The organism is Aeromicrobium sp., assembly GCF_036675695.1.
In the GTDB taxonomy this organism is placed as follows: Bacteria; Actinomycetota; Actinomycetes; order Propionibacteriales; family Nocardioidaceae; genus Aeromicrobium.
Genome location: NZ_JAKFEL010000118.1, coordinates 1 through 42,540, shown reverse-complemented (window position 1 = coordinate 42,540; position 42,540 = coordinate 1). Strand labels below are relative to the sequence as shown.

Genomic DNA, 42,540 nt, shown 5'->3' with positions numbered 1-42,540 from the left:
GGAGCATCGTCGAAGACGATGTTGGCGGCCTTGCCGCCGAGCTCGAGGGTCACCTTCTTGTCGGTGCCGGCGACCGAGCGTGCGATGGCCTTGCCGACGGCTGTCGAGCCGGTGAACGCGACCTTGTCGACGTCCGGGTGGGTGACGAGGGCTTCGCCCGTAGCGCCTGCACCCGTGATGATGTTGACGACACCGGGCGGCAGATCAGCCTGTTGGCACACCTCGGCGAACAGCAGCGCAGTCAGGGGAGTGGTCTCGGCAGGCTTGAGGACGACCGTGTTGCCGGCCGCGAGTGCCGGCGCGATCTTCCAGGCCAGCATCATGATCGGGAAGTTCCACGGGATCACCTGACCCGCGACGCCGAGCGCCTTCGGATCGGGTCCGAGTCCTGCGTAGCCGAGCTTGTCAGCCCAGCCGGCGTAGTAGAAGAACCACTGCGAGACGAGCGGCAGGTCTACGTCGCGCGACTCCTTGATCGGCTTGCCGTTGTCGAGTGACTCGAGGACTGCGAACTCACGCGAGCGCTCGGCCATGATGCGAGCGATGCGGTAGAGGTACTTGGCGCGTTCGCTGCCGGGCAGCTTGGACCAGACGGTCTCGTATGCCTTGCGGGCTGCCTTGACCGCGAGGTCGACGTCGGAGGCTGTGGCCTCGGTGATCTCCGCGAGCACCTCTTCCGACGACGGGCTGATCGACTTGAACGATCCGCCCTTGCCGTCGACGAACTCGCCGTTGATGAACAGCCCGTAGGAGCTCTTGATGTCGACGATCGCCCGCGACTCGGGAGCCGGTGCGTACTCGAAACTCTTCTTCTTGGCAGCCATGTTCAGTCCAGGGTGACGTAGTCGGGGCCGGAGTAGTGGCCGGTGGCCAGCTTCTGGCGTTGCATGAGCAGGTCGTTCAACAGGGTGGAGGCGCCGAACCGGAACCAGTCGGGATCGAGCCAGTCCTCACCGACGATCTCGTTGACCATCACGAGGTACTTGATCGCGTCCTTCGACGTACGGATGCCGCCGGCAGGCTTCACGCCGACCTGGCGGCCGGTCTCGGCGCGGAAGTCGCGCACGGCTTCGAGCATCACCAGCGTGACGGGGAGTGTCGCGGCGGGCTGCACCTTGCCGGTGCTGGTCTTGATGAAATCGGCGCCTGCCTGCATCGCCAGCCACGAGGCCTTGCGGACGTTGTCATACGTCTGCAGCTCGCCGGTCTCGAAGATCACCTTGAGGTGTGCGTGTGACCCGTCGGGCCGGACACAGGCTTCCCGGGTCGCCACGATCTCGTCGTACACGAGGCCGTAGTTGCCTGCGAGGAATGCGCCACGGTCGATGACCATGTCGATCTCGTCAGCACCGGCCTCGACGGCGTCGCGGGTGTCGGCGAGCTTGATGTCGAGAGCTGCTCGGCCGGATGGGAAAGCGGTCGCGACGCTGGCGACGTTGAGTCCGGAATCGCCGAGTGCTTCCTTGGCGATCGCGACCATGTCGGGATAGACGCAAACGGCAGCGGCGGCGGGGCAGGTGGGATCGGTCGGATCGGGTCGCATCGCCTTGTTGGCCAGTGCCCGAACCTTGCCCGGAGTGTCAGATCCTTCGAGCGTCGTCAGGTCGACCATTGAGATGGCGAGGTCGATAGCCCACGCCTTGGAGGTGGTCTTGATCGAGCGGGTACCGAGGCCGGCAGCGCGCGCTTCCACGCCAACCTGATCGACGCCGGGAAGGCCGTCGAGGGTCTTGCGCAGGGATGCAGTCGCAGTCACTCGTCAAGGTTAGTTGCAAGTGGCGCGAGCCGGAAACGTCGCGCGTGGATGGTTGACTGGATGCATGACGACGTCGACCGTCCTCCTTGTGGCCGCGACCTCCCTCACGGGTCTGTCAGCGGGACTCTTCGCGACCTTTTCCTATGCCGTGATGCCCGGGCTGCGCCGCAGCGAGGACGACGCGCTTGTCTCGGCGATGCGCGGCATCAACATCGCGATCATCAATCCGGTGTTCGCTCTCGTGTTCGTCGGATCCTTCATTGCGTCGGTCGCCGCGCTCATCGCCGGATGGGATGACCCGGCACGCCCGTGGATCATCGCGGGCCTTGCCGCGTATGTCGTCGGAGGTTTCGTCGTCACGGGCGCGGTCAATGTGCCGCTCAATGACGCACTCGAGTCGGGGACCGGCAGCTCGGCTTCGCTGCGTGAGTCGTTCGAGGCTCGGTGGGTCAGGTGGAACCACGTGCGATCGGTGCTCACCGTCGCGGCATTCGTGTGCCTGGTGGTGGCAGCGGTCAAGTCCTAGACGCCCAGCGCGGGAGGGCTCTAGAGATTCAGAGCAGCCGCGAGGTCGGACTTGATCGCGGCCAGCGCGGCATCAGCGGTCGTACGTGCGGCCTCGATCGAGTCGTCGACCGGCACGACGATCTCGAGGTAGCACTTGAGCTTGGGTTCGGTGCCCGACGGCCGACAGATGATCCGCCCAGAATTGAACACCAGCCCGCCGTCGAGCTGGAGCCGGATGCCGTCCGTCGGCGGCAGACCGTTGTAGCCGTCGGCGAGATCGTCGACCGCTGTCACGTTCTGGCCGCCGAGGGTGGTCGGCGGTGTCGTACGCAGCGTGTCCATCGCGTTGGCAATGATCGAGAGGTCCTCGACGCGTACGGACAGCTGCGTGGTCGCGTGCAGCCCGTGATCTCGGTAGATGTCATCGAGGCGGTCGATGAGCGTCCTGCCTTCGGCTTTGAGTCCGGCAGCCAGCTCGAGCACCGTGATGATCGCCGAGACGCCGTCCTTGTCACGGGCGATGTCGGGGGCGACGGAGTAGCCGAGCGCTTCTTCATAGCCGTACGCGAGATCCGGGATCTTGCCGATCCACTTGAACCCCGTCAGCGTCTGTTGCCACGGCTGGTCGTACGCCCCGCAGATCCGGCCCAGCAGATCGGAAGACACGATCGACGAGGCGTATGTACCGGTCACGCCCCGACGTAGCAGAAAGTCGGCGAGAAGAGCGCCGACCTGGTCGCCGCTGAGCATTCGGTAGGACTCGCCGTCTCGCACGCCAACAGCACAGCGATCGGCATCGGGGTCGTTGGCCACGATGATGTCGGCGCCGACCTCCGAGGCGAGCTTGAGCGACAGGTCCATCGCGCCCGGCTCTTCGGGATTGGGGAACGCCACGGTCGGGAAGTCAGGATCCGGGTCACCCTGCTGCCGTACGACGTGCAGTGGCGGGAAGCCAGCACGCGCGACGGTCTCGACGAGCGTGTCACGACCGACACCATGCATCGGGGTGTAGACGGCGACGATGTCGCGGGGTCCCTCGTCCGGCAGCGCGACGACGGCCTCGATGTACGCCTCGGCGACCTCCGGACCCAGCAGCTCGTATGCCTCGCTGCGTGGCAGTTCATCCACCCGCGCGACTCGGTCGATCGCGTTCGAGATGTCGGTGTCTTCGGGCGGCACGATCTGGCTCGAGTCGGCGAGGTAGACCTTGTAGCCGTTGTCCTGGGGTGGGTTGTGCGAGGCGGTGACCATCACGCCGGAGCTGCACCCGAGGTGACGGATCGCGAACGCCAGCACGGGCGTCGGCAGGTGAGTCGGCAGCAAGTACGCGTGGACGCCCGCGGCTTCCATGATCTCCGCGGTGTCTCGGGCAAAGATGTCGGAGTTGTAGCGGGCGTCGTAGCCGACCACAACGGACGGCTTGGCCTCGCGCTCGACGAGGTAGGCGGCCAGTCCCGCCGCGGCCTGAGCGACGATCACCCGGTTCATCCGGTTGGGACCTGCACCGAGCGCACCGCGCAGGCCGGCCGTACCGAACTGCAGGCGGCCGGAGAACCGGTCCTCGAGCTCAGCGGTGTCGTTGGCGTCGATCAGAGCCTGGAGCTCGTCTCGGGTGACGGGATCGGGATCCTGGCTCAGCCATTCGAGAGCCTGCTCGACGACACCCATCAGATCCTCGGCAGCACGTCGGCGAGCAACGTACCCATTCGTGACGCCGCAGTCTTGCCCGCTTCGAGCACTTCTTCATGGTTGAGCGGCTCGCCGGAGATTCCGGCCGCGAGGTTGGTGACCAGCGAGAGTCCGAGGACCTCCATACCGGCCTCGCGGGCAGCAATCGCCTCGAGCACCGTGGACATGCCGACCAGGTCGCCGCCGATCGCGCGCACCATGTTGATCTCGGCCGGCGTCTCGTAGTGGGGCCCGGGGAACTGGACGTAGACGCCCTCGTCGAGCGTCGGGTCGACTTCCTGGAACATCGCGCGCAGGCGCGGGGAGTAGAGGTCGGTCAGGTCGACGAAGTGTGCACCCTCGATCGGTGAGGTCGCCGTCAGGTTGATGTGGTCCTTGATGAGCACCGGCGTGCCGGGCACCCAGTTCGGGTTGAGGCCACCGCAGCCATTGGTGAGCACCATTGTCTTCACGCCGGCCGCCGCGGCCGTACGTACGCCGTGCACCACAGAGGCGACGCCGCGTCCCTCGTAGAAATGCGTACGACCCAGGAAGATCAGCAGGCGCTTGTCTCCAAGCGCGAGCGAGCGAATCGTGCCTCCGTGGCCGACCACAGCCGGAGCGCTGAATCCGGGTAGCTCGGCAACGGGGATCTCGAACTCCGGCTTGCCCAAAGCGTCAGCGGCAGGGAGCCAGCCCGATCCCATGACGAGTGCTGTGTCGTGCTGGGCTCCACCCGTGCGATCTCTGATGGCGTCGGCGGCCTGCTGGGCACGTTCTTGGGAGGTGATGTCGGAGGTGCTCACCTGCCGTACGTTATCCGCTCGCCCATCTCAATGGGAGGATGGTGTCGTGACGCATGTGACGATCATTGGTGGCGGCCCCGGTGGCTACGAGGCGGCTCTCGTCGCCTCGCGTCTTGGCGCCGATGTGACGCTGATCGAGCGCGATGGTCTGGGTGGTTCAACCGTGCTCACGGACTGCGTCCCCAGCAAGACGCTCATCGCCACGTCAGACCTGCTGACTGACGTCAGCGGCGCAGCCGAGCTCGGCATCGAGGTGCCCAACGCCGTACGCGCCGATCTCGCCGCCGTTGACAACCGCGTGCTGGCGCTGGCACAGGCTCAGTCCGCCGACATCGCTGATCGGCTTGTCGCCAGTGGCGTGAAGCTCATCTCGGGAACCGCGACGATCGAGTCGGCGCACCTGGTCGTCGTCGACGGCACGCTGCGCATCGACACAGACGCGATCCTGGTGGCAACGGGTGCTCACCCACGCGTCAGCCCAGATGCACAGCCGGATGGCGAGCGGATCCTGACCTGGGAGCAGATCTACGCGCTGCAGAAGCTTCCCGAGCACATGATCGTCGTCGGCTCAGGCGTGACAGGAGCCGAGTTCGCCAGCGCCTACAACGGTCTCGGCGCCACCGTCACTCTCGTGTCGAGCCGCGATCGGGTACTGCCCGGTGAGGACGCCGATGCCGCCACCGTCATCGAAGACGTCTTCAAGCGACGCGGGATGACAGTCCTCGGCAACTCCCGCATGGAGAAGGTCGAACGCACGGACGACGGAGTCCGCGTGACCCTGACTGACGGACGTACGGTCGACGGCTCGCACTGTCTCCTGGCGCTCGGCTCGATCCCCAACACCAACGACCTCGGGCTCGCCGCGGTCGGCGTCGAGTTGAACGAGGGCGGCTTCATCGAGGTCGACAAGGTCTCCCGCACATCGGTACGCGGGGTCTACGCTGCCGGCGACTGCACCGGCGTCCTGATGCTCGCGTCGGTTGCTGCGCAGCAGGGGCGAATCGCCATGTCGCACCTGCTGGGCGACGCCGTTCACCCGCTCGACCTTGGCAAGGTGTCGAGCAACGTGTTCACCTCGCCCGAGATCGCGACGGTCGGGCTGTCGCAGAAACAGGTCGACGAATCTGACATGCAGGTCGTCGCGGCAACTCTTCCGCTCGCGTCCAACGCTCGCGCCAAGATGCAGGGCGTTCATGATGGCTTCGTCAAGATCTTCGCCCGCCGGGGGATGGGCATCGTTGTCGGTGGTGTGGTCGTCGGCCCGAAGGCCAGCGAGCTGATCCACGTCATCTCCCTGGCGGTGTCGGCGTCCCTCACGGTCGACCAGGTTGCCGACGCTTTCACGATCTATCCGTCGCTCTCTGGCTCGGTCGCTGAGGCCGCTCGGCGCCTTCACGGCGCTCCCTGACCGTCGACACTGCCTGAAATTACAGGCATGTAGTTATGTGACACATGTGGCTAATGTGACGAAAGTCGTGTGTAATTCAGTGGTTAGTGAGAGCCTTCCCCGCTCGCTCATCCACCTGAATGGATTGTCTTCATGACACTCAGGCGCCTGCTGTTCCGTGGCCTGGTCCCACTGTCTGTCTTTGCCGTGCTCGCAACCCTGATGGTTGCGCACGGCATCAGTCGCGCAAGCGATGCGCAGACCGACGAGCAGGTGAGCGAAGGCACGCCCGCCGTGGTCCGTGACCGAGCGGTTCCCGTGACGCCAAAGGCGGAGCGTGAGCCGGCTCCGCCCCGCACGAGCGAAGACCAAGCTGAGGAAGACGACGCCCCCGCCGCTGCCGACACGGTGGTCGCACAGCTCCCTCCGACCAAGGTGGCGAAGTTCTCGCTGCTGGGCGTCACCTGGCGTGAAGGCTTGGTCGACGCTGACACCGCCGTCGAAGTGCGTTGGCGCGGCGACGACGGATGGTCTGATTGGACCGAGCTTCATGTTGAGCCATCGAACGAGGGCACGCCTGGAACCGAGCCCTACTGGGTCGGCAGCGCCGACGCAGCAGCCGTACGCGTCCTTTCGACATCTGACGCTGCTCCACGAGGACTTGAGCTCGCCACGATCGACCCAGGCAAGATGCCGACGTCTGCGGCGCTGCGGACGGTTGCCGCCGTTGCACAACCGACGATCATTTCGCGCGCAGCATGGGGTGCCAGCAACAGCGGATCGTGTGACAGTCCCATTTACGGATCGTCACTGCGTGGAGCAGTGATTCACCACACGGCAGGCAGCAACACAGAACCGGCGGACCGGTCGGCGGCAGTCGTGAAGGCAACGCAGGCGTATCACATGAACAGTCGCGACTGGTGCGACATCGCCTACAACTTCCTGGTCGACCGCTACGGCCAGATCTTCGAGGGACGCCGAGGCGGGATCGACAAGGTCGTCCGCGGAGCCCACTCGGGCAACGGCTCGGTCAACGAACAGACAACCGGCATCTCGCTGATGGGTACGTTCACCACGGCCGCTCCCACGACGGCGATGAAGAGCGCCGTCGTGCGCCTCACGGCGTGGAAGCTTGCCCTTCACGGCGTCCCGGCAAAGGGCACGTACTCGCTGGGTGGAAAGACACTCAACCGCATCGCCGGCCACCGTGATGTCGTCAGCACAGCATGCCCAGGTGCCACGGTCTACTCGTGGCTGACCTCCACCAGCTCGACCGGTCTGCGAACACAGGTCGCAGACACGATCGCTGCTGGCGGTTCGTCCACGACGTTGCCGACACCTACCGGGCTTGCCGTCACAGGTCGCACCATGACGAGCGTCGCCCTCGACTGGAACTACGTCGAGGGAGCGGAGCGCTATCACGTGAAGGTGTCGACGTCGTCGACGATGTCATCGCCGGTGTTTGCCAAATTCGACGTGAGCAAGGGCACCGTGACTGGCCTCAAGCCCGGCACGAGGTACTACTTCAGCGTTGTCGTGGTCGATCCCGTGAAGAACGTGCGGCTCAGCTCGTACACCGCGGCTCCTCACCCGACGGCCGAGACGTACCCCGCCGCAACACCCGAGAATCTCGCGATCTCCTCGGCGTCGACGTCCTCGCTTTCCCTGAACTGGGATGACCTGGCGGGTGCCGAGAAGTACCACGTGAAGGTGTCGACGTCGTCGACGATGTCATCTCCCATCTACGGGCGATTCACGGCGAGCGAAGGAACGGTGTCGGGCTTGAAGTCCGGCACGAAGTACTACGCCAGCGTCGTCGCGGTGGACCCGGTGCTGGGGACCCGGATCGGCGACTACAGCCAGGCTCCGCATCCGAGCGCCACCACTGAAGGCGGCACGACGAGCACAACCACCCGCAACACGGTGACCGTCCCGTCTACGAGACAGTTCACGGTCACCGGCCACGGTTACGGTCACGGCATCGGGATGAGCCAGCACGGCGCTCAGGGTGCCGCAAAGGCTGGCGAGAAGTTCGCCTCGATTCTGTCGACCTACTACCCCGGAACAGCCCTCGGCACAAAGACCGGCAACATCCGGGTGCTGATCACCAAGGACACAACGGCCTCGGTCATGATCCGCGCTCGCTCTGCGCTGACCTTCCGCAAGGGATGGGACGGCACGCCGGTGTCACTTCCGTCGACGATTGGCGGCGCTGCAGTCACGCGATGGATGATCGTGCCGCTGTCGTCCGACAAGACCAAGTCGACCTTGAAGTACATGACGACTGGGTCATGGATCACGTACAACAAGATGGTCTGGACCGGCGAGGCACAGTTTGAGGCGTCTGCGATCCGGCTCATCCTGCCCGGCGGTAGCGACGTCAAATATCGTGGCGCGTTGCGGTCCGCCTCGCCGACTGCCGGATCGAGCGATCGCAACACCCTGAATGTTCTTCCGATCGAGTCGTACGTCCGTGGTGTCGTCGCCGCCGAGATGCCGTCCTCCTGGCACCCCGAAGCGCTCAAGGCGCAATCCGTCGCGGCGCGTACGTATGGCGTTCGCAGCATAGTGCGGTCGCGCTACTACGACCTGTGTGACACCACGAGCTGCCAGGTCTATCGCGGCTATGCGGTCGAGACCGAGGCCACGGACGCAGCGATCGCGGCGACGAGGTCGAAGATCCTGACGTACGAGGGCACGCCCGCGTTCACGCAGTTCTCGTCCTCATCGGGCGGATACACCGCCGCCGGCAGCCAGCCGTACCTCAAGGCGGTACCAGACCCGCACGATGACTGGTCGGGCAACGCCAACCACCTGTGGACCAAGACGGTCTCCGCCTCCACGATCGAGAAGGCGCATCCGTCTCTCGGCACACTCAAGTCGCTCACAGTCACGAAGCGCAATGGGTTCGGCGATTGGAACGGACGAGTTGTCAGTCTGGACCTGGTGGGCTCGCAGAAGACCATCACGATCTCCGGAAACACCGCTCGTACGTTGTTGGGCCTCAAGTCGAATTGGTTCCGCTTCTAGCTGGACTGACTCCACGGCTCACGTACGATGGCCCCATGCATCTCGGGGGAAAGCTCGTTCTGTCGGTCATCCTGGCGGGCTTGGTCGTGTCTGGATGTCAGTCCGGTTCCACCTCGCCTCAGGCTGCGCCCGGGCATTCGAGCCCCGCGCCAAAGAGTCCTGAGGCCACGCCATCGCCGGCCAAGAGTCGTTCGATCGCCGTTCCTGCGCCGGTTCGGACCTCAGATGGTTTGGTCGCCGAGCTGGCACCGACCAAGACGAAGAAGTTCGCCCTCCTCGGCGTGACTTGGGACCGAACCGAAAACGATCTCGACGTGACGGTTGAAGTTCGGGTGCGTTCGGCCGAGGGCTGGTCGGCCTGGGTGCCTCTCGAAGTCGACAACGATGGCGGCGAAGCCGGGCGCGGTGGAACCGAGCCGTGGTGGGTCGAGAACGCCGACGAGGTTCGCGCGCGAGTCACGACCGCGAGCGGCGCATCGCCGACTGGCGTCAAGGTGATCACGGTTGATCCGGGCGATGTCGACGCCCCAGCCTCCGCGGACGTTCCGGCGTTCTACTCGTCGAGCAGCACGTCTTCGGTCGTCTCGGTGGCTGATGGTCAGACATTTACCCCGAAGCCCACGATCAGGTCGCGTTCGTCCTGGAATGCACGAGCAGCCAATGGCTGCGACGAGGACGGCTACGACACGTACGGCGACACGACACTCGGCGTCAACCTGCACCATACGGCGGGCACCAACTCCTATTCCAAGAGCCAGTCCGCATCGATCGTCAAGGGCATCCAGAAGTTCCATCAGTCCGGACGTGGTTGGTGCGACATCGCCTACAACTTCCTCGTGGACAAGTATGGCCAGATCTTTGAGGGCCGTTTTGGCGGCGTAGACAAGCCCGTGCGCGGATCGCATTCGGGCAACAACACCGTCAACGAACGGACCATGGGCATCGCGTTGATGGGCAACCTCGACAAGGCCAGGCCCACGTCAGCCATGAAGACCTCGGCGGTCAAGCTTGCTGGCTGGCGCCTCGCGACCTACTACAAGCCCGCCAAGGGCTCCGTGAGCATCGGCAGCAAGACACTTCAGCGAATCTCCGGCCACCGCAACGTGGTGAGCACCGCCTGCCCCGGCAAGTACGGCTACTCGTGGCTCCTCGCCTCGGGCGGCATGCGTGACCGCGTCTCGTCCTACATTTCGAACTACCAGTCCAAGATCAAGACCGCCGCGCAGAGCCTTGACGGTCTCACCGGATCGGTGACTGGTTCGGTCAAGCAAGGCGAGATCGGCGGCGACACACGTCGTCGCACGATGTTCAGCAGGATGAACATCTTCTGGCTCGCCCCCAGCGCGAGCGCCTTCGTCGTCGCGGGAGCCGCGAAGACGGTCCACGAGAAGCTCGGCATGCAGAACGGCGTGCTCGGATTCCCGATGGCAAACATGGCGGCTTCATCGATCTCGGGCCTGAGCGTTCAACCTTTCCAGAACGGCGCGATCTACCAGACTGCGACCGGAACCTACGGGCTCTACGGCGACATCTATACGAAGTACGTGTCCGCCAGCGTGGGTGGTCCCAGCGGCCAGCTTGGCGTTCCGAAGTCGGGCGTCGTGGTGAGCGGCACGACCAAGACGGTTACGTTCGAGCACGGCACCATCACGCAGAACGGCACCGCCGAGCCGGTTGTGGCTCTGAGCGCACCGGCAGAAGGCGCGCCAAGTCAGTTGGCGCCTGAAACGGCGGAGCCGACACCCAGTGCCAGCGAAGAGGGCGTCGAGCCCGTTTCGCAGGCCTTCCCAGTCCTGTGGTTACGCAGGTCTGGGATGATCTCTGCATGACAGCGCTGCTCAAGTCGATTGCGATCTCGTTGACCGCGAATGCCGCCTCGTTGGCGTTCGCCGCGTGGCTCTTCGATCGGTTCAACATACGGTTCGGCTGGTTCGTCGTTGCCGCTGTGTTGGTGACGCTGTTGACCGTGACATTGCGCGAGATTGTCATCGGCACCGTCAACCGATTCGCTCGCGGTTACACGATCGCTGGCGGCCTGGTGCTGACCGCGCTGGTGCTGTTGCTGACGGAGCTGGTCGTCCCCGAGTCCGGGTTCTACATCGACGGCTGGGGCACCTGGATCGGTGTGGTCCTTATCGTCTGGGCAGCCGGAATCGCCTACGGCGAAGTCGACAAGAAGGCTCCCGCACCGCGAGCGTAGCGAGCGCGTGCGGGAGGGCTAGGGAGCGAAGCGACCGGGAGCGTCCGCGCCGCGAAGCCGCCAGGCGCGAAGCCCAGGTGAGCCGACGACGCTAAGTAACCGTCGCGCAGCGTCTTGGACTACTCCGCAGCGTCCTTGATCTCGGCGATGACCTGACCGGATGTGACCGTGGCGCCGACCTCGATCGAGAGTCCCGTCACGACACCGTCGCGGTGTGCGTTGATGGGCTGCTCCATCTTCATGGCCTCGACGACCACGATCTGATCGCCGGCAGCAACGGTCTGACCTTCCTCGACGGCGATCTTGACGACGGTGCCCTGCATTGGAGCGGTGAGCGAGTCGCCGCTGGCGGCAGCACCGGCGGCCTTGCCACCCTTGCGCTTGGGCTTCTTGGGACCGGCAGCAGCGGCTGTAGCGCCGAGTCCGCCGGGGAGAACGACTTCGACTCGCTTGCCGCCGACCTCGACGACAACGCGCTCGCGCTCAGCGGGCTCGTCGCCTGTTTCGGTGTCGCCACCGTACGGCTCGAGCTCGTTGACGTAGTCGGTCTCGATCCAGGTCGTGTAGACCGTGAACTTGCCGTCAGGAGCAGCGAATGCCGGATCGTCGACGACCGAGCGGTGGAACGGGATCACGGTCGGCATGCCGTCGACGACGAACTCGTCGAGCGCGCGGCGTGAACGCTGCAGAACCTGCTCGCGCGACGTACCGGTGATGATCAGCTTGGCAACGAGGGAGTCGAACGATCCGGGGATCGTCTCGCCCTCTTCGTATCCGCCGTCGAGTCGTACGCCGGGGCCCGACGGGGGAGCCCACTTGGTCAGTGTGCCGGGAGCCGGGAGGAAGCCGCGGCCTCCGTCTTCGGCGTTGATGCGGAACTCCATCGAGTGGCCGCGGATCTCGGGATCGTCGTAGCCGAGCTCTTCGCCGGCCGCGATGCGGAACATCTCGCGTACGAGGTCGATTCCGGTGACCTCTTCGGAGACGGGGTGCTCGACCTGGAGACGGGTGTTGACCTCGAGGAAGCTGATCGTGCCATCGGCCGCGACGAGGAACTCACACGTACCGGCGCCGACATATCCGGCTTCCTTGAGGATCGCCTTGGAGGACGAGTAGAGGCGCTCGATCTGGTCATCGGTCAGGAACGGCGCAGGTGCCTCCTCGACGAGCTTCTGGTGACGACGCTGCAGCGAGCAGTCGCGGGTCGAGATCACGACGACGTTGCCGTGGCTGTCGGCGAGGCACTGGGTCTCGACGTGACGGGGCTTGTCGAGGAACTTCTCGACCAGGCACTCGCCGCGGCCGAAGGCGCTGACAGCCTCGCGTACTGCTGACTCGAACAGCTCGGGGATCTCTTCGATCGTGCGGGCGACCTTGAGTCCACGACCGCCACCGCCGAACACTGCCTTGATGGCGACCGGCAGGCCGTTCTCCTTGGCGAACGCGACGACTTCGTCGGCGTCCTGGACAGCGTCCTTGGTGCCCGGCGCGAGTGGTGCGTTGGCCTTCAGGGCGAGCTGCTTGGCCTTGGCCTTGTCACCGAGGTTCTCGATCGCGTGCGGGGGAGGACCAATCCAGATCAGCCCGGCGTCGATGACGGCCTGGGCGAACTCGGCATTCTCGGCGAGGAACCCGTAGCCGGGGTGCACGCTGTCGGCGCCGGAGCGTTCGGCGATGGCGAGGATCTTCTCGATCGAGAGGTAGGACTCGGCAGGCGTGGAGCCCTCGAGGGAGTAGGCCTCGTCGGCGAGGCGTACGAAGACTGAGTCACGATCGGCCTCGGCGTAGACGGCGACGCTTCCGATGCCGGAGTCCTTGCAGGCGCGAATCACGCGAACGGCGATTTCGCCGCGGTTGGCGATCAGGACCTTGGACAGGGGCTTGCTCACGAAATGCTCTCCTCGACACGGGACAGGGCTGCCTCGTGAGTCTAGGGGTTCCGAGCTGTGGGCTGAGTATGAGGTTGGTTACCCGGACGTACGGTTTCGGCGACTCGTGGTGATGGGGTGCCGGCGAGATTGTGCAGTTTGGTTAACGGTTGTTAACATCGACGTATGAACTTTGCCTTGTCCAAGGAACACGAGACCTTCCGCGGGATCGTCCGTGAGTTCGCTGAGGCGGAGATCGCTCCGCACGTTGCGAAGTGGGACAAGGACCATCATTTCCCCGTCGATCTGATCCAGAAGATGGGCAATCTCGGACTGTTCGGCCTGACCTCACCCGAGGAGTACGGCGGGGCTGACGGCGACTTCACCAGCCTTTGTGTCGCGATCGAGGAGCTCGGCCGCGTCGACCAGTCGATCGGCATCACCCTCGAGGGCGCAGTCGGTCTCGGCATCAACCCGATCCTGACGTTTGGCACCCCGGAGCAGAAGGAGAAGTGGCTCCCCGACCTGGTGACTGGGCAGGCGCTCGCAGGGTTCGGCCTCACCGAGCCCGGAGCCGGCTCCGATGCCGGCGCGACCAAGACCAAGGCCGAACTGGATGGCGACGAATGGGTCATCAACGGCGCGAAGCAGTTCATCACAAACTCGGGCACGGACATCACGTCGCTGGTCACCGTGACCGCGCGTACGGGAACCCGCGAGGACGGACGTCCGGAGCTCTCGACGATCATTGTTCCCTCGGGCACGCCGGGCTTCGTCGTCGAGCCCGCGTACGACAAGCTCGGCTGGCACATCTCTGACACACATCCCTTGTCTTTCGTCGACGCACGCGTACCCGCTGATCACCTGCTGGGTCAGCGCGGCCGTGGCTACGCCCAGTTCCTCGCCACCCTCGACGACGGTCGCGTGGCGATCGCCGCTCTCGCAGTCGGCTGCATCCAGGCCTGCCTCGAGCTTTGCGTGCAGTACGCGGGGGAGCGCACGACCTTCGGCGTGCCGATCGGAGCCAAGCAGGGTGTGGCCTTCCAGGTCGCTGACCTCTCCGTGATGGCACAGGCCGGTCGCGCGCTCGTTTATCAGGCAGCCGCCATGAAGGACGCTGGAGCTGACGGCAAGGAGTTCCGTCGGGCCGCCTCGATCGCGAAGCTCTACACCTCGGAGTCGGCTGTCACGGCCACTCGTGTTGCGACGCAGGTGTTCGGTGGCTACGGCTTCATGGAGGAGTACCCAGTCGCCCGGTTCTATCGCGACGCCAAGATCCTCGAGATCGGCGAAGGCACCTCAGAGGTCCAGCGGATGCTCATTGCGCGCGGGCTGGGTCTCCCCGTCGAATGACCAGTCATTCGTAGCGGTGGCAGTTGTCAGACGGCGCGGGTTAACTGGCGGGTATGAGCCCATCCACCCTTGCAACAGGCCTCGACCAGGCCGTCGCCCTCGTCGACAGCATCTCGGCTGACCAGCTCGATCTGCCGACTCCATGCTCCCAATGGAATGTGCGTGATCTTGCCAATCACCTGACCAACAGCGCGGCACAGATGGCGGTCATGGCGCAGGGTGGCAAGCCTGACTGGAGCTCGCTGGCGACGCACCATGACAATCCTGGGTCGGTGCTTCGTCAGGCTGCCGACGACATCGTTGCGGCGTTCGACGCAGGCACTGAAGCACCCGAAGGCATGGTCGTCTCCGAGTTGGCGGTCCACACATGGGACCTCGCGACAGCGCTGGGCCGCGACACCAACGAGCTTGAGCCCGCTGTCGCTGAAGCCGGCTACGCGTTCATGACGAAATCGCTCACCGACGACAACAGAGGTGACGCGTTCGCCCCCGAGCAGGCTGCTCCGGAGGGCGCCAACACCTACGAGCGCATTGCAGCGTTCGCGGGCCGATCAGTTCAGGACTGAACTGTCACAGGTTGGTCATCTTGGCGCAGGGGAGCGGGATGTGCTTCGCGCCATCGCCGAAGTCGACCTGAACCGAGGTAGTGCCCTGCATGCTGACGATGCGGCCGAGACCGTAGGTGTCATGAGAGACGCGAGCGCCTACTTCGTACACCTCCGCCACAACCTCCGGGCCTGCCTGGAAGGGACTGGATGCGTGGTAGCGGCGTCGCCGCGGTGAGGTTGCCATCGTTTGACCATTGTCCCACTTTTCGGTGAACAAATGCCAACTGGCTCAGGGAGTCGGACGCTGCCAGAGCTCAGGCCAGGCGATTCCGAGATCGCCGACCAGCTCTCGGAGCAGGGGCAGGGACAGACCGATCACGTTGTGGTGATCGCCCTCGACGCCGGTGACGAACGCTCCGCCGAGGCCGTCGATCGTGAATGCACCGGCAACGTTCATCGGCTCGCCGGTGGCGACGTAGGCATCGATCTCGGCGTCGCTGATATCGGCGAAGTGCACGATCGTGGACGCCGTCTCGACAAACTCCTCAGCGCCGCGGCGTACGCAGTGGCCGGTATGGAGCACCCCACTCTTGCCGCGCATCCGACGCCAACGACCGGCTGCTTCGACCGGTCCGGCGGGCTTGCCGAAGATCTCGCCCTCGAAGGCGAGCACTGAGTCGCAGCCGATGACCAGCGTGTCCGGGTCGACCTGCGGTGCAACGGCGCGGCACTTGAGCTGGGCAAGCGCAGCCGCGAGGTTGGCCGCATCAGTCGTGGTGATCTGGTCTTCGTTGACGCCCGAGACGATGACGTCGGGGTGGATTCCTGCCGAGCGCAGCAGCGCAAGACGTGCCGGCGAAGCAGAGGCGAGGACAACTCTCATTGGGCCACCTCGTGACGAGCGCGGACGACTTCAAGTCTTGGTTCAGCGAGAAGGTCGGTGATGAGCGCTTCTGATCCACCGACGCCGCTCCACGATCCTTCGATGTCGGTCGTGACGAACCAGGTGTGGTCGTCAGGCCAGAACAGGTTGGGACTGTTGAGGTCGCGAGGCACGCCGACGCCGTACGCCGCCGCGCCCCACAACCCGGCGTGAGCGAGGGGTCCGGCGAACAGCAGGTAGTCACGTGATCCGACAACCAGTCGCGGTCCGTCGAGCACCGCTGCGGCGAAGGCGGGAGGCGGAGGCTCTTTGGGCTTCGGCTTGCCGAACAGTCGGCCCGGCCACGGTGCGGGACCAGCGAACGTGGTCAGGAACGCGACCGATTCGCCGCCATAGATCTCGCCGTAGCCATCCCACAACGCGAAGAAGCAGTGCTCAGCAGTGGAGGTGTGGCGCCCGAGAACGTCGCACAGGGCAGCCAGCTCGTCCTCCGGTAGGTGGCCGTCTATGCGCTCAGTGCCGTCAGCGCCTTCGCGCCATGGATGGAGCACGCGGGCATACGACTCGAACCCGGCAGGACCCAGATCGCCGACGTCACCGAACCAGTCGGCGGCCGAGAACTCAGCCAGCGGGCGCAGCGGCACGGTCAGCCGCCGAACGCCGAGCTGCGCCACTGGCCAGGGCCAAAGCGGTGCGGAGTGCGGGCCACGCGCGCTGGGTGGCCCCACTGCGAGCGCGGAGCCGTCTTCGTACGAGAGGCAGCGTGAGCAGCGGCAGCATTGCGAGCCGCGATGACGGCAACGAGTGCCGCAAGCTCCTCGGGCGTCAGGTCACCCTTGACGACCCGAAGAACAGGCTTCGCGACTGGTGTCGCCTCAACGGGCTCGGTCACAGCGGGATGTTTCCGTGCTTCTTGGGCGGCAGGGTCTCGCGCTTGGTCTTGAGCAGGCGGAGAGCCTTGACGACCTCGGCGCGGGTCTGCGACGGCGCGATCACGGAGTCGATGTATCCGCGCTCGGCGGCGAGGTAGGGGTTGCAGAGCGTGTCCTCGTACTCGGTCATCAGCTCGGCACGCTTGGCTTCCGGGTCGTCCGCCGCTGCGATTTCCTTGCGGTAGAGGATGCCGACGGCACCGGATGCGCCGACGACGGCGATCTGGGCGGAGGGCCAGGCGATGTTGACGTCAGCGCCGAGGTGCTTGGAGCCCATGACGTCGTAGGCACCGCCATACGCCTTGCGGGTGATGACAGTGACCAGCGGGACGGTGGCCTCGGCGTACGCGTAGATCAGCTTGGCGCCGCGACGGATGATGCCGTTCCATTCCTGGTCCGTGCCGGGCAGGAAGCCGGGCACATCCACGAAGGTCAGGACGGGGATGTTGAACGCGTCGCAGGTGCGTACGAATCGGGCAGCCTTCTCGGATGCGTCGATGTCGAGGCAGCCGGCGAACTGCATCGGCTGGTTGGCGACGATGCCGACACTGCGACCTTCGACGCGGCCATAGCCGATCACGATGTTGGGGGCGAACAACGGCATGACCTCGAGGAAGTCACCGTCGTCGACGATCGACTCAATCACGGTGTGCATGTCGTACGGCTGGTTGGCCGAGTCAGGGATCAGCGTGTCGAGCGCGAGATCAACGTCGGTCGGCTCGAGGTCGGCGACCGTGTCGTACGGCTCCGGCTCTTCCATGTTGTTCTGCGGGAGGTAGGAGATGAGCGCCTTGACGTACTCGATGGCGTCTTCTTCATCGGCACCCATGTAGTGGGCATTGCCGCTCTTGGTGTTGTGCGTGCGGGCGCCACCCAGGTCTTCCATCGTGACGTCCTCGCCGGTGACCGTCTTGATGATGTCGGGGCCGGTGATGAACATGTTGGACGTCTTGTCGACCATCACGACGAAGTCGGTGACGGCGGGAGAGTAGACGTGGCCGCCAGCGTTGGTGCCCATGATCAGCGAGATCTGGGGGATGACGCCCGAAGCGTGCACGTTGCGCTTGAAGATCTCGCCGTAGAGGCCGAGCGAGACGACGCCCTCCTGGATACGAGCGCCGGCGCCTTCGTTGATGCCGATGATCGGGCAGCCGGACTTGATCGCGAGGTCCATGACCTTGGTGATCTTCTCGCCGTAGACCTGACCGAGAGACCCGCCGAAGATCGAGAAGTCCTGGCTGAACACGCAGACCTGGCGGCCGTCGATCGTGCCGTAACCCGTGATGACACCATCGCCGAGCGGACGGTTCTTCTCGAGGCCGAATGCGGTGCTCCGGTGACGGGCGAACGCGTCGAGCTCGACGAACGATCCCTCGTCCAGCAGCTGGTGGATGCGCTCGCGGGCGCTGCCTCGTCCCTTGGCGTGCTGCTTCTCGGCGGCGCGGTTGGCGAGCTCGTTGAGGAGCTCGTCCTGTCGGCGTTCGAAGTCGGCGAGCTTGCCTGCTGTGGTGTGCAGCTCGGGGTGCTCTTCGAGCACGTCGGGATTGGGGTTATTTGCCTTGGTCACGGGCCACAGCGTAACGAGTCGGGCCGTTGAGGGATATGTGAGTCTGTTCTCATGCCCTTTGACGACCTCGACCGGCCGCCGCTCGATGCCGGCGCACTGCGTACAGCCGTGACAGGTCCCGGACGGTTCTGGACCGACATCGTGATCACCGAGCAGACCGGCAGCACGAACGCCGATGTCGCTGCTGCTGCGCGGGCCGGGGCACCTGAGGGAACGGTGCACACCACCGATCTCCAGGTTGCAGGCCGCGGTCGTCTTGACCGTACGTGGGAGTCGCCTGCCGGATCAGGCATCGCGGTGTCAGTGTTGTTGCGCCCTGACGAGATCCCGGCGGCCCGATGGGTGTGGCTGCCATTGCTGGTCGGTCTGGCCGTCGATGCCACGGTGCGCGAGTTCGGCGTCGACTGCGGACTCAAGTGGCCCAATGACGTACTGGTCGACAACCGCAAGCTGGCTGGCATCCTGCTCGAACGCGTTGACACCCCGCAGGGTGCGGCGGCGATCATCGGCGTGGGCCTCAACGTCACGCTGCGCGAAGACGAGCTGCCCGTCGACACGGCCACCTCGCTCCTGCTCGAGAGTGCGACCGAGACTGATCGCACGATCGTTCTCCGAGCACTTCTTCGCAACCTCGAGGCGCTCTATCGGGCGTGGAAGGAAGCCGACGGCAATCCGGCTGCCGGCATCCGAGACTCGTACGAGCGTCGCTGCGTCACGATCGGCACCCGCGTACGCGTCGCCCTCCCGAATGACACATCGCTGGAGGGTGAGGCGACTGCGATTGACGAGCTGGGGCGCCTCGTGGTCGATGGCCAGGCCATCAGCGCAGGCGATATCACCCATGTCCGACCAGCGACGTGACAAAATCGCCCCATGGCTCTTCCCCGCAAGCTCATGGTCGACGGCGAACACACGGTCGCGACGACTCGTACACACATCAAGGTGCTGTTCGTCCCTTTCGTGATCCTGCTGCTCGTTGCCCTGCTCGAAGGGTTCGTGCAGGCCAGGGTCGACGGTGACGTCAACGCCACAGTGCGCTGGATCCTGGTCGGCATCGCGCTCGTCCTGGTCTTCTTCGGGACGTTGCTTCCATTCGCCAAGTGGCTCGCCTGGACCTACACGCTGACCAACAAGCGGATCGTCGAGCAGAAGGGCCTGCTGACACGTACGGGTCGGGTCATCCCACTCAGCCGCATCAACGATGTCGCCTTCGAGAAGAACCTCAACGACCGCATCCTCGGCTGCGGAACGCTGATCATCCACGATGCCAGCGAGCAGACGGGCTTGAAGCTCACGGACATCCCGCACATCGAGGCATTCCATCGGACCGTGTCCAACCTCGTCTTCGAGCAGCACGACAAGTCGGCGAGAGATGAATCGGTCTGAGCTGCGCGATCAGCTCGTCAGCCAGATCCTGGGTGGCGAGCTCGATCTGACGAGCGCTGAGGTCGTCGAGAAGGGCGGTCTCACCCTCGACGCTGGCAAACGTCTGTGGCGCGCACTCGGCTTCCCCGACACGGGGGACAGCATCGCGTACGGCGCCGCTGACGTACGCGCTGTGTCGATCGTCGCGGCCTCGATCGAGCATGGCGTGCTCGATGAGCTGACGGCGTTCCGCATGACTCGCGCCCTCGGCCACACGATGTCTCGACTCGCTGACTGGCAGGTGTCGACGCTGGTCGAACAGGTTGAGCACGATGTCGAAGGCGGCAAGTCGGGCAGCCGGCTCGAAGCGGCGATTGAGCTGGCGACCAATGCCGCCCCCGGTTTCGAGGAGCTCATCCTTTACGTATGGCGTCGCCACCTGGCCGCGGCGGCCGCGCGGATCGAGGCGCTCGGTGCTGCAGATGAGGAGCTGCTGTCGACCGTCATGACGGTCGGATTCGCCGACCTCTCACGATTCACGTCCCTGGCGAACGGGCTCGACGATGCGGCGCTTGCCACCCTGGTCGAGAACTTTGAGACGCGTTGCGCCGACATCGTCACCGCCCACGGCGGCCGTGTCATCAAGACTCTCGGCGATGCCGTGCTGTTTGTCTGTGACGACGCAGTCGAGGGCACGCGCACCGCGCTCGATCTCGTGCGGCAGATCGGTACGCGCGCTGAGCTGCCCGACATCTGTGTCGGCCTCGCCACCGGATCGGTGATCAGCCGACTCGGCGATGTGTTCGGCCCGCCCGTCAACCTTGCGGCGCGCCTCTCGCACGTCGCCCGCAGCAACAGGGTGCTGATCGACGAGGGCACTGCGCTGTACCTCGATGACGAGTTCGACATGCGTACGCTGCCGCCGCGCCCGTTGCGCGGGTTCGGCAACCTCTCGCCGATCACTGTGAGTGAGCGCCGCGGCTTCTTCCGTACCGACTAGAGTTTCGGCGTGTCCTCCTCGCCGCTGTCGCTTGCCGTCATCGGCGGCGGGCAGCTGGCACGGATGATGCAGCAGGCCGCGATCGGGCTTGGCGTGCACATCCGGTTGCTGGCCGAGGGCCCTGACGTCTCTGCCGCACAGGTGATCCCCGATCATTTCGTCGGCGACTACACCGACATCGACGACCTGCGCCGCGCCGCTGAGGGTTCTGGCGTGGTCACGTTCGACCACGAGCACGTACCGCCCGAGCACCTGCGAACTCTCGAGTCTGAGGGTCACGTGCCTCGGCCCGGGCCTGGTGCTCTCATCCACGCGCAGGACAAGATCACGATGCGAACGAAGCTTCGCGAGCTGGGTGTACCGTCGCCGCGCTGGTCGGTCATGGCATCGGTTGAGGATGTCGTCGCATTCGGCCTGCCATGTGTGCTCAAGACCCCGCGTGGCGGCTATGACGGCAAGGGGGTCTGGCTCGTACGGTGCGAGGCCGACGCAGCCGAGGCTCTCGCGGCAGAGGCCGTGCTGGCCGAGGAGCTCGTCGACTTCCGCCGCGAAATCTCCGCGCAGGTGGCTCGTCGGCCGTCCGGTGAGAGTGTCGCGTACGTCGTGGTGGAGTCGCGCCAGGAGAACGGTGTCTGCAAGGAAGTCATCGCTCCGGCGCCCGACCTCGCCGAAGACCTCTCCGCCCAGGCCCAGCAGATCGCGTTCGACGTCGCCGAGGCGCTCGACGTCACGGGCATGCTGGCGGTCGAGCTGTTCGAGACGAGCGACGGTCGCCTGCTCGTGAACGAGTTCGCCATGCGACCGCACAACACCGGCCACTGGACGATCGACGGTGCTGAGACCAGCCAGTTCGAGAACCACCTGCGTGGGGTGCTCGACCTGCCACTCGGCCCGTCGACACCTTCGGCTCGATGGAGCGTGATGTACAACGTGTTGGGTGGTGCCGTGGAGGAGCTGGAGGCGCAGGTCAGGACCGTGCTCGAAGCGGTGCCCGAGGCCCACATCCATCTGTACGGCAAGGCTGTGAAGCCCGGCCGCAAGGTTGGCCACCTAACGGTTACCGGAGATGATCTCGAGGGAGTCCTAGCGCAGGCTCGCCGTGCGGGCTCGCTGCTGCAGGACGGCTAGCCCTCCCGTCACCGATACGCTGATGCCATGACTGACGCACCCCGTGTGGGCATCGTGATGGGCTCGGACTCCGACTGGCCGACGATGGAAGCCGCGGCGACTGCCCTCGGCGAGTTCGGCATCGCATACGAGGCCGATGTCGTATCGGCGCATCGCATGCCCGACGAGATGCTCGCCTATGGCCGCGACGCGCACAGCCGCGGCATCGAAGTCATCATCGCCGGCGCCGGGGGAGCAGCTCACCTGCCAGGCATGCTGGCGGCTGTCACACCCCTGCCGGTGATCGGTGTACCCGTCGCGCTCAAGCATCTCGACGGAATGGACTCCCTGTTGTCGATCGTGCAGATGCCCGCTGGTGTGCCTGTGGCGACCGTGTCGATCGGCAACGCCCGCAACGCGGGGCTGCTGGCCGTACGCATCCTCGCCACCGGCGACGACCTGCTGACGCAGAAGATGCTCGAGTTCCAGGCCGATCTGGCTGACCAGGCCCGCGCCAAGGGTGAGAAGGTCCGCAAGCCCGCCAAGAAGGCCGGCTTCCGCTAAGGGCGCGTCCGGCAAGCCCACCCGCCGCCCGGACGTCCCCGCATCCCGGCTGCCTGCGTTCTCGGTTCTCGCTAGACGACCCTGGTATGGCTTCGGCCCTCGGCCTTGGCATCCGGGCGCGGAAACGCCCGGATCGACTGCGCGGGTTGCCGGACGCGCCCTAAGACTTGTAGAGCCCTTCGGCGTACGTCGCTGAGGAGTAGTAGGCCTCGAGCTCTTCCATGGAGTCGTCAGGACGCTCGAGGCTCTTGGCGATGGCAGCACGGCTCGGCACGGCCTCCGGGGCCCACGTTTCGGGCTTCCAGAGCGACGATCGCAGGAATGCCTTCGAGCAGTGGAAGAAGATCTGCTCGACGTCGACCTCAAGGATCACGACCGGCTTGTGGCCCTTCACGATCATCTGGTCGGCGTACGGCGCATCGGCGAGAAGCTTCGCCCGCCCGTTGACGCGCAGTGTGTCTCCGCGTCCGGGGACGAAGAAGATCAGTCCGACGTATGGGTTCTGCAGGATGTTGGCGAACCCGTCCGCGCGCTTGTTGCCCGGTCGCTCGGGGATTGCGAGCGTCGTGTCGTCGACGACCAGTCCGAATCCAGCCGGGTCTCCTTTGGGAGACACGTCGCAGCGGCCGCTCGCATCCGACGAGGCGACCAGGCAGAACGGCGATGCTGCGAGCCAAGCCCGGTGCTCGGGAGAGAACGACGCGCGGTCCTTCTCGAGGACGCGCTCCATGGGCTCGCCGAGGAGCTCGCGGAGCTCGGCTTCGGTCGTGATCGTCATGATTCGAACGCTACTCCCGATGCGAGTGCGTCTGCTCGGGTGTGTCCGATCGCACTAGCTCGCAGTTTTGATGCTCGTCGAGCCCGCCCTACTATTAGTAGGTCGTCCTACTAATTCTGGAGTCACCGTGTCAGACATGTTCGTCCTCTCCGAAGAACACCAGGCCATCCGTGAAGCCGTACGGGCTGTCGCCGAAGCCAAGATCGCGCCATTCGCCGCAGAGGTCGACGAGGACGCCCGCTATCCCGCAGAAGCCGCTGCCGCGTTGCTCGCCGCGGACTTCCACGCCCCCCATGTTCCGGAGGAGTACGGCGGAGCTGGAGCTGACGCCCTCGCGACCGTGCTCGTGATCGAAGAGGTCGCGCGTGTTGACGTCTCTGCCTCACTGATCCCCGCTGTCAACAAGCTCGGATCGCTTCCCGTCATGATTTCCGGCGACGAGGACATCAAGAAGAAGTACCTCTCGCGCCTCGCCGCAGGTGAAGGGTTCTCGTATTGCCTTTCCGAGCCGGATGCCGGTAGCGACGCGGCCAATCAGAAGACCCGAGCCGTTCGCGATGGAGACGACTGGGTGCTCAACGGCGTCAAGCGCTGGATCACCAACGCTGGCGAGTCCGAGTTCTACACCGTGCTCGCCATGACGGACCCCGACAAGCGTTCCAAGGGCATCTCGGCCTTCGTCGTCGAGAAGTCCGATAAAGGCGTGTCGTTCGGCGCTCCGGAGAAGAAGCTCGGCATCAAGGGCTCGCCGACGCGCGAGGTCTACCTCGACAACGTACGCATCCCCGGCGACCGCATGATCGGCGCCGAAGGCACTGGCTTCGCAACCGCGATGAAGACCCTCGACCACACCCGCGTGACGATCGCGGCTCAGGCCGTCGGCGTCGCACAGGGAGCGCTCGACTACGCGCTCGGCTACGTGCAGGAGCGCACCCAGTTCGGCAAGAAGATCTCTGAGTTCCAGGGCATCGAATTCATGCTCGCCGACATGGGCATGAAGATCGAGGCCGCTCGCCAGCTCACGTACGCGGCCGCCGGTCGCTCGGAGCGTGGCGACAAGGACCTCACGTTCTTCGGCGCTGCCGCCAAGGCGTTCGCGTCCGACACCGCAATGCAGGTGACGACCGACGCGGTCCAGCTGCTCGGTGGCTACGGCTTCACCAAGGACTACCCGGTTGAGCGAATGATGCGCGACGCCAAGATCACGCAGATCTACGAAGGCACCAACCAGGTGCAGCGCATCGTCATGGCCCGCCAACTCCTCAGCGGGATTCAGTCCACACTCTGAACTGAATCCCCGCCGAGGCTTGGTTAGAGCTTCTCCATCCCGTAAGCCACTTCCTCGCGCAGCGAAGCGATGATCGCCCTGGCGACCTCGGGTTCGATCTTCTTGCCGATGAACGGGATCGACACCTTCACGTCACCGTCGAGGGTGAACTCCGTTCCTCCGCTCGAACCCGTGAGCTTCGCGACGCCCACCATCTCGGCCGGCTGACCGATGATGCTGACCTTGACGTTGGCCGTACGGTTGCCGTCACTGTCAGGCCCGCCCCACACCTCGGTCTGCTTGACCTTGACGGTGCTGCCGGTCAGCTTCTTCACGAAGTCAGGCATGTCGGCTTCCTGCGTACGGAACAGCGTGACGGTGGCACCATCGCCGGTCGCCTCGACCGACACGTCGTACTCAATTGCCTCCTGGTTGGCGCACGACTCCGTACGGAATGCCTGATCAGAGATCAGTGCATAGACGCTCTCGACGTCGGCGCCGTCGTAACTGAAGGACTCCTTGATCTTCATCGGATCACTCGCTCGGCGACGAGATGGCTGCCGCGCCGCCGCTCTTGAGCTCGGACAGACGTGCCTCGATCTCGGCACTGCTGCTATCACCCTCGAGCTCCTCGAACTGTGCGTCGAGGCTGGATGCCGCGAGCTCGGACTTGCCCGCGACCTTCGCCTCTTCGCGGCGGACCTTCTCCTCGAAGCGCGAGACCTCGCTGGTCGGGTCCATGACATCGATCGACTTGATCGCGTCGTGGACCGTGTTCTGGGCTTCGGCAGTCTTGGCGCGAGCCACCAGCTGGTCGCGCTTGGTCTGCAGCTCTTCGAGCTTTCCCTTCATGTTGATCAGCCCGGCCTTGAGCTTCTCCACGACCTCGTTCTGCGAGGCGATCTGCGGAGCTGCGGTCTTGGCCTCGTTCTCGTAGCCGATCTGCTTGCTCAGTGCGATCTTGGCGAGCGCGTCGAACTTGTCGGCCTCGCCAGCGGAGCCCGACGTACGCAGGGAGTCGGCCTTCTGCGAGGCAGCGAGGGCTTTGTTGCCCCACTCCTGTGCAGCGCTGATGTCCTCCGCGTGATCGGCCTCGGCAAGCCTGAGGTTTCCGATGGTCTGTGCAACGGCCTCCTCGGCCTCGGCGATCGAGCTCGTGTAGTCGCGTACGAGCTGGTCCAGCATCTTCTCGGGGTCTTCGGCCTTGTCGAGGAGCGAGTTGATGTTGGCGCGGGTCAGCTGGCCGATTCGGCCGAGGATGGACTGTTTCTTTGCCATGGTTTCGTCAACTTTCTGTAGGGATTGCCCGTGCTGTTGAACTGTGCTGATTCAGGTGCTGCTGCTGGTCTAGAACCTTCCACCTCCACCGCGACGGGCACGTGTCCCGCCGCCGCCGAAGCTGCCGGGGCCGCGTCCTCCGCCGCCACCGCCTCCGCCACTGCTGGTGCCGGTGAGGATGCCGCCGAGACCTCCGCCGCCACCTCCACCACGTCCGAGTGCGTCGATCAAGATGCCACCGAGGACCATCGAGTTGAGGCCCCCGCCGGCGCCGCCCGAGCTCTGCCGCTGGCTGCGTTCCCAGGTGCCGACATCGGTCTGCGCGAGCTGCTCGGCCTCGTTGACGAATGCCTCCGCCTTCTGGAGCGCTTCGAGAGATGCCGCCGGGTCTGCCGCCACGGTCTGTGAAGCGCGCTTAAGGTGACGAGCCGCCTCGGAGAGTCTCGTACGCGCTTCGGCACCGACAGCGCCTCTGCGGGTCTCGATGAAGTCTCCGACGGCCTTGACTCGTGAGGTGACCCGGCCGAGGGACTCAGACAGCGCGACGCGGGCCTTCTCAGCTTCTGCGGCAGCAGCGCGTACGGGTGCCAGCAGGTCGTCGAGGGTTGCCTCGGCTGTCTCAAGTCCAGCTGCTGCCGCGAGGGGGTCGTGACCGGCCTGTTGGGCGTACGCGATAGCCGCCGCTGCAGCTGTCGCGGCGGGGGAGACGCCGGGATCGTTGGCGGCAAGCCGTGCCGCGTCGTCGACATCGAGCTGAAGCGAGCTGAGCCGCTCAGCGATCTTGCCCGGCGCTGCTTTGAGGTCGGTGTCAGCGTCTGACACCGCATCGAGAAGCTTTGAGGCCTGGCCCACGGCGTCCTCGGCGGCACGCGCATGGGTGACAGCGGAGGCCCGATCGTCGGTCTTCAGGGCATTGGTTCCGTGCGCGATCTGTTCCCGGGCCGCCGTGATGAGCGCTTCAGCCTGGTCGGCATTCTTGTCGACCGAGGCGAGTGAGGTGGCGGGATAGGTCGCAGCGAGCTGTGCGATGACGGTGCGGGCGCCCGGGATGCGTTCGATGATCTCGCCGGCTCGCTGCTCCAGGTCCTCCAACACCTGGGGAGCCTTGGCTTGCAAGTCGCGGAGCTTGTCGAACTTCTCGACCTGCTCATCAAGTGACTCGCTGACTGCGATGCACAGCCGGATGATCTCGCTGGCCATGTGGCGCTTCTCCGGCTCGGTCTCGGGCTCAGAGTCGTCCAGCTTCTGGCGAAGGCCGAACGCTTCCTTGATCGACACGTGCCCCGCCTTGACGGCCTCGGCAAACTCGCGGGTCACGTCCTTGCCGAACTGCGCCTCGGCGAACCCAAGCTCTTGCTCGGAGGTCTTGATGGCGTCGTCGATGCCGACCAGTGCGGCACTGGACTGCTTGTTGAGCTCATCCGTGGTCAGCTGTGAGAGCGGATCGATGGGCTGTCCGTGCTCGTCGAGCACGACATGTGTGTCGTCGTACTTGCGGCGCATGCGGCGTACGAGCAGTGCGCCACCACCCGCTACGACGACACCACCGGCGACGATCGCTCCCCACGGCAGACCAGCGCCCTCTGCGGCATCGGTGTAGCCCTCTGCTGCTCCAATCGCAGCCCCGGCCCAGTCGTTCTCGTCCAGCGCTGGCTCGATCTTGTCGGCCTCGATTCGGGCGAAGTCATTGTCAGAGATCGGATGTTGGTTGGGCACGGAGGTGCCGTACTTGCGATCGTCCACCGCCACGGCAAGCAGCGTCTCGGTCGTGCCGAGTCCCGACTTGGTCGCGGTCTGATCAGACCAGGCGGGTCCGCTGAGCCCGTCAAAGCTCTTGACATAGACCACGAAGAGCTGGAAACCAGTCGCTGCCTGGTACTTGTCGAGCGCCTTCTGAACCTTGGCTTCGTCGCTCGAGCTGAGCACGCCGGCTGTATCAGTGATCTCGCCGGTTACGTCGATAGGTGGATCAGCGTGCGCTGCGACGCCACCGAAACCGAATATGGCCAAGGCCAGCAGAACCAACACGGCCCATACACGTGTTTTGGTGATCACCCCTGTGATCTTGCTGCATCGCACCAAGCGAAACAACCAATTCCTGACTATCGCTTTCCGCCGTTCATCTGCCGTGATTCAGGCAGAGATCGGCATGCGCAGAGCGAACGTCGTATTGCCTGGCTCGCTCGTGACGTTCGCGGTGCCACCATGGCCGTGCATGATCGCCTCCACGAGGGACATCCCGAGTCCGGCGCCGCCTGATGCACGCGTACGGGATGAGTCGCCGCGGGTGAATCGGTCGAAAAGAGTAGGCAGCAAATCGGGTGCAATCCCAGGCCCGTTGTCGTGGATCTCGATCACGACTTCGGTCGCCTCGACGTGCATCCGCACCGTCACGACAGTCTTGGGCGGGGTGTGCCGGCTCGCGTTGGTCAGCAGGTTGGTCACGGCTTGATGGAGCCGCTGCTCATCACCGGAGACGATGATCGGCTCGTCGGGTACGTCGAAGGTCCATTTGCGCTTCGGGTCGACGACGCGGGCGTCGTTGACGGCTTCGACGACGAGGCGTGTCAGATCGACGTCGTGGCGCTCCAGCTCGCGGCCGGCATCAAGACGGGCGAGGAGCAACATGTCCTCGACCAGGCTCGACATACGCCCAGCCTCCGACTCGACCTTCGCGAGGATCTCGTCGGGATCCGCACGTCCGGTACGACGACTCAGCTCGGCGTACCCCTTGATCGTCGACAGCGGAGTTCGGAGCTCGTGCGAGGCATCGGCGAGGAACGTACGCGCCTGCTGCTCGCTCTCGTGGCGTGCGTCAAGGGCACGCTCCATGTGCTCGAGCAGCTTGTTGAGGGCCTCGCCGACCTGGCCGACCTCGGTCGCCGGGTCCGTCAGCTCGGCAGGTACGCGGACTGTCGTGCCGACAGCGCCCGTCGACAGCGGCATCGCTGCGACTTCGTTCGCAGTAGTGGCCACCTTGCGAAGGGGTTCGAGCTGGCGTCCGACCAAGATCCGACCTGCGATGGCGGCAAGGAGGATGCCGAGCAGGCCGAGACCGGCTTCCCACCAGATCAGGGTGCGGATCGTGTCGTCCACATCCTTGGTAGGGATGCCCTGCACGAGGATCTCGCCACCGGGCGCCTCGGTCGCAGCGACGCGGTAGGAGCCCAGGCCAGCGACCTCGAACGTGGCGGGCTTCCTGTCGGGGGTGAGGTCGTCGAGCACGTCGAGCTGCTTCGCTGTCAGTTCCTTCCGGTCGCCGGACTTTGTGATCGTGAAGCCAAGGCTCACGTTCGTGCCAAAGACTGCAGAGATGCTGCCTACCCGGCTCCCGCGTGGGTCGGGTGGTGCCGGGCCATTCCCCTGCCCGATTTGCGGCTGCCCGTTTGTGTCGAGCCGGACCTGACCCTGGACGACCATGCCGCCCCGTTCCAGCGCCCCTGTGACCTGGTTGTCGAGCTGGTTGATCAGGTAGGTGCGCATCACGATCGTCGCGACCAGGGCGATCAGCAGGCTGATGGCGGCGACGAGAGCTATGGCAGTGACGATCAGTCGATTGGTGAGCGAGGTCGGGAGCATCGGCTAGCTCACCGGCTTGAGGACGTATCCGGCACCGCGCTTGGTGTGGATCATCGGTTCGCGACCCGCATCGACCTTCTTGCGAAGGTAGGAGATGTAGATCTCGACGACATTGGCCTGACCGCCGAAGTCGTAGTCCCACACACGGTCGAGAATCTGCGCCTTCGACAGCACTCGGCGTGGATTGCGCATCAGGAAACGCAAGAGCTCGAACTCGGTTGCAGTCAGCTCGATCGGCTCACCGGCACGTTCGACGTCGCGACTTTCCTCATCGAGGCTCAGGTCTCCGACCGTGATGACCGCCTCTGGTCGTGCCTCGGTGGCACCGCTGCGGCGCATGAGTCCGCGTAGACGGGCGACGACCTCTTCAAGACTGAACGGCTTGGTCACATAGTCGTCCCCGCCGGCGGTGAGTCCGGCGACGCGGTCCTCGACGGCATCGCGGGCGGTCAGGAACAGGACCGGGACCTCGGGGGAGTGTGCGCGTACCTTGCGCAGCACCTCCATGCCGTCGAAGTCGGGAAGCATCATGTCGAGCACGATCGCGTCGGGCGCGAAGTCCTTGGCCGCTGCGACGGCAGTACGACCGGTGAACGCTGTCTCGATGTCCCAGCCCTCGTACCGCAGTGCCATCTGCAGCAGCTCGGCGATGTTGACTTCGTCATCGACGACCAGCACGCGCAAGGGTGAGCCGTCGGCGCGCGTCAGAGCAGGAGTCATCTGCCCAGTTTCGCCCGAGGATCTGAGGCGAGGGGTGTGAACAGCCTGTGAGGTTCCTGTGAGTTGCTCAGACCCGTGCGGCGTACGAGTCCCAGACGTCCTGGCACTGCACGTAGTCCGAGCCCCACGGCATCTGCGAGCCAGTCCAGGTGACGACCTTCGCGTCGTGCACGACCTCGACGTGAGGCAGGCGGTTCCACTCGGGGGCAAGGTGTGCCCGGTCGGCGCCTGCGTAGGCGTTCAGGACTTCCTGCACGTTGAGCTTGTAGCGCTCCACCCAGGGCAGGAAGTGGCGGCAGAACTCATCCGCGCGCATCCGGTCGAGGTCGAGGACCGCAACGGAAGCGTCGAAAGCGAGGAAGTCGTACGAGTGCAGGGTGTGGCTGCGGAGGATGAGCTCGCGAGCCAGGGGGTTCTCGTCCTTCATCCGCTTGGAGGCGTTGATCGCGTGCATGAAACCGCTGTCGATGTCGGGCGAGGTGCGTGCAGCAAGTGGGCTGCCTGCCAGGTCCGTCTCAGCGAGCTCGGCGATGTCGCCGACGACCACGGAACGGATGTCGAGATGGACGATCCTGGGCACGTCTCGCAGCAGCTCCGGCAGGAGCATCTCGTCGACCGTGGTGATGCGGGGCGACTCGTTCAGGGCGGTGCCGTAGTTGACGTCGTCGGTCGGCAGCCACGTGAACGTGACTGTCGGGAAGGCGCTGGCAACGCGCTTGAAGTCGCCTTCGTCGTGACCCCGAGTGAGGACGTACGCGTGGATCGGGCGGCTCGCGTTGGACACGATCGACTCGAGGACCACGTCGAGCTGGTGCTTGAGATCGGCGCCGAGCGCGAGCTCGACAGCGACAGGGTCACCGGCGGGCGCGTCCTCGGTGCGCTCGATGGTCACCGAACGTTCCTGGATCGCGCGACAGGCGGCTGCGATGTCGAACGACACCTCACCGATGTCGTCGACGCTGTGACGGAGCGCCTCGGCAGCCGCAACCTTCGGGGCCGTGAGCTCGCGCCACAAGGCGTAGACCTCGTCCTCGGACTTGCCGGCTCCGATGGCGCCGATGACCGGCTCGAGCAGCGCAAGCATTCCGGTGCGGATGTTCTCGTAAGCCTCGTCGGTGATGTTGACCAGGCCGTCAAACCGCACGTCAGAGGGGTTCTTGGCACGGAACTCGACCTTGGCGCCGAGTGATCGGGCCGGCAGGTAGCAGTGCAGACGTGACGTGACGACGTTCTCGTACTTGACCTGGTAGCTGGTGAGCACCTTCATCGCGTCGTCGACGTTGTCGGCGAAGTCTGTACGGCGAACCTCCGGGTCGGTCTGCTTCCACGCCACGCCGGGACCGGTGGGAGCGGTGTCGACGTAGAAGGTGCCGCTCGGCTTTGCTCCCGGGACGGCTGGGAAGACGGTGTCGACCGTCGTGGTGAGGCAGCCCGAGAAGAAGGCCGGGACGCCGGCAGCCTGGAGCAGGTGCACGGTGTTCCAGTCGCGGCAGCCGATCGGTGCGTACTTCTTCAGGTAGTCGATGACGCCGTCGGTGAGGAGTGCGGGTGCGTTGACGTGGAACGAGACGAAGATCGGACGCAGCCGCGGGTTGAACGGCATGTCGAACTTGCCGCCGAACATGCGGTGCATGTACCAGCCGAACGCCAGCATCCAGGTGCCGTCGGGCACGAGGTCGTGGTTGGTCGCGTCGCGTTGCACGCGGTAGAGGGTGATCTCGGCGTCGTCGCCGTCGATGACCCGCTCGGGCTTGATCCGCTTCTGCAGCATGTGCGCTGAGCGGACGGCGTCGGCCTCACCGCTGAACCGGAAGCCGCTGCGGCGTACGAGGTGTCCCATCGACGCGATGGTCTGCACGTGGTCGCCGAGGTTCTTGGATGCGAAGGCTTCGTCGGGCTGCTTGTAGTCGAGGATCGCGAACGGGATGGTGCCTGCGGGAACGCTGATCTCTTGCTTGGCCTTCTCGGCAGTGCCGTACCAGTCCTCAAGCCAGCCGATCTTCGTGACGAGGCGATCGTTGCCGTCTGCCTCAGCGCTGGCCCGGCCACGTGTCAGGGCCTCTCGCGACTCGGTCTCGAACCCGGCCTGGAAGCTTGTCGAGGCGATGTCGAACCACTGTGTTGCAGTCGCGTCGATGGTGCCGCCGCGCAGACCATCAGCGAGCGCCTCACGGGCAACGGTTGGCTCGAGCGTGAAGCCGGCGCGGAAGTACTCCGCCGGGGCGAGCCGCAGCACCTGCGCACGCTCTCCGCTGGACAGCAGTTCCCAGGTCATGGCGGGCAGGTGGTCCTGGGCGGCGACAACTCCGGCGACGATGTCACCGACGGCTGCATGCTCGGGCTTGTTGCGCAGCACGTACGCCAGCGACCGGGCCTGGTCGATCGAGCCAGCGCGGATCATGCGGCGCGCGGCGCGCACGAGCCCTTTGTCGGAGGGCTCGTCCTGGAGCAGCTTTGTGAAGGAGGGGTCGTCGGTGTTCGCACTTGGACGCTTTACGCTCGGCTTCGGGCTGCTCAGCGGCTTTGACTGCCCACGGTCGAGGAGTCGCTTGGCCCTCCGTAGCGCCTTGCCCAGAAACTTCCGGGCGCTGCTCGAAGAGCCTCGTGCCGATGGAGTTGCCACTGATGATCACCTATCCGCCGATAGCCCGGTCCGGCCTCTCGAGCCGAGGGCGTTCAGCCTTCGCAGCAACCGTACAGAGGCCGGGGCCGAGGTCCCGAATCGCGTCTGTCATACGAGGGGATCAGGTGGACGCGTGCGCGATGCGCCGGGTACCGTCTCCCTGTCAATGTACGTCGGGAGGGACCGCATCAAGCGGTTGGTCAGCCAGGCGTCGTCACGCCTTGCAACAACGCCTTCGACGGACAGCCCCATGTCATCGCGGCAGATTCGGACCTGTAGTGCTCGCCTTCATCACGACTCTGCGTCACCCCAGCAACTCCAATGACTACTACCGCGTGGAGCAGCTCCTGAAGGAGACGCTTCGCTCGGTCACCAACCAGACGTCCGACGACTTCGTCGTGATCGTCGTCGGCAACCAGAAGCCCGAGTTCAAGCTGCCGAAGAACACCCACTTCGTGCAGGTGAAGTTCAAGGCTCCCGCACCGGCTGCCGTACGGGTCAGCCGCAAGCCCTTCATCCGCGACAAGGGCACCAAGCTCGGTATCGCGCTGATCAAGGCCCGGGAGTTCAACCCGGACTACGTGATGATCTTCGACGCTGATGACTTCGTGCACCGCGATCTGACTGAGTTCGTCGCAAAACATCCCGGCCACCCGGGATGGGTTGTCGACGAGGGCTGGATGTACTCCCGAGCCCGCCGCGCCTTCCGCCCGCAGTCTGAGTTCAATCGCACCTGCGGGACCTCCTTCATCATCCCGTTCGAGGCGTACGAGGTGCCGGAAGACCTGGGCGTCGACGCGACCTGGTCTGAGATACGCGATGCGTACGGCGAGCGCCTCCCGAAGATCATCGGCGCTCACAAGCGGGCGGTCGAGTGGTACGCCGACCACGGCCGGATTGTTGAACCGCTGCCGTTCAAGGGCGCGGTCTATCACGTCGACACCGGCGAGAACCACTCCTTCAACGTGCTCGATGGCGATGCGCAGCCGCTCACTCGCCAGATGGCGAAGGAGTTCGGCATCCCCAAGGTCAACTACCTGAGGACGCTCTGGGCTTGCTACTGCTCCGAGACGATGTGGCGCTGGCTGAAGCCCTTGGATCCGGCCTTCGAGCAGTACAGGCGTGGCAAGCGCTTCTCAAAGCGCGTCTTCCGAGCGATCCGCCGACGGATCCGCCGAGTGCTCTGATCTGCACAGCCGCCTGACCAGGCCCTTCACAAACGTGCCGCTGTTCGGCACTATCTGTGCAACGTCATCTCTTCGGGGGAAGAGGCATGGGATGAATCAGTCGACGTCGGCATTGACCGACCGCGTGCGCGACCTGGTGCGCGAGCGTCGGATCGATCCGCGCACCGACACCGAGTCCGTGCGTCGAGCCGCGGCCGAGGTCATTGCCGAGCACGACACCCGCAGCCTCACCGGCGCGGTGCGGCCGCTCGACGAACCTGACCTCGTCATCGGTCACATCGTTGCCAACGTTTCCGGATTCGGGCCTTTGCAGCCATACCTCGACGACGAGACAGTCGAGGAAATCTGGATCAACGAGCCGTCGCGTGTGTTCGTGGCTCGCGCCGGTAGGCACGAGCTCACGCCTGTGATCCTGACCGTCGAGCAGGTGCGAGAGCTGGTTGAGCGCATGCTCTCCTCCTCGGGTCGCAGGCTCGACATCAGCCAACCATTCGTCGACGCGATGCTGCCAGGCGGTCATCGCCTTCACGTGGTGCTCGATGGCATCTCGCGCGGATTCGCGGCCGTCAACATCCGCAAGTTCGTTGCCAGGGCTCACACGCTCGATGACCTGGTGACTCTGGGGACGCTCGACCAGCAGGCAGCCGCATTCCTCGACGCCAGTGTCCGAGCCGGACTCAACATCGTCGTGTCGGGTGGCACCCAAGCCGGCAAGACCACCCTGCTCAACTGTCTTGCCGCGTCCATTCCCGGGTTCCAGCGGTTGATCTCGGTCGAGGAGGTCTTCGAGCTCCAATGCGGGCATCCCGACTGGGTGGCCATGCAGACCCGGCAGGAGGGGCTCGAAGGAACCGGAGGGATCGACCTCCGGACTCTCGTCAAGGAAGCGCTCCGCATGCGACCGTCGCGCATCATCGTTGGAGAAGTTCGGGCGGCAGAGTGCCTGGATCTACTGCTTGCCTTCAATGCTGGATTGCCCGGTATGGCCAGCATCCATGCCAACTCAGCCAAACAGGCCCTCGTCAAGATGTGCACGCTGCCGCTGCTTGCAGGGGAGAACATCGGCTCGCGATTCGTCGTTCCCACCGTGGCGTCCTCGATCGATCTCGTGGTCCACACCGGCATCGATCCCGATGGATCGCGGGCTGTTCGTGAGATCGCCACCGTGACAGGTCGGGTCGAGAATGGGCTCATCGAGTCAGAGCCGGTATTCGTACGCCGATCCGGACGACTCGAACGTGGCCATGGAGCACCGCTGCGGCGCGACGCATACGAGCTTGTCGGCATTGACCTGGACGAGATTCTGGGAGTCGGTCGATGGGTGCACTGATCGGCTTGGTGTTTGGTGTCGGCGTTCTGTTGACGATGGTCGCGTTGACCGCTCCAGGGTCGAAGCCTCGGCGGCGGTCGGCGCGCCAGACGAATCGTCTGACCTCGTTGCTCTCGGCGGCCGGTGCCGAAGGCGTCTCGCCGGCACAGGTTGCTGCGCTCTGTATCGGTTCATTCTTTCTGGCAACGTTCGTGATGCTTGGTATCTCCGGTGTGCTCGCGGTCGGCATCGTCTTCGGACTGATGGCGGCTTGGTTGCCGCTCGCAGTTCTTCGGAGCCGTGCGTCGAGACGCCTGCGCGAACATGCGGCGCTGTGGCCGGACGTCGTGGACAATCTCTCGTCCGCCGTAAGAGCGGGACTGTCCCTACCTGAGGCGCTGATGCAGCTCGGAGAGCGTGGCCCGGAGGGGCTACGGGCGCCATTCGCGCAGTTCGGACGCGATTACCAAGCGACCGGTCGTTTCCATGAATCTCTTGATCAACTCAAGGTGCGCCTTGCTGATCCCGTGGGCGATCGAGTCGTCGAAGCCCTGCGCATCGCCCGCGAGGTGGGCGGCGGTGACCTCGGCCGGATGCTGCGTGCCCTGTCCGGATTCCTTCGAGACGACCTGCGTACGCGCGGTGAGCTCGAATCGCGTCAGTCGTGGACCGTGAACGGTGCACGGCTCGCCGTAGCGGCACCGTGGCTGGTGCTGCTCTTCATGAGCTTTCAGGGCGAGGTGATTCAGCGGTTCGCAACTACGACTGGGCTCGTGGTGCTCGGGTCCGGCGCCGCGCTTTGCGCCATCGCCTATCGGCTGATGATGTGGATAGGGCGGTTGCCGACCGAGCAGAGGATCCTCGCGTGACAGGAGCATTGATAGGGCTGCTTGCGTCTACCGGAACCGTACTTGTGGTTTCGGGCTGGCTGCGTGCACGGCGCCCCGCCCTCGACCAGCGGGTCCTCCCTTACGTGCGTGATGTCCATCCTCACTCCCCGGCTGTTGCTCCGACGGGCGTCGTCGGCGCAGTCTTTGGGCCGAGTGTTCGCAGGGCCGGCGAGGCGGTTGGCGACATCCTCGGTGGGTCCGCGAGTGTGTCGCGTCGTCTTGTGCGCCTGGGATCGTCGATGTCAGTCGATGATTTCCGCATCCGTCAGGTCGTGTGGGGTGCGATCGGGTTGGCCGTCGGAGTCGTGGTTTCCCTGTTGCTGTGGTCGACGCGTGGTTCAGCCGTACCCGTGCTTCTTGTGGTGTGCGTCGCCGGCCTCGTCGCTGGGGTGCTGTGGTGCGACAACCATCTGTCGGGTCAGGTTCGGGCTCGCGAGGAGCAGCTGCGGGCTGAATTCCCGGTCGTTGCAGATCTGCTCGCGCTGGCCGTTGCCGCGGGGGAGAGTCCGGTCGTCGGCCTCGAACGAGTCATGAGGGTTTGCAGCGGTCACCTGTCGCACGAGCTGGGCCGCGTGCTGGCGGACATCCGCACCGGTACACCCATGGCCGTTGCCTTCGACGGGCTCGCGGCGAGAACTGGCGTTGGGAGCATCGCGAGATTTGCCGAGGGACTCGCGATCGCAGTTGAGCGAGGTACGCCGCTGGTTGACGTCCTGCACGCCCAAGCTGCGGATGTGCGCGAGGCCGGACGTCGGGAGTTGATGGAGGTCGGTGGCCGCAAGGAGGTCGCCATGATGATCCCGGTCGTCTTCCTAATTCTGCCGGTGACGGTGGTATTCGCGTTCTTTCCTGGCTACATCGGCCTACATCTGACCTCTGGGATGTGACCAAGAGATGAGGAGACTATGGAACGACTGTTGAGGATGCTTGGCTCACGCCATGACGACCGGGGTGATGTTCCGGGATGGGTGATGATCACGGTGATGAGTGCGGGAATTGTTGCCGTGCTCGGTGCCGTTGCTGGCCCGCAGCTCCGCCAGATGCTCGAGCAGGCGCTGTCTTCTGTCGGAGGCTGACCTTGCGTGCGCGCGACGACGTCGGCAGCGCTGTCGTCGACTTCGTACTGGTGATGTTGTTGCTCGTCCCACTGGTGCTGGGCATCGCGCAGGTGGGTCTGGTTCTTCACGTGCGCAACACGCTTTCGTCCGCCGCCTCCGAAGGTGCTCGCGCCGCGGCACCGCTCGGCGCGACTCCCGAGGACGGGGCGGCGCGTACCCGGGCCATCATCCGCACGGCACTCGCGGACAGACACGCGGGCGATGTGTCAGCCTCCTGGACGACTGTCGGTGGAGTGGCGGGTTCGGAGGTCGTGGTTCGCACGCGGGTTCCCGCGCTCGGACTGTTTGGTCCATCGGTCTCGCTGACGGTTCGCGGTCACGCCGTACGAGAGGTGGCGCCGTGAAGCGCGGCTCGGATGGCACGGCATCGGTCGAGTTCGTGTGGCTGACGATCTTGCTGCTCGTGCCGTTCGTCTACGTCCTGATCGCGGTGTTCGATACGCAGCGCGCTTCGTTCGGTGTCTCAACGGCGAGCCGCGCGGCGGCCCGGGCATTCATTCAGTCACCTGATGTTGCGACTGGCGAACGGCGCGCCCGTATCGCTGCCAACATCGCACTCGACGATCAAGACCTCCACGCCGCCTCAGTGCAGATCACGTGCCTTCCGGCCCCGTCCGATTGCCTGCAGCCGGGTTCGTCGGTACGCATCCGAATCAGCACGACTCAGCCTCTGCCGTTGACGCCGAGTGCGCTGGGCTCGCAACTCGGCGGCATCGTGGTCGACAGCGTGCACACCGAGCCGTACGGCAGCTTCCGGGCGGCGTCGTGAACCGCGAGCGTGGTCAGATCACCGTCATGACGATCGGCTTCTTCGTGTTACTTGGTCTGCTCGCGGTCGTCGTGATCAACTCGTCAGCCGCGTTTCTTCAGCGTCAGGAGCTGGCCAACCTCGCAGACGGTGCTGCCCTGGCCGCGGCGGACGGCTTGAGCGAGGAAGCGTTCTATCGCCACGGTGCTGACGACTCGCTGCGGCTGGATCCGGCGGAGGCGCGGCGACTCGTGGCGAGCTATGTCGCTGCGTCAGACGGCGACGTAGACGATGTCACAGTGACGGCATCCGATGATGAGGTGCACGTCCGGATTGAGCGAACTATCTCGCTCGCGATCGCGCCGCCGGGTTGGAGCTCGCAGACCACGATCGTCTCGGAAGCGACCTCCCAACTGCGGCTCAACCGCTAGCGGGTCAGTCCAAGACGCCGCCGAACCCACCCCACTTGCGCACAGCGCCCTTCACCCCAGTGCTGCCTAGGTTCAGGGCTACGCTGCCGCTGGTCTTGGGACCAGTTGTGGCGATCGACAGCTGGTGGAACTGCCCTGCGTCCATGACCGTGCCGACGCCCTCGCTTGGTGCTCCAATGATGAGGCTGCCCTGGGTCTGGCTCTGCACGTTCGCGATCGCCACGCTGGCTCCGAAATAGTCCCCGGCCTCCACCGAGCCGGCGATACCCGACGTGTTCTGGTGGAAGCGGGCGCCGCCACTACCGGCAGTGGTGAGTCCGGTTGAACTGCCGAGCAGGATGGTCACCGAGCCAGCTGCATTCTTGCCATCAATGTCGTCGTAGATGGTCCCGATCGCCAGGTCGTCGAAGGATCCCGAGTTGAGCCGTCCCATGGCCAAGGAACTGCCGAAGAAGTGCCTCTCACCGTTAGCTCCAGCGATACCTGGGCTCGACTGGGTCCACTGCTTCACACCGGTCGCGGTCAAGCCGCTGGCAGAACCCTTCACCAGCGCGACCGAACCACCGAGGCCCACCTCTGGCAACCCCGCAGCGAGGTCGTCATACCCGTCGGCATCCACGTCACCGGCAGCCAGGACCTGGCCGAAGTTGTGCACCTCGATCATCTCGCCCGGCTCTTCCTCGCTCTCTTGAAACGTCACGTCGTCGACGCCGAGAGACGGTCCGGTCAGCGGCTCAGTGGTGGTCGGTACGAAGGCGTTCCCGTCCCACTCGAGGATCTGCACTTTGGAGCCCCCCTCTTGTCCTGTCGCGAGCTCCTGGACCCCGTCGCCGTCGAAGTCACCGGCGGCCAACACGTTTCCGCGGTACACCGCGTCTGCGGCGCCGCCGTCTGGATGCGGCACTGTGCTCTGGTCCACGCTCAGCCCGGCGCTGTTTCCTTCAAAAATTGCAATGCTGCCGCCACTCGCCAGGTCGGTCACACCGTCGTGGTTCAGGTCAGCCGCCTCCAACGCCTGGCCGAGTCGTCTGAGAACCGGATAACTCGAGATGTCCGAGCCGAAGACCTCTTCGTTGGTGATGCGCTTGCTTCCCGTCATCTTGAGACCCGACTTCGAGCCGTAGAAGACGTAGATGCTGCCGGGCATATACGCCACAGGGGCGTCCTCTGCTTCCTCTGGGGCGTCGCCCGGGGCGCCGACGGCGAGATCCGCACATCCGTCGTCGTTGAAGTCGCCGAATGTCAGAGATCCGCCGAAGTCATCCCAGTCATTGCCGATGCCAATGACCCCGCTCACGGATTGGTCGATGTACTGATCGTCCAACGCGGTACCTGATGGCCCGCCCGACAGACCCTTGGGTCGCCCGTAGAACACGTGAACCGCGCCGCCGGGATCCGCGGAACCCGGCTCGCTTACTGCGACCTCGGCATAGCCGTCGCCGTTGACGTCACCTTCGACGCCGGATGTGCAGGTCAATGCCGATGCGGGGGAGCTCGCGGCCAGCACGAGCCCTCCAGCGATCAGACTGCCGGCCACTGTCACTCTCTGGAACCACGAATGCCTCATGGTGATAACCCCGCCCCCGAAGTTTGTTGCATGTCTGTTGACCTTCAATGTACGACGGAAAGAGTTCGCGCGGAGCGATTCCGCTGCTGGCCGATCGATGAGGCGTCGCTTGGTGCTCAGGAAATGTGTGCGTGAACATCCGCTCGGTGCTTCCGGCGGGGTGCCGGGAGCCCTAAAGTCGGATTGGGAATGGCGCGTCACGTGGGCGCTGGTTGCTCGGGTTCCGGACAGGAAAAGAGTGGCCCATGACCGAGCTCAATGGCACCGACGAGACGCACGATCTGGGCTTGGGCATCACGATCACCGCTCCGGGAATCGTGGGCACCGTGCATGTGCGCCCAGACCTATCTCACCTGGATGTCGACTCGAACCCCGCGCTGACCGAGGACGAGCAGGTTAATCGAGTCATCGGCTCGATATTTCCCTCACGAAGGGTGCTGGACGCGCAGGTGTGGCGGGGAATCGACGGGTCTGCGAGCGATGGTTTGGCGACGTTGGCACTGGACTCGCCCCCCAGCGGTGCCGGAGTGGTCATGGTCGCCGATTCGGATCCGGACGGGATCGTGACGTTCCATTCGGCGGAGCGGTACAGGGCCGATCGCGCGCTGGCCGCTGATGAAGCCGTAGAGGGTGATCGACTCACCTTCACCATCCCGTTGTCGCGGCTGGTCGATCCGCCAAGAGACGGCGAAATGACGGACCTGGCGATTCCGGCACCAGTCAAGAAGATCATCACGTTCCTTTTCCACGACGTCGCGGAGATGGCTGTACGCGAGGCGGCCGAGTGGTTGGCAGACCGTTGGGAGGACGAACACCGGCCGTACGAGCTCAAGCGGCTGGACGTCGGCGAACCGGGCAAGTCCGCGTGGGCAGAGTTCCCCGTTGCAGGCTGGCCTGATCTGCAGGACAAGAAGGTTCTCCTCCTGTTCCACGGCATCTTCAGCACCGTCGAGTCAGCCTTCGGTGGCTTGGACGGACTCCTCGAGGGTGAGACCGGCAAGACGCCATACCAACTGCTGGCTGAGAAGTACGACCACATCATTGGCTGGAATCACCCGAGCGTGAGTGTTGATCCGCTCGAGAACGCCATCAGGTTCAGTGAGCACGTTGGGACCGATGTCGTGCCGACCGTCGACGTTCTGTGCCACAGCCGCGGGGGTCTGGTGGCGCGACTGGTGGCAGGTGAACAAACCACCAAGGTGGCCGCATCGGTGACGGCTCGCCAGATCGTCTTCGCCGGCACACCGAACTCCGGCACCGTACTGGTCGAGCCTGACAACCTCGAACACTTGATCAATCGTTTTGTGAACCTGCTGCGCTGGATACCGCCAGGGCCGTGGTCCGCAGCGAAGCTCGACGTCGAAGGATTCCTGCACCTGGTGAAGTTCATTGGGATGAACATCGAGGAGGGCCTTCCCGGACTGGTCTACATGTCCGAAGAGAACATGAAGATCCACAACAAGGACTTCACTGTCACCGGCAGCCGCCACGCGATCGGCGCGAACTTCGAGCCGACGGACATGGCCAAGCGACTCCTCGACACTGCAGAGGATCGCCTGGTGTTCGCCAACGTCGACAATGACGTCGCGGTGCCCACCGCACAGGTGAATGTGGGGGAGGAGCCGCCCGTGACAACCGACCGCGGCGACACCTGGCACGGCACCTACTTCAAGGATCCGCAGGTTCGAGCGCAGCTCCTCGAATGGCTTCAGCCGATCTAGCGGTGCCGGCTCAGCAATCGAGGGACTCGCGGATCGAGGCTGAGTACTGCTCGGCCTCACCGTCGGCGTACTTCGTACGCGGCCAGAAGAAGCCGCGCAGTCCGTCACCCTTCGTACGCGGAACAACGTGCACGTGCAGGTGGGCGACGCTCTGCGAGACCACGTTGTTCATCGCGACGAACGTTCCCTGGGCACCGAGACCTGAGGTGATGGCATTGCCGACGCGCTTGGCAGCGTCAAGGAGCGGAACCATCAGCTCCTCCGGCAGGTCGGCGAGCGTCACGAGGTGCTGGCGGGGGACCAGGAGCACGTGGCCCTTGAACACCGGTCGTACGTCGAGGAAGCCGACGACGTGCTCCTCTTCGAGCACCAGATGCGCATCGACCGTGCCGGCAACGATGCCGCAGAAGAGGCAGCCGTCTGTCATAGGTCGATCAGACCACATAGTGTGGAGCCATGGCTGCCAAGAAGAACGCGAAGAAGAGTGCGCCCGGCAAGAAGGCCGCTCCGGCCCGGAAGGGTGCTGGCAAGCAAGAGGGCGGCGAGTCCGACCTGAAGGCGAAGTTCCGCGAGGCGTTGGAGAAGAAGAACGCCAGCAAGCACGCCTCAGCCGAGGGTGCCGAGCACGACGGCAGCGAGAAGTCGCACGGAGCAACTGGGCCCACGATGGCGCCCGAGTTCCGCCGCAAGAGCATCTGACCTCTCCCTGTAACCTCGACGGGTGGCAACACCTGATTTCGCAGAACAGCTCAAGGCCCTCGACGCGACCCTGACGTCGATCGA

Annotated in this window: 42 protein-coding genes; 23 read left to right on the top strand and 19 right to left on the bottom strand. The window is 64.9% G+C overall.

Going from position 1 to position 42,540, the window contains the following annotated elements:
- The coding region (locus tag V6M39_RS07595; protein ID WP_332643196.1) for an aldehyde dehydrogenase family protein at positions 1–824 on the bottom strand (824 nt) is incomplete at its 3' end.
- Between the two features lie 2 nt (positions 825–826).
- The gene (gene deoC / locus V6M39_RS07590; RefSeq protein WP_332643195.1) at positions 827–1,756 is read right to left on the bottom strand and encodes a deoxyribose-phosphate aldolase; all 930 of its coding nucleotides are present in this window, start codon (positions 1,754–1,756) and stop codon (positions 827–829) included.
- 64 nt (positions 1,757–1,820) lie between these two features.
- Here deoC and V6M39_RS07585 point away from each other — a divergent pair, with 64 nt between their 5' ends.
- Positions 1,821–2,282, top strand: coding sequence for an anthrone oxygenase family protein (locus V6M39_RS07585; RefSeq protein ID WP_332643194.1), 462 nt, complete (start codon positions 1,821–1,823; stop codon positions 2,280–2,282).
- A gap of 20 nt (positions 2,283–2,302) precedes the next feature.
- On the opposite strand, the gene V6M39_RS07580 is transcribed toward V6M39_RS07585, so the two are convergent.
- The gene (locus V6M39_RS07580; protein WP_332643193.1) at positions 2,303–3,931 is read right to left on the bottom strand and encodes a phospho-sugar mutase; all 1,629 of its coding nucleotides are present in this window, start codon (positions 3,929–3,931) and stop codon (positions 2,303–2,305) included.
- Positions 3,931–4,737 (bottom strand): purine-nucleoside phosphorylase, encoded by an 807-nt coding sequence (locus V6M39_RS07575; RefSeq protein ID WP_332643192.1) that lies wholly within the window; start codon positions 4,735–4,737, stop codon positions 3,931–3,933. The genes V6M39_RS07580 and V6M39_RS07575 overlap by 1 nt, the downstream gene beginning before the upstream one ends.
- 46 nt (positions 4,738–4,783) lie before the next feature.
- Here V6M39_RS07575 and V6M39_RS07570 point away from each other — a divergent pair, with 46 nt between their 5' ends.
- The 4 genes from V6M39_RS07570 (at position 4,784) to V6M39_RS07555 (ending at position 11,354) form a co-directional block, all read left to right on the top strand.
- On the top strand, positions 4,784–6,145 hold the full coding sequence (locus V6M39_RS07570) for an NAD(P)H-quinone dehydrogenase (RefSeq protein WP_332643191.1): 1,362 nt from the start codon (positions 4,784–4,786) through the stop codon (positions 6,143–6,145).
- Positions 6,146–6,277: 132 nt separating this feature from the next.
- Positions 6,278–9,154 carry a SpoIID/LytB domain-containing protein gene (locus tag V6M39_RS07565; RefSeq protein WP_332643190.1) on the top strand — a complete coding sequence of 959 codons (2,877 nt, stop codon included), beginning with the start codon at positions 6,278–6,280 and terminating at the stop codon, positions 9,152–9,154.
- A 35-nt stretch (positions 9,155–9,189) separates the two neighbouring features.
- A complete protein-coding gene (locus tag V6M39_RS07560) occupies positions 9,190–10,983 on the top strand; it encodes an N-acetylmuramoyl-L-alanine amidase (protein ID WP_332643189.1) in 1,794 nt (597 codons plus the stop codon).
- Positions 10,980–11,354, top strand: a complete 375-nt coding sequence (locus V6M39_RS07555) for a hypothetical protein (protein WP_332643188.1) — start codon at positions 10,980–10,982, stop codon at positions 11,352–11,354. Before V6M39_RS07560 ends, V6M39_RS07555 begins: the two co-directional genes overlap by 4 nt.
- 119 nt (positions 11,355–11,473) lie before the next feature.
- On the opposite strand, the gene V6M39_RS07550 is transcribed toward V6M39_RS07555, so the two are convergent.
- Entirely contained in the window at positions 11,474–13,243 is a 1,770-nt protein-coding gene (locus V6M39_RS07550; protein WP_332643187.1) for an acetyl/propionyl/methylcrotonyl-CoA carboxylase subunit alpha, read from the bottom strand.
- Between the two features lie 165 nt (positions 13,244–13,408).
- On the opposite strand from V6M39_RS07550, the gene V6M39_RS07545 reads away from it, so the two are divergent.
- Together V6M39_RS07545 and V6M39_RS07540 are read left to right on the top strand one after the other, a co-directional pair.
- On the top strand, positions 13,409–14,575 hold the full coding sequence (locus V6M39_RS07545; protein ID WP_332643186.1) for an acyl-CoA dehydrogenase family protein: 1,167 nt from the start codon (positions 13,409–13,411) through the stop codon (positions 14,573–14,575).
- 53 nt (positions 14,576–14,628) lie between these two features.
- On the top strand, positions 14,629–15,141 hold the full coding sequence (locus V6M39_RS07540) for a maleylpyruvate isomerase family mycothiol-dependent enzyme (protein ID WP_332643185.1): 513 nt from the start codon (positions 14,629–14,631) through the stop codon (positions 15,139–15,141).
- Positions 15,142–15,145: 4 nt separating this feature from the next.
- On the opposite strand, the gene V6M39_RS07535 is transcribed toward V6M39_RS07540, so the two are convergent.
- The 5 genes from V6M39_RS07535 to V6M39_RS07515 are packed head-to-tail and all read right to left on the bottom strand — an operon-like array spanning position 15,146 to position 18,505.
- Positions 15,146–15,367, bottom strand: a complete 222-nt coding sequence (locus V6M39_RS07535; protein WP_309971539.1) for a hypothetical protein — start codon at positions 15,365–15,367, stop codon at positions 15,146–15,148.
- Between the two features lie 45 nt (positions 15,368–15,412).
- Positions 15,413–16,006 (bottom strand): Maf family protein, encoded by a 594-nt coding sequence (locus V6M39_RS07530; protein WP_332643184.1) that lies wholly within the window; start codon positions 16,004–16,006, stop codon positions 15,413–15,415.
- Positions 16,003–16,680, bottom strand: a complete 678-nt coding sequence (locus tag V6M39_RS07525) for a hypothetical protein (protein ID WP_332643183.1) — start codon at positions 16,678–16,680, stop codon at positions 16,003–16,005. Before V6M39_RS07525 ends, V6M39_RS07530 begins: the two co-directional genes overlap by 4 nt.
- The gene (locus V6M39_RS07520) at positions 16,653–16,898 is read right to left on the bottom strand and encodes an acyl-CoA carboxylase subunit epsilon (RefSeq protein WP_332643182.1); all 246 of its coding nucleotides are present in this window, start codon (positions 16,896–16,898) and stop codon (positions 16,653–16,655) included. Before V6M39_RS07520 ends, V6M39_RS07525 begins: the two co-directional genes overlap by 28 nt.
- A complete protein-coding gene (locus V6M39_RS07515; protein WP_332643181.1) occupies positions 16,895–18,505 on the bottom strand; it encodes an acyl-CoA carboxylase subunit beta in 1,611 nt (536 codons plus the stop codon). Before V6M39_RS07515 ends, V6M39_RS07520 begins: the two co-directional genes overlap by 4 nt.
- Positions 18,506–18,556: 51 nt before the next feature.
- Here V6M39_RS07515 and V6M39_RS07510 point away from each other — a divergent pair, with 51 nt between their 5' ends.
- The 5 genes from V6M39_RS07510 to purE are packed head-to-tail and all read left to right on the top strand — an operon-like array spanning position 18,557 to position 22,541.
- Positions 18,557–19,366 (top strand): biotin--[acetyl-CoA-carboxylase] ligase, encoded by an 810-nt coding sequence (locus tag V6M39_RS07510; protein ID WP_332643180.1) that lies wholly within the window; start codon positions 18,557–18,559, stop codon positions 19,364–19,366.
- A 12-nt stretch (positions 19,367–19,378) separates the two neighbouring features.
- Entirely contained in the window at positions 19,379–19,891 is a 513-nt protein-coding gene (locus tag V6M39_RS07505; protein WP_332643179.1) for a PH domain-containing protein, read from the top strand.
- Complete coding sequence (locus V6M39_RS07500) at positions 19,878–20,870, top strand: adenylate/guanylate cyclase domain-containing protein (protein WP_332643178.1); 993 nt, start codon at positions 19,878–19,880, stop codon at positions 20,868–20,870. The genes V6M39_RS07505 and V6M39_RS07500 overlap by 14 nt, the downstream gene beginning before the upstream one ends.
- 9 nt (positions 20,871–20,879) lie before the next feature.
- Entirely contained in the window at positions 20,880–21,998 is a 1,119-nt protein-coding gene (locus tag V6M39_RS07495; RefSeq protein WP_332643177.1) for a 5-(carboxyamino)imidazole ribonucleotide synthase, read from the top strand.
- A 27-nt stretch (positions 21,999–22,025) separates the two neighbouring features.
- The gene (gene purE, locus V6M39_RS07490; RefSeq protein ID WP_332643176.1) at positions 22,026–22,541 is read left to right on the top strand and encodes a 5-(carboxyamino)imidazole ribonucleotide mutase; all 516 of its coding nucleotides are present in this window, start codon (positions 22,026–22,028) and stop codon (positions 22,539–22,541) included.
- A 160-nt stretch (positions 22,542–22,701) separates the two neighbouring features.
- On the opposite strand, the gene V6M39_RS07485 is transcribed toward purE, so the two are convergent.
- Positions 22,702–23,319 (bottom strand): pyridoxamine 5'-phosphate oxidase family protein, encoded by a 618-nt coding sequence (locus tag V6M39_RS07485; protein ID WP_332643175.1) that lies wholly within the window; start codon positions 23,317–23,319, stop codon positions 22,702–22,704.
- A 136-nt stretch (positions 23,320–23,455) separates the two neighbouring features.
- Between V6M39_RS07485 and V6M39_RS07480 the strand changes: the two genes are divergently transcribed.
- On the top strand, positions 23,456–24,607 hold the full coding sequence (locus tag V6M39_RS07480) for an acyl-CoA dehydrogenase family protein (RefSeq protein ID WP_332643197.1): 1,152 nt from the start codon (positions 23,456–23,458) through the stop codon (positions 24,605–24,607).
- A 23-nt stretch (positions 24,608–24,630) separates the two neighbouring features.
- On the opposite strand, the gene V6M39_RS07475 is transcribed toward V6M39_RS07480, so the two are convergent.
- From V6M39_RS07475 to V6M39_RS07450, 6 genes are all read right to left on the bottom strand, one after another.
- Positions 24,631–25,116 carry a DUF2505 domain-containing protein gene (locus V6M39_RS07475; protein WP_332643174.1) on the bottom strand — a complete coding sequence of 162 codons (486 nt, stop codon included), beginning with the start codon at positions 25,114–25,116 and terminating at the stop codon, positions 24,631–24,633.
- A 4-nt stretch (positions 25,117–25,120) separates the two neighbouring features.
- The gene (locus V6M39_RS07470; protein ID WP_332643173.1) at positions 25,121–25,864 is read right to left on the bottom strand and encodes a PspA/IM30 family protein; all 744 of its coding nucleotides are present in this window, start codon (positions 25,862–25,864) and stop codon (positions 25,121–25,123) included.
- Between the two features lie 69 nt (positions 25,865–25,933).
- Entirely contained in the window at positions 25,934–27,919 is a 1,986-nt protein-coding gene (locus V6M39_RS07465; protein WP_332643172.1) for a TPM domain-containing protein, read from the bottom strand.
- A 78-nt stretch (positions 27,920–27,997) separates the two neighbouring features.
- Positions 27,998–29,443, bottom strand: a complete 1,446-nt coding sequence (locus V6M39_RS07460) for a sensor histidine kinase (RefSeq protein WP_332643171.1) — start codon at positions 29,441–29,443, stop codon at positions 27,998–28,000.
- Positions 29,444–29,446: 3 nt separating this feature from the next.
- A complete protein-coding gene (locus V6M39_RS07455; protein WP_332643170.1) occupies positions 29,447–30,163 on the bottom strand; it encodes a response regulator transcription factor in 717 nt (238 codons plus the stop codon).
- 67 nt (positions 30,164–30,230) lie between these two features.
- On the bottom strand, positions 30,231–32,582 hold the full coding sequence (locus V6M39_RS07450; protein ID WP_332643169.1) for a glycosyltransferase: 2,352 nt from the start codon (positions 32,580–32,582) through the stop codon (positions 30,231–30,233).
- Positions 32,583–33,064: 482 nt separating this feature from the next.
- Between V6M39_RS07450 and V6M39_RS07445 the strand changes: the two genes are divergently transcribed.
- From V6M39_RS07445 to V6M39_RS07410, 8 genes are all read left to right on the top strand, one after another.
- Positions 33,065–33,973, top strand: coding sequence for a glycosyltransferase (locus V6M39_RS07445; RefSeq protein ID WP_332643168.1), 909 nt, complete (start codon positions 33,065–33,067; stop codon positions 33,971–33,973).
- Between the two features lie 91 nt (positions 33,974–34,064).
- The gene (locus V6M39_RS07440) at positions 34,065–35,303 is read left to right on the top strand and encodes a CpaF family protein (protein ID WP_332643167.1); all 1,239 of its coding nucleotides are present in this window, start codon (positions 34,065–34,067) and stop codon (positions 35,301–35,303) included.
- Positions 35,291–36,151 carry a type II secretion system F family protein gene (locus V6M39_RS07435; RefSeq protein WP_332643165.1) on the top strand — a complete coding sequence of 287 codons (861 nt, stop codon included), beginning with the start codon at positions 35,291–35,293 and terminating at the stop codon, positions 36,149–36,151. Before V6M39_RS07440 ends, V6M39_RS07435 begins: the two co-directional genes overlap by 13 nt.
- Before the next feature lie 260 nt (positions 36,152–36,411).
- The gene (locus tag V6M39_RS07430; RefSeq protein ID WP_332643163.1) at positions 36,412–37,059 is read left to right on the top strand and encodes a type II secretion system F family protein; all 648 of its coding nucleotides are present in this window, start codon (positions 36,412–36,414) and stop codon (positions 37,057–37,059) included.
- A gap of 18 nt (positions 37,060–37,077) precedes the next feature.
- Positions 37,078–37,248 carry a hypothetical protein gene (locus tag V6M39_RS07425; protein WP_332643161.1) on the top strand — a complete coding sequence of 57 codons (171 nt, stop codon included), beginning with the start codon at positions 37,078–37,080 and terminating at the stop codon, positions 37,246–37,248.
- Positions 37,249–37,250: 2 nt separating this feature from the next.
- Entirely contained in the window at positions 37,251–37,634 is a 384-nt protein-coding gene (locus tag V6M39_RS07420) for a TadE/TadG family type IV pilus assembly protein (protein ID WP_332643160.1), read from the top strand.
- The gene (locus V6M39_RS07415; protein ID WP_332643159.1) at positions 37,631–38,059 is read left to right on the top strand and encodes a hypothetical protein; all 429 of its coding nucleotides are present in this window, start codon (positions 37,631–37,633) and stop codon (positions 38,057–38,059) included. Before V6M39_RS07420 ends, V6M39_RS07415 begins: the two co-directional genes overlap by 4 nt.
- Positions 38,056–38,469, top strand: a complete 414-nt coding sequence (locus V6M39_RS07410; protein WP_332643158.1) for a pilus assembly protein TadG-related protein — start codon at positions 38,056–38,058, stop codon at positions 38,467–38,469. The genes V6M39_RS07415 and V6M39_RS07410 overlap by 4 nt, the downstream gene beginning before the upstream one ends.
- Before the next feature lie 4 nt (positions 38,470–38,473).
- Here V6M39_RS07410 and V6M39_RS07405 read toward each other — a convergent pair whose 3' ends face one another.
- Positions 38,474–40,006, bottom strand: coding sequence for a hypothetical protein (locus V6M39_RS07405; protein WP_332643157.1), 1,533 nt, complete (start codon positions 40,004–40,006; stop codon positions 38,474–38,476).
- 275 nt (positions 40,007–40,281) lie between these two features.
- On the opposite strand from V6M39_RS07405, the gene V6M39_RS07400 reads away from it, so the two are divergent.
- Complete coding sequence (locus V6M39_RS07400; protein WP_332643155.1) at positions 40,282–41,757, top strand: DUF7379 domain-containing protein; 1,476 nt, start codon at positions 40,282–40,284, stop codon at positions 41,755–41,757.
- A 10-nt stretch (positions 41,758–41,767) separates the two neighbouring features.
- Here V6M39_RS07400 and V6M39_RS07395 read toward each other — a convergent pair whose 3' ends face one another.
- Positions 41,768–42,184: an HIT family protein gene (locus V6M39_RS07395; RefSeq protein ID WP_332643154.1), complete on the bottom strand. Its 417-nt coding sequence runs from the start codon at positions 42,182–42,184 to the stop codon at positions 41,768–41,770.
- Positions 42,185–42,213: 29 nt separating this feature from the next.
- Here V6M39_RS07395 and V6M39_RS07390 point away from each other — a divergent pair, with 29 nt between their 5' ends.
- Positions 42,214–42,456 (top strand): DUF5302 domain-containing protein, encoded by a 243-nt coding sequence (locus V6M39_RS07390; RefSeq protein ID WP_332643153.1) that lies wholly within the window; start codon positions 42,214–42,216, stop codon positions 42,454–42,456.
- Positions 42,457–42,540: the final 84 nt, after the last annotated feature.

Coding starts and splice junctions, on each gene's coding strand:
- V6M39_RS07585 (WP_332643194.1), top strand. CDS start 1,821: ATGACGACGTCGACCGTCCTCCTTGTGGCCGCGACCTCCCTCACGGGT.
- V6M39_RS07580 (WP_332643193.1), bottom strand. CDS start 3,931: ATGGGTGTCGTCGAGCAGGCTCTCGAATGGCTGAGCCAGGATCCCGAT.
- V6M39_RS07565 (WP_332643190.1), top strand. CDS start 6,278: ATGACACTCAGGCGCCTGCTGTTCCGTGGCCTGGTCCCACTGTCTGTC.
- V6M39_RS07560 (WP_332643189.1), top strand. CDS start 9,190: ATGCATCTCGGGGGAAAGCTCGTTCTGTCGGTCATCCTGGCGGGCTTG.
- V6M39_RS07555 (WP_332643188.1), top strand. CDS start 10,980: ATGACAGCGCTGCTCAAGTCGATTGCGATCTCGTTGACCGCGAATGCC.
- V6M39_RS07545 (WP_332643186.1), top strand. CDS start 13,409: ATGAACTTTGCCTTGTCCAAGGAACACGAGACCTTCCGCGGGATCGTC.
- V6M39_RS07540 (WP_332643185.1), top strand. CDS start 14,629: ATGAGCCCATCCACCCTTGCAACAGGCCTCGACCAGGCCGTCGCCCTC.
- V6M39_RS07535 (WP_309971539.1), bottom strand. CDS start 15,367: ATGGCAACCTCACCGCGGCGACGCCGCTACCACGCATCCAGTCCCTTC.
- V6M39_RS07530 (WP_332643184.1), bottom strand. CDS start 16,006: ATGAGAGTTGTCCTCGCCTCTGCTTCGCCGGCACGTCTTGCGCTGCTG.
- V6M39_RS07510 (WP_332643180.1), top strand. CDS start 18,557: ATGCCCTTTGACGACCTCGACCGGCCGCCGCTCGATGCCGGCGCACTG.
- V6M39_RS07505 (WP_332643179.1), top strand. CDS start 19,379: ATGGCTCTTCCCCGCAAGCTCATGGTCGACGGCGAACACACGGTCGCG.
- V6M39_RS07500 (WP_332643178.1), top strand. CDS start 19,878: ATGAATCGGTCTGAGCTGCGCGATCAGCTCGTCAGCCAGATCCTGGGT.
- purE (WP_332643176.1), top strand. CDS start 22,026: ATGACTGACGCACCCCGTGTGGGCATCGTGATGGGCTCGGACTCCGAC.
- V6M39_RS07485 (WP_332643175.1), bottom strand. CDS start 23,319: ATGACGATCACGACCGAAGCCGAGCTCCGCGAGCTCCTCGGCGAGCCC.
- V6M39_RS07480 (WP_332643197.1), top strand. CDS start 23,456: ATGTTCGTCCTCTCCGAAGAACACCAGGCCATCCGTGAAGCCGTACGG.
- V6M39_RS07475 (WP_332643174.1), bottom strand. CDS start 25,116: ATGAAGATCAAGGAGTCCTTCAGTTACGACGGCGCCGACGTCGAGAGC.
- V6M39_RS07470 (WP_332643173.1), bottom strand. CDS start 25,864: ATGGCAAAGAAACAGTCCATCCTCGGCCGAATCGGCCAGCTGACCCGC.
- V6M39_RS07460 (WP_332643171.1), bottom strand. CDS start 29,443: ATGCTCCCGACCTCGCTCACCAATCGACTGATCGTCACTGCCATAGCT.
- V6M39_RS07455 (WP_332643170.1), bottom strand. CDS start 30,163: ATGACTCCTGCTCTGACGCGCGCCGACGGCTCACCCTTGCGCGTGCTG.
- V6M39_RS07440 (WP_332643167.1), top strand. CDS start 34,065: ATGAATCAGTCGACGTCGGCATTGACCGACCGCGTGCGCGACCTGGTG.
- V6M39_RS07435 (WP_332643165.1), top strand. CDS start 35,291: ATGGGTGCACTGATCGGCTTGGTGTTTGGTGTCGGCGTTCTGTTGACG.
- V6M39_RS07430 (WP_332643163.1), top strand. CDS start 36,412: ATGTCAGTCGATGATTTCCGCATCCGTCAGGTCGTGTGGGGTGCGATC.
- V6M39_RS07425 (WP_332643161.1), top strand. CDS start 37,078: ATGGAACGACTGTTGAGGATGCTTGGCTCACGCCATGACGACCGGGGT.
- V6M39_RS07400 (WP_332643155.1), top strand. CDS start 40,282: ATGACCGAGCTCAATGGCACCGACGAGACGCACGATCTGGGCTTGGGC.
- V6M39_RS07395 (WP_332643154.1), bottom strand. CDS start 42,184: ATGACAGACGGCTGCCTCTTCTGCGGCATCGTTGCCGGCACGGTCGAT.
- V6M39_RS07390 (WP_332643153.1), top strand. CDS start 42,214: ATGGCTGCCAAGAAGAACGCGAAGAAGAGTGCGCCCGGCAAGAAGGCC.